This is a genomic window from Pseudocitrobacter sp. RIT415 (genome assembly GCF_003057695.2).
GTDB classification, from domain to species: Bacteria; Pseudomonadota; Gammaproteobacteria; order Enterobacterales; family Enterobacteriaceae; genus Pseudocitrobacter; species Pseudocitrobacter faecalis.
The window spans coordinates 1-57,671 of sequence record NZ_QBJC02000001.1; the positions used below are offsets into that span (position 1 = coordinate 1).

Here is a 57,671-nt window from a genome sequence, read left to right on the forward strand (position 1 = left end):
AAATAATGTTTTTTTGGTTTTTTTTGCATAATGCTGATGCAAAGGAATAAATACAGCCAAGAAATTTTGCGATTCTCTTATTTTTGCTTAGCATTTTTTAATTCCTTTATAATACAAGAACAAGCCTACTCTTAAAGTCATAATTACCAATTCAGTGATTAAAACCATATATACCACTGAAATCGCATGAATATTTTCAGTAATATACAGGATTAAGATTCCAAAAACTTGAATTAGCGCCCCACATATAACTGTATAATTAGCAACATTCAATTTATCTATCGCAGCAAATGCCGGATAACCAAAGTTTACACTAATAAAAGTCACGATAGTTAATACGATGAAGACATTAAATATAGGTGTTGCCTCTAAAAAACTACTACCATAAAAAATTTTAATAAATGCAGGAGCTAAAAGATAACCAATAAAACTTACAATCAGCATAGGCACACCCAGTATTAATATAACTCGAAGCACCATTTTGTGATCATTTCTCTTCGCGACATATGGATAAAGAGCTTGAGTTACAGGTGATGTTAACGCCTGGAGGGCCTGATAAATTTTTTCTGCTGCACTATAGAAAGCAGCCTGTTGCATACCTGCTATAGCACCAACAATAAAAGTACTCGCAGTAGTATACATTGAATAGGAAGCTCTTGAGATAAAGAAAATAAAGCTTTCTTTTAAGCGAAAATATATTTCTCTCGTTTCAACCCTAATAAACCTTACCCCCTCCCTGTACATTAGATAGATACCTGCTATCCCTCCAATAATACAGCTCAGCGCATATGATGCTATTACTTGTTCGACACTCCCTTCGTTACGAACGAACACATAAATAAAGATGATGTACAAAAACTTCGTTAACATCATATATATAGTTATAGCACGCATTTTCTCCATCCCCTGGAAAAACCATGTGGGATAACAAGCTTGCGCAAGTATAATGGACAAAATGAACAATATCTCATTGAAGGAAAGTGTTTTTAACACGTAGTAATTATATAAATAAACACCCACAAAAAAGAATATTGCCAGAAAAATTTTTGCATGTATTACTGAGTTAATATAACCATGTAACACCTCACCTTTACTCTTTGCAATTTTATAAGAAGCCGATAAATTAAACCCAAAGTCAGTAAAAATAAGACCCAATGAACAAATTGACAAAATAACCATTGTCTTTCCGAAACCATCAACTCCTAAAACTCTTGAAAGATAGGGAAGAACTAACAATGGAGCGGCAAAATTTGCTAATTGGACCAAAAACAAGCTAAAAGTGTTCTTGATTAATTTATGTGTGCGTATTACATGCAATATTTTCATAAAATTACATTTGTCTCACTACTTCAATAATTTCTGAAGTGGAGATTGACGGAGTTCTAGGCAGATAAATTACATCACATGCGGGTTTTACCCAATCAAACTTACCAAGCCAATCGTCCCCCATCACTAAAACATTAGCATTATATTTTTTAACGTATTCCAGTTTGAGATCCAGAGATTCTTCAATAAATACTTCATCAACAAACTTAAGACTAGAGATTATTTTTACTCTATCTTTTTCGCTGTAAATTGGGTATCTATTTTTTTTACTAAAATTCAAGGCATCAGATGAAATACCAACAATTAAGTAGTCCCCTAGTGCTCTGGCCCGTTCGAGGATATTGATATGCCCTACATGAAAAACATCGAATGTACCAAACGTTATGATTTTCTTCATCTTATAATACCAACTATTATTTGTCATGCAACTTTGCAGGAATATTATTTAGATCTTGCCATTAATAACATTCAACAAATACTTACCATAATTATTTTTTTTGAGTAATTGTGCAAGTTCACAAAGCTGCTCCGCATCAATAAACCCTTTACGATATGCAATCTCTTCCGGACAAGATACTTTCAAACCCTGCCGTTCTTCGATCGTTGCGATAAAGTTACTTGCTTCAATCAGGCTTTGATGTGTACCGGTATCCAACCATGCATAACCTCGGCCCATCATAGCTACAGAGAGGCGGCCCTGCTCAAGGTAAAGACGGTTAATATCCGTAATTTCCAGTTCGCCACGAGGTGACGGTTTGAGGCTTTTTGCCATGGCCACAACATCGTTGTCATAAAAATATAAACCTGTGACTGCATAATTACTTTTAGGTTCTTCAGGTTTTTCTTCCAGACTGATGGCTGTACCATTTTTATCAAACTCAACAACACCATAACGTTCAGGGTCGTTAACATGATAGGCAAATACTGTTGCTCCACCATCTTTATCAACGGCTGCAGCAAGTTGTTTTGGCAGATCATGTCCGTAAAAAATGTTGTCACCGAGTACCAACGCACAATCATCAGTGCCAATAAAATCTTCACCGATAATAAAAGCCTGAGCAAGACCGTCCGGAGTTGGCTGAACTTTATATTGCAAGTTCAGTCCCCACTGGCTTCCATCACCCAGAAGTTGTTCGAAGCGAGGTGTGTCTTGAGGGGTACTAATAATCAAAATATCGCGTATTCCGGCCAACATCAGCGTAGATAACGGATAGTAAATCATTGGTTTATCATAAATTGGCAGTAGTTGTTTGCTTACCGCCATCGTTACCGGATAAAGACGCGTACCCGAACCACCAGCCAGAATAATACCTTTACGAGTTTTCATTTTGCTTATTCTCAAACAGAAAATGCCCCTGCGGGGCATTAAATGTGAAATGTTAGATTGACGTTGTTGTGAACAGCTCTTCCAGCATGCGTTTAACACCCTTCTCCCAGGAAGGCAGTGTTAACCCAAAGTTTTTCTGAAATTTTTCTGTGTTCAGACGTGAATTGGAGGGGCGTTTAGCTGGTGTAGGATATGCGCTTGTTGGCACAGCATTGAGTTTTGTCAGTGCAAGCTCAATCCCTGCTTTGCGTGCCTCATCAAACACCAATGCAGCATAGTCATGCCATGTGGTAACCCCACCTGCAACCAAGTGATAAAGTCCCGACACTTCTGGCTTCGCCATCGCAATACGGATGGCATGCGCAGTACAATCTGCAAGTAATTCTGCCCCAGTTGGCGCGCCAAATTGATCGTTGATTACAGATAATTCTTCACGAGCTGTTGCCAGTTTCAGCATCGTTTTTGCGAAGTTATTCCCCTTACCCGCGTAGACCCAACTGGTACGAAAAATAAGATGTTTCGCACAGTATTGCTGAAGCGCCTGTTCACCAGCAAGTTTAGTTTCACCATAAACATTCATCGGTGCCGTAGCATCCGTTTCACGCCATGGCGTATCACCATCGCCAGGGAAAACGTAATCGGTAGAATAATGGATAACCCATGCGTTAATACTGGCTGCCGCTTTAGCAATAGCCTCTACGCTACGCGCATTCAACAACTCTGAGAGTTCACGTTCGGTTTCTGCTTTATCAACTGCCGTATGTGCTGCTGCATTGACGATGACATCAGGTTTGATTCGCAGAACAGTTTCGGCAATGCCTTCAGGATTACTGAAATCACCGCAGTAATCTGTCGAATGGAAATCCAACGCAGTCACATCCCCTAGTGGAGCCAACGCACGCTGTAGTTCCCAACCCACCTGCCCTGTTTTGCCAAATAACAGAATATTCATTAGCTACGCGCTCCGTAATTCTGGTCAATCCAGGTCTTGTAAGCGCCACTCTTCACATTCTCGATCCATTGGGTGTTTGCCAGATACCATTCAACCGTTTTGCGGATCCCTGATTCGAATGTCTCCTGGGGTTTCCATGCCAGCTCACGACTCATCTTCGCAGCATCAATCGCATAGCGACGGTCATGGCCAGGACGATCGGCAACATAGGTGATCTGTTCACGGTAGGAGGTGTCTTTAGGCACGATCTCATCCAGCAGGTCGCAGATGGTGTGCACAACATCGAGATTTTTTTTCTCGTTATGTCCGCCAATATTATAGGTCTCACCCGGCTTACCCTGAGTAACAACCGTGTACAACGCGCGTGCATGATCTTCAACATACAGCCAGTCGCGAATCTGATCGCCCTTGCCATAAATCGGCAGCGCCTTCCCTTCCAGGGCATTCAGAATAACAAGTGGGATCAGCTTTTCTGGGAAGTGATACGGGCCATAGTTGTTCGAGCAGTTAGTCACCATGGTTGGCATGCCATACGTGCGCAGCCACGCCCGAACTAAATGGTCGCTAGACGCTTTCGATGCAGAATAAGGGCTGCTTGGCGCATACGCTGTTTTCTCAGTAAACAGAGGCAGTTCACTACCTGCAGCCACTTCGTCCGGATGAGGCAGGTCACCATACACTTCGTCAGTGGAAATGTGATGGAAGCGGAAAGCGGCTTTTTTATCAGCATCCAGTTCCGACCAGTATTTGCGAGCGGCTTCCAGAAGAACATAGGTACCCACAATATTAGTCTCGATAAAATCAGCTGGCCCCGTAATTGAGCGGTCAACGTGACTTTCCGCCGCCAGATGCATGACCGCGTCAGGCTGATGTTCTACAAAAATGCGCGCCATCGTTTCAGCGTCACAAATATCTGCATGTTCGAAACTGTAGCGGTCACTGTTATCAACCTCTACTAATGATTCGAGGTTACCTGCATACGTCAATTTATCGACATTGACGACTGAATCCAGAGTATTATTAATAATATGTCGAACAACGGCAGATCCAATAAAACCTGCGCCGCCAGTAACCAAAATTTTCACGTTTATTTCGCTCTTAACTATATTCGGAAAATAGAGAGATTAAATATAGGTCAATAATTCTAACCATATTTAATAATATTAGGCACGCTACCGCCCCTGGCTCAACAGCTACCAGTGCACTGCACAAAAATCAGTATGTCGTAGGCCAGTTCACGCAAACCTTCGCGGTTGAGATGAATCTCGCCCAACAATTTAGCCCACTATTTTGGGCTCAAACCTTGTGTAAGACAAGGAGAAATCCGGCATTTTTTATCAAAAAAAGCCGCGCGATCACTAATTTTAGTTGTTGTTTTTAATAGCAAAAACGGCAGTTGCTGTGAAATGAAATAAACCTCACTCACAATCATCTGCCGTTGTGTTAAAAATCTAACATATCTTGATGCTAAGACGATTTACTCAGAAAGCAACTTCTCAATCCCTTTCCGGAACTTCGCCCCTTCTTTCAGGTTGCGCAGCCCGTACTGAACAAATGCCTGCATGTAACCCATTTTCTTGCCGCAGTCGTAGCTGTCGCCGCTCATCAGCATCGCGTCAACGGACTGTTTCTTCGCCAGCTCGGCAATAGCATCCGTCAGCTGAATACGGCCCCAGGCGCCCGGCGCGGTTTTTTCCAGTTCGGCCCAGATGTCAGCGGAAAGCACATAGCGCCCTACGGCCATCAGGTCGGAATCCAGCGTTTGCGGTTGGTCTGGTTTTTCGATGAACTCGACGATACGGCTCACTTTACCTTCTACGGTTAGCGGCTCTTTGGTCTGAATAACAGAGTACTCAGAAAGATCGCCCGGCATACGTTTCGCCAGCACCTGGCTGCGGCCTGTTTCGTTGAAACGCGCCACCATGGCAGCAAGGTTATAACGCAATGGGTCGGCAGTCGCGCCATCGAGAATGATATCCGGCAAAACAACCACGAACGGGTTATCGCCAACGATCGGACGCGCGCACAGAATGGAGTGGCCCAGGCCCAGCGGCTGTGCCTGGCGGACGTTCATAATGGTTACGCCCGGCGGGCAAATGGACTGAACTTCTGCCAGTAGCTGACGCTTTACGCGCTGCTCAAGCAGAGCTTCCAGTTCGTAGGAGGTGTCGAAGTGGTTTTCCACGGCATTTTTAGAAGCGTGGGTGACCAGGACGATTTCTTTGATCCCTGCAGCAACAACTTCGTCGACGATGTATTGGATCATCGGCTTGTCAACGATTGGTAGCATCTCTTTAGGAATGGCCTTGGTGGCAGGGAGCATATGCATGCCCAGCCCGGCTACCGGAATGACTGCTTTCAAATTAACCATTTTCGTGTCCACCTATATACGGTTGATGAATTATAGCTATTAACGATGTTTGATCCACTATGTTTTCTCATAGTATCGGGTAAAGACCACTAAATCTCTGGATACAATCCGAGAATGCGTCTGAAGAGGTGGGTTCGGCTAAAAATTCAGCGTTTGGGTAGGGTAAAATTCAGCGCATCGACATTGACAACATGCTGATCAATAAGGTCAATGTCCGCAGACTGCTGGCCATTTTCATTGATTGCTTGAATATTTGACATTGAGAGCAGCGTCTCGTGTTTGGCCATAAATTTTCCGCGAACATCCTTGCGTAAGTCGAAGTGAAGTTGTAACGCGGGCCCGCGCACTTTGGGTTGCATCACTTTGATATTACGCATAAAAATGTGTTGTGGTTTGTTGTGAATCTCCAATGATGCGTGGTTCAGGTCGAGGTTAGTCAGCGCCACAAACGACGGCGCATTGCCCGATGAAATCTGTATTCCCCGCAGTTTCAGCGTTAATTGGCGATTATCCATCCGCACATTATTCAGCCTGAAATTCTGCGGTATCGACAGATATTTCCCTTTGATAACACCATAGCCAATTAGCATACCCGCACTATTAACCATATCCACACCATCGATAACGAAATTATCACAGCCATATATTGCTACCGTAGCGTTATCAATTCCGGCTTTCTTACTGTATTCCGGGGTGATATTTCGTGCTTTAATATTACGAATAATAAAGTGTTTACCGTTTTCGACGTGAACCAACTGTCGACAGTGGCTGCCGGTGATATTGGCCACGACAAAGTTTTTCACCGCCTGGTGCTCCGGGTAGTCGTTATCGTAGGTGCTGCCCGCAAGCCCAATGCCGATGCCCCAGTTGGTCTTGCCATTGGTGCAATCGATATGGTCAATCACATGGTCAGAGATAAGGATATTCTTATCGTTAATCGCGACGTTCCATTCAATGGCATCACCCTGCAGGTGGCTAAATTTGCTGTGGGTGATTTTTACGCCGTCGAGTTGATTATGGAATCCCTGGCGTAAAATGCCGTAGTTAGCCTGGTTAACATTGATGCGTGTGATAGTGAGATTGCGCATCGTCCTTTTTTGTTTGCCGCCGATGTATATTTGCGCCACCGGGCCGAAACCACTCATCTCCAGCCCTTCGATGGTGCAGTCAGATCCGCGAACGTCGAGGGTAATATTATTGAGTCTCCCCTCCCCCACCACTTTACACCCATCCTGCAACGCAAAACGCCCACGACCATTGCCTTTCAGGCTACCGTTAACCTGCAACGTTTTACCCGGCGGCATGATGATACCGGTGTTGATATTGTCGCAAACCACGCCCTTAGGAACGTCGATAATATCGGCGTCGTCAAACGCCTGACGAAATGCGCGGATCCAGTCATTACCGACCAGATAGTTGCGGATATCGACTGCATCATTACGCCCCAGCGCGCGCGCAGCGGGGGTGTGTAGCAGAGGAATGGCGGCAAGCGTAACGCCTGCCGACAGGAAGCGTCGTCGGGAGAATTTTTTATCCATGCAACCTCAATAGCAAAGGGTTTGCAGCAGGCTCGCAAGCTGGCGGTTAATCACCTGCTGATTGAACTCGGTTTCAACTTTTTGGCGGGCGCGTTGCAGCACCGGGCGCAGCGTCGGCTCATCAAGATGGCGCAGTTCGCTGAGTTTGTTTGCCAGTGCGTGGGCGTCGTTTTCCGCCACCAGCCAGCCGGACGCATTGGCGTCTATCAGTTCCGGAATACCGCTGTGCTCGGTGGAGAGCACCGGAATACCTACCGCCATCGCTTCCATCAGCGCGACGGGAATGCCTTCCATATCGCCATCCGCGCCGGTAATCGACGGCAGCAGAAAGACATCCGCCTCATCGAGCATCGCTTTTACCTCGTGGCTGGGCTTAAAGCCCGGCATCTCCACGCACCCTTCCAGTTGATACTGTTCGATAAGCGTGCGCAGGCGGCGCTCCCACGGGCCAATACCAAGGATGCGGTAATGAAACGCCACGCCACGCTCTTTCAACTGACGGCACGCTTCAATCGCTACATGCAGCCCTTTTTTCTCGGTCAGGCGGGCGACGGAGATAATTTGCAATGTCTCACCTGGCGCTTTGGTCGGACGCAGGGCAAAACGATCCATATTGACACCCATCCGCGAGACAGCGATTTTTGCACTCGGGCAGCCCATTCCCTGCAAGCGTTTCGCCCATAAGTCACTGATCGGCAACATCAGATCGCCCCGCCGAAAAAGCTGTTGATACTCCGGCGTATAGTGATTCAGTACATCGCGGCTGGAGATGTCAATGCCGTGAAAAACGGTGGCGATTTTGCCGCGTATCACACCCAGTTCGCGCAGTTTCGCCGCCGTGACGCCCGCCGGGCCGAAGTGAGCGATAAACACATCGGCGCGGAACGGTTGAGGGTTATTGCCACAAATGGCCGAGAGGATCAGGTTGCGCGCTTCGTGACCGTAACGCTTCATGTTCAGCGCCTGCCAGGTCGCCGGGCGATGCAATCCGCGCAGTGTACTCATCGCACGGTGGCGAAACTTCGCCCCCGTACTCGTGGGTTCATCCTGCAGCCAGCGGGTTTTCGCGGCCAGGTTATATTGGGTGTACGCCGCGTGAGTGTTGGTCATATCGCCCTTTTGCAGAGCGATAATTTCGACCTCGTGGCCCATTTCGATAAAGGCCACAATCTGATTGAGCACAAAGGTTTCAGACGACAGCGGGAATTTCAGCAAGAAGAAACCAACCTTCATTTCCCCTCCCCGATGCGCGTTAATACCGATTCCACCATCGCCCGCCCCGCCGCACGCTCACGTGCCACCGCTTCGTTCAGGCGCGGTACCAGTGTCGGAAGCTGGCCTAATGTGTCCGCCGCCATCGCTTCCAGGTCGCCGTTCAGCAGATGGCGAATATCCACCGCCATTTCCGGCATACCCAGTTGCTGCATAATACCGGCCGATTTGTGTTCATAGTTAATCGCAATCGCCGGTGTTCCGAAGTTCATGGAGATAATCGCTGAATGCAGACGTGTACCGACCGTCAGGTCACAGGCGCCCAGCAGTTTGCCCATTTCGAGATCGTTAAGCTCATCCATCACCACGTGGTAGCGCGATGGGTCCTGAATATGTTTACGCAGGTTAAGCGCCACCATGCGATCATCTTTGTTATAGCTGTCGATGCCCGTACAGGTAGAGAGCGCCATCACCTGCCAGCCGCTGGCGATAATGCGGTTGACCACGCCTGCAAACGCTTTTTCGTAGGCTTCCTGCGTGGTGCCGAGGCGCTTATCAAACGGCGCCAGTTCACGCAGGGTAATGGCGACGGTTTTCTGCTGCTGCGCGACATTCAGCCAGTGCTGTACGGCGTAACTCGCGTCAAAGCTGTCATTGTGATGATCCACCAGCCAGGCGGTATCAACGCCCTTCTCCACTTTCGAGGTGTCAATATCGCTGCGTTTCATCAAATCAAGGCTGACCGACTCGCGCAGGAACAGGGCGTCGCAATGTCCGAAGACATAGTTTGCCATCTGGTTAAACGCCGGTGCCTGGAACGGCCCGACACTATGGCCGACCATATAAATCGGTTTTTTCGCCATAAAGGTACACAGCGCGTGCTCAAACTGCGTCACACCATACAGGTCGACGAAGAACGAGCCGCCCACCTGGATAATCGCGTCATAACCGGACAACAGACGCACAAAATCGGTAAAGCCCTGAGCAATGGCGATATTACGTAGCTTGCCGCTGTCGGTTACGCGCGAGAGCAGCACCTGGTGTTGATAGCGACGACGCAGCACTTTTTTTACTCGCCCGACCATGCCCGGCGCGTTGTTATGCGCTTTCATCTGCAAATAGAGCGGATCGCCCATCACCGGGCGATTGAGCAGCCAGGAGGAACTCACCGGATACCGGCTCATCACATCCACTTCAGCCTCAGGCGAGAGCGTGTTGATGGCATCTAAAAGCCCGCGCAGAATGGCGCTGTCGCCACGGTTGCCGCAGGTGTGGTTGCCAAGAATCAATAATTTCATAATGACCTCAAAAATTAGCCTGCGCGAAGCAGCGTTTTCATTTTCTCGTTACGGCACAGCTGGCGCTTCATCTCCACCACCAGCGGGTGGCGGGAGAGCACAATCATCGCCACAAAAGCCAGTACGCCCGCGGCAATCTGTGTTGCCAACAGTAACGCCAGCGGCAGTTGACCATTCAGCGCCCACCCCAGGCCGTAGCTCACCGCGAGCGTAGGCAAAGAGAGGTAAAACGGTAGCCACAGGCTGAGAATGTATTCACGGTAGCTGGAGCCCAGAATGGGTTTGATCAGCACGAAATAGCTCAGAATGGTGTTGATAATCTGCACCAGCAGGAAGCCCAGCGTGACGCCAATCGCACCGCCCAACTGACCGCCGACGATGATCGCCGGGATAAACAGGCAGGTTTTAAAAACGTTGAATTTAAAACTGATATCGACGCGTGCTTTCGCCATCAACAGCGAACCAATCGGATTCCCCACCGACCGCAGTAGCCCTACCACGCACAGCAGTTGCAGCACCGGAATGATGCTCACCCACTTCTCACCAAAAACCAGCGGCACAAAGTTGTTGCTCACCACCATCAGCCCGAGCAGCGCCGGGAAGTTGATAATGCCGACCACAGAAAGCAGCTTGTAGAAGTTGACGCGCAGTTTGGCCGTGTCGTCCTGTATTTTGGCAAATGCCGGGAACAGCACGCGGGTGATAATCGGATTCAGTTTCATCGGCGGCACCACCGCCACGTTGTAGGCCAGGTTGTAGCCGCCCGCGACGCTCGCCCCCAGAATACGCGCCAGTACCAGCGTCGAAAGGTTGGTGTTCACATAGTTAATCACGCTATCCGCCGTCAGCCAGGCGCCAAAACGCAGGTTAGACGACACGCTCGCCAGCGAAAAATGCAGCCCCGGGCGATAAATTTTGCGGCCAAAGTAGCCAAACAGCAGCGTACGCACTGCGCTGTTGACCAGATAACCGAGGATCGCGGTCATGGCTAACGGCCAGAAGTGCGCCGACACCACGGTGAAAGTAAAGCCCGCCAGCACCGAACTGGTTTCAATCAGGCCAATCTTGTTGAACTCCAGCTCTTTTTGCATCAGCGCGCGAAACTGCTGCCCGTGGGGGATCACAATAAAGGCCAGCGATAAGGTCTGGATCAGCGGCTGTAAATCCGGGTTATGTAACACGCTGGCAATCGCCCCGCTCAGGGCAAATACCGCCACGCACACCACCACGCCCAGCCCGACGTTCAGCCAGTACAGGGTGGTGAGTTCAAGGTGGCTTATCTCTTTACGCTGAATAATCGAGTTCGCGATACCGAAATCAGATAGCGTATCCGCCAGCGCGATAATCACCAGCGACACGGTCAGCAGACCGAACTGGTGGTTATCGATGATGCGCGCCAGCACCGTCATCTGCACCAGCCCCAGGCCAATGATAATGACAGTCGCCATGGCCGACCACTTCGCACCGCTGATGGTTTTTTCTCTCAGGCTCATACCCGTTCCTCAATACGCCGTTTTACTGACGAAGCCTTTGAACACCGTCAGGAAAACAATTTTGATATCGAACCACAGGCTCCATTCGCGAATGTATTCCAGGTCGAACTCGACGCGTTTTTCCATTTTTTCCAGCGTGTCGGTCTCGCCGCGCCAGCCGTTGATTTGCGCCCAACCGGTAATGCCTGGCTTCACTTTGTGGCGCAGCATGTAACCCTCAATCAACTGGCGATACTGTTCGTTGTGCGCCACCGCATGAGGACGCGGGCCGACGATCGACATGCCGCCGGTCAACACGTTGATAAACTGCGGCAGTTCATCGAGCGAGGTACGGCGCAGGAAGTTTCCAACCGGCGTCACGCGCGGGTCGTTTTGTGTCGCCTGAGTGACCACCGCGTCGTTTTCCATCACCTTCATGGAACGGAATTTCCACACTTTGATAGGCTTACCGTCCATGCCGTAACGGGTCTGGCGGAAAATGACCGGCCCGGCGGAAGTGAGTTTCACCGCCAGCGCGATGCAGCACAGCGCAGGCGAAATCAGCAGCAGGATCATGCTGGCGAGCACGATATCTTCCAGCCGTTTAATGATGCGGTTGACGCCAGAGAGCGGCGTGTCGTACAGCGGCACGACCGGCACACCGTTGACCTCTTCAATACGCGAATGAAGAATGTTGAAGGTAAACACATCGGGGATAATCAGCACCGAGCAGGTGGTATCCGCCAGCTCGCGCATCAGTTTTTTAATCAGCCCCTCTTCCTGCATCGACATGGCGATATAGACGTTATGAATTTTGCCCGCGCGCGCGTCGTCCAGCAGTTGCTGAATATTGCCCGCCCAGTCGGCGCTGACGCCACCCGGTTTAGCGTCATGATAGGTGCCCACCACTTCATAACCGATCCACGGCTGATTACGGAAGCTCTCCAGCAGCGCCTGCCCCTGCGGGAGATCGCCCGCTACCGCGACGTAGCGTTTGTTGTAACCATGATTGCGCAGCACGCCGGCGCCATAACGAATAAACGCCCGGCTGGCCAACATGCCGCAGGTGGTCAGTAAATACCAGCTCAGCCAGACGCTGATATGGGTGCTGAAATCGTCGTCAAACGCCAGCAGTCCGGCGCTGAATACCAGGCTCAGCGTCCAGTTCTGTAGCAGCAACAACAGTTCGGTGGTTATGCGCACGCCGCGCCATGAACGATAGAAATCCGTGATCCCGCCGATCATCTGGAACACCACCAGCGTCACCAGCGCCATCAGCAGATGGAGATACAAAAACGGCAGCGCCGCGGCTTTGCACACTACCCACAGCCCGCCGAGCATAATGGTGATATCCGAAAAACGCTGCACCATTGAGATTAACGATGCATTCGTTTTGGCTCGCTCGCGCTTTTTTAGAGTCGTCATCGTTGTTCCTTTTTCATCACCAGTCACCCTCACCCCGGCCCTCTCCCTGAGGGAGAGGGTGAAAACCCGCGCAGATGTTAAGCCTGTGCATGATCTGTCCCCTCTCCCTCAGGGAGAGGGTTAGGGTGAGGGGGGCTTTTACTGCTTAAGCAGCGCCAGAATATCCTGCGTTCGTGCCAGCATCAGCGGGGTATCACCACGCGATTCCACGTTCAAACGCACCACCGGTTCGGTGTTCGAGGAACGCAGGTTGAAGCGCCAGTCGGCAAACGCCAGGCTGATGCCATCGGTACGGTCAATTTCCAGCGCCTCGTGAGCAAAGTGCTGCTCTACGCGGGCAATTGCCGCAGCAGGCTCGGCCAGTTTGCTGTTGATCTCGCCGCTTGCCGGGAAGGCAGACATCCGATCGCGCACCAGTTCGCCCAGCGTTTTCCCTTTCAGGCACAGCAGTTCGCTTACCAGCAGCCACGGGATCATTCCGCTGTCGCAGTAGGCAAAATCGCGGAAATAGTGATGGGCGCTCATTTCGCCGCCGTAGATGGCGTCGTCTTTGCGCATGCGTTCTTTGATAAAAGCGTGGCCGGTTTTCGACATCACCGGCGTGCCGCCCGCCGCTGTCACCACATCTACCGTGTTCCAGGAAAGACGCGGGTCGTGGATAATTTTGGCGCCCGGATTTTTCTCCAGGAACGCTTCTGCCAGCAGGCCGACGATGTAATACCCTTCGATAAACTGCCCGGTTTCATCGAACAGGAAGCAGCGGTCGAAATCGCCATCAAACGCGATACCCATATCCGCGCCGTGTTCGATTACCGCGTTGCGGGTGTCGTCGCGGCACTCAGGTAACAGCGGGTTAGGAATACCGTTGGGGAAATTGCCGTCCGGGGTGTTGTGCACTTTAATCAGCGTCACTGGCACGTTTAGCGCTTTAAAGCGCGCTTCGAGCGCATCAATCACCGGCCCTGCCGCGCCGTTGCCAGCGTTCACCACCAGCTTGAGGGGCGTCAGGTTTTTGACGTTGATGTACTGCAACAGGTGATCAATATACGCATCGCGCAGGTTAATTTTCTGATAGCTGCCGCGCTGACTTTCATCCACCGGCGGGAAGTCGTTAGCCTCCGCCAGACGCTGCACATCGCGCAGCCCGGTATCACCGCTGATTGGACGCGCCCCTTCGCGCACCAGCTTCATGCCGTTGTAATCCATCGGATTATGGCTGGCGGTGACTTCAATGCCGCCATCAATCCCCAGATGGAAGGTCGCAAAATAGATCTCTTCAGTACCAGAAAGCCCGATATCGAGCACATCAACGCCCGCATCGCGCAGACCGCGTGCCAGCGCCAGTTTCAGCGCTTCGCTGGTCAGACGCACATCGCCACCCAGCACAATGGTTTTCGGTTTCAGAAATTCGCCATAGGCGCGGCCAATACGCCACGCGATATCTTCATTCAGCTCTTCGCCTAATTTGCCGCGAATGTCATAGGCTTTAAAACAGGTTAATGTTTTCATGTTTTTACCTTTCTTCAGGCAACAGTTGGCCCTGACCAAAATGGCCATTTTTTCGTTGTCGTTATTTATGCGTGAGCGCTACACGCGCCCGTAGCGATCCGCAAAGCGCACCACATCGTCCTCTTCCAGATACGAACCGGAGCGGACTTCAATTAAATCGAGCGGGATCTTGCCGGGATTCTCAAGGCTATGAGTCGCGCCAAGCGGGATATAAATAGATTCGTTTTCACCCAGCAGCTTGATGTCATCGTTGATGGTGACTTTGGCGGTGCCCGCCACCACAATCCAGTGTTCTGCCCGGTGGTGATGCATTTGCAGTGAAAGCCCCTCGCCCGGTTTCACGGTGATCCGTTTCACCTGATAGCGATCGCCAGCATCAATCGAGTCATATTTCCCCCACGGGCGATACACTTCGCGGTGAATATGATGCTCATGACGCCCCTCGGCTTTAATTTGCTCGACGACTTTTTTGACGTCCTGAACCGCGCTGCGATCGGCGATCAGAACCGCGTCTTTGGTCTGCACCACCACCAAATCCTTTACACCGACGGTCGTCACCAGGCCGGATTCGGCGTACACATAGCTGTTTTCGGTTTTGTGGCTGATCACGTCACCGTGATGCACGTTGCCTTCCGGCGTATGGTTGCTGATTTCCCACAGTGAAGACCAGGAGCCCACGTCGCTCCAGCCTGCGTCCATCGGCACCACCACCGCGTCGGCGGTCTGTTCCATTACCGCGTAATCGATAGACTCTTCCGGGCAAGCGAGAAACGCGGCTTCATCGACGCGGATGAAATCAAGATCCGGGTCGGTGACGCTCATGGCTTTCTCGCACGCTTCAAGAATATCCGGGCGATATTTTTTCAGCTCTTCCAGGAAGCGTCCGGCACGGAACAGGAACATACCGCTGTTCCAGTAATATTCGCCGCTGGAGACATACGCCTGGGCGGTATCGAGATTCGGTTTTTCGACAAACTGCGCCACATCGAAGGCCACCGCGTCTTTTTCGCCTGGTGAAACATCACCACGACGAATATAGCCATAGCCGGTTTCCGGCAGATCGGGCACGATACCAAACGTGACCAGTTTGCCGCTTTCCGCGTACGGTGTCGCATTGCGCACCGCCTCACGGAACGCGTCTTCATTCTGAATAACGTGGTCTGCCGCCAGCACCAGCATCAGCGGGTCGCAGCCGGTTTCACGACGCACCGCCGCCAGCGCCGCAAGGGCAATCGCCGGGGCGGTATTCCGCCCCACAGGTTCGAGAATAATATTCTCGGTCAGCTTATTCATCTGGCGCAGTTGCTCGGCCACGATAAAGCGGTGCTGCTCATTGCAGATAACCACCGGGCTTTCACACTCCACGCCGTGCAGACGATTAATCGTCGCCTGCAGCATGGTCAGTTCGCCTTTCAGGCACAGGAACTGTTTGGGATAAAGCACTCGGGACAGCGGCCACAAACGGCTGCCGGAGCCACCGGCCATCACTACCGGAAAAAGTGTTGATTGACTCATCGTTTAACCCCGAATATCAGCAATAAATTGACTCAGCACGTTCTCTTTCTCGAGCGTGCGTTCCGCGTAGGCCAGCGCCTGCGCGTTGCGTTTCGGCATCAAGAGTGCCTGTTCAATACCGTCCATTAACGCCGGAACCGATTCCGGCTCGACGCACACGGCAATCCCCGGTTCATTGAGGCATAACTGCCCTAATTCGGTTTCAGCTTCCGCGGTAATCACCGCATTACCGCCCACCGCCAGAATATTGGTCAGTTTGGACGGCAGTACTGCATCCGCCGCGCCGCGTTTTTGAATCACCAGATGGCAGTCGGCCATCGAAAGCAGCGCGGGCAGTGCGTCGTAAGATTGCAACGGGAAGAAGCGCACATTGTCTAACCTGCGCTCTGCCGCCAGTTTTTCCAGCCGCGCTTTCCCGCCACCCTGGCCGACAATCACAAACAGCCACGGTTTGTCACGCAGCAAGGCGGCGGCCTCAATCACGCTTTCCAGCCCCTGCTTCTCGCCGATATTGCCGGAGTAAAGAATCAGTTTGCGGTCGGCTGGCAGGCCAAGCTGTTCGCGTAAAACCGCAACATGGGTGCTGTTCACATCGCGAAAACGCGCCACTTCCGACCAGTTTGGGAAGAAAATGATCTTCTCTTCCGGCACGCCCTTCTCACGGGCTTTATTCATCATTGAGCGTGAGATAGTTGAGACATTATCGACGTTAAGCAGGCCGCTACGCTCAAAGGCGCTGGCGAGCTTCGCCACTTTGCCCGGTTTGCCTTTACCTGCCATGCCCAGGCCGAGCATCGCGTCCACTTCATAATCCTGAATATGCAGCAGCGTGCGCGCACCGGAGAGTTTTGCCAGCAGGCGCATACCCGGCGTGCAAAAGAGCGTTGGCACCACGCCGATAATGCGATCCGGCTTCCAGCGACGCTGGGCCAGCAGCGGGAAGACGCTGCTGACGGCAAAGCTGCCTAAATGGATCAGGCGCTTCAGCGTGGAGGGCTGTTTCGGCACATACAGTGGGCAACGCCAGACGGTGGCGGCCCCCTCTTCCCGACGATAGCGCCAGGCGGAGTAGTGCTCGCCCACCTGCCACTGCGGATAGTACGGCGGCGCGGTGATCACCCGAACTTCATGCCCCTGGCTTGCCATCCACTCGACCATTTCGCCGGTGTATTTGCCGATACCGGTCAGCTCGGGTGAATAATTGATGCCATAAACCAATATCTTCATAACCCTGGCACCTCGGCCCGCTTCTCATCGAGGAAGTAGGCGCGGCTGTTGGCATGCACATTGTCCGCAGCCAGCAGCGCCGACGGCGTCAGCCAGCGGTAATCATTGTGCTGTTCATCCGGGAGCGTCAGATCGCTTGCATCTACGCGCAGACGGAAACCCAGCACGATGTAATGGGTAGAGAAATCCGCCCCGGAAAAGTTATCGTCATAAAAATGCTGCCAGACGCCGTAGAACTGGCCTGCCGATATCGGCAGGCTCAGGCCCAGCTCCGCCTGCGTTAAGCGGGCGAAGGCGTCGGCGAGCGTTTCATCTTTCTGCACGCGACCGCCAGGAACAAACCAGAACCCCTGCGCCGGACGGTTGGTGCGTTTGCCAAGCAGATATTCGCCCTGCGCGTTTTCCACAATCAAATCAATTGAGATAAGCGGTGTAGAACGCACTACGGTGGCAAAATCCTGCGTGCTCAGAAACATCGGTTACCCCCGGAAACGCTGCTGGTTTTGCAAAAACCACTGGTAGGTGCTGGCAAGGCCAGCTTCCAGGGTGATTTCGTGATACCAGCCCAGTTGATGCAGGCGGGTGACGTCGAGCAGTTTGCGCGGCGTGCCGTCCGGTTTGGACGCATCAAAGACCACACGTCCCTTAAAGCCCACCACTTTCGCCAGCGTCTGCGCCAGTTCGCGAATGGTGCAGTCGATGCCGGTGCCGACGTTGATATGCGACAACATCGGCTGGGTGTTCTCCTGCCATACGTCGCGATCCAGCTCCATCACGTGGATGCTGGCAGCCGCCATGTCGTCCACGTGGAGGAACTCGCGCATCGGCGTACCGCTGCCCCACACCACCACATCCGATGCATTCTGCTGGGCGGCTTCGTGGAAGCGGCGCAACAGCGCAGGAATGACGTGCGAATTGCTGGGGTGGAAGTTATCGTTCGGCCCGTACAGGTTCGTCGGCATCACCGAGCGATAGTCACGACCGTACTGGCGGTTATAGGATTCACACAGCTTGATCCCGGCAATTTTGGCAATCGCGTAGGGCTCGTTGGTCGCTTCCAGCGTACCCTGCAGAAGCTCACTTTCGGCCATTGGCTGCTTCGCCAGCTTCGGATAGATGCAGGATGAGCCAAGGAACAGCAGCTTATTCACGTTATGCACATGTGCAGCATGAATGATGTTGCTTTCAATCATCATGTTTTCGTAGATGAAATCGGCGGGATAGGTATTGTTCGCCACAATACCGCCCACTTTTGCCGCCGCCAGATAAACCTGGTCAATCTGTTCGGTGGCAAAAAATTCGTTCACTGCATTGCTGTCGAGCAGGTTGAGCTCATCGCGAGTACGCAGAATCAGATCCACGTTTTCTCGCTGCTCAAGCTGGCGGACAATGGCCGAACCGACCATTCCCCGGTGGCCCGCCACAAAAATACGTTGTCTGGTCATTCTCAGGACTCCAGCGCGATCGCCACATCGTAGCCGTGGGATTTCAGCAGAGAGTGTTTCTTCGCCGCTTCGAGGTCTTTGGCAACCATTTCCGAAACCATTTCCTGCAGGGTGGTTTCCGGTTTCCAGCCCAGCGTTTCGTGCGCTTTGGTCGGGTCGCCCAGCAGGGTTTCCACTTCCGCAGGACGGAAATAGCGCGGGTCAACGGCAATGATGATATCGCCCGGTTTCACGCCCGGCGCATCATGGCCGGTGACAGAAACCACAATGCCCTTCTCTTCCACGCCGGTACCTTCAAAGCGCAGCTTGATGCCCAGCTGAGCCGCCGCCATTTCGACGAACTGACGCACGGAGTACTGCACGCCGGTGGCGATAACGAAATCTTCCGGCTTGTCCTGTTGCAGCATCATCCACTGCATTTTCACGTAGTCCTTGGCGTGGCCCCAGTCACGCAGGGAATCCATGTTGCCGAGATACAAGCAGGACTCCAGCCCCTGCGCAATATTGGCAATCGCGCGGGTAATTTTGCGGGTGACGAAGGTTTCGCCACGGCGCGGGGATTCATGGTTGAACAGAATGCCGTTGCAGGCATACATGCCGTAGGATTCGCGGTAGTTGACGGTGATCCAGTAGGCGTACAGTTTTGCTACCGCATACGGAGAGCGCGGATAGAACGGCGTAGTCTCTTTCTGCGGAATTTCCTGAACCAGGCCGTACAGCTCAGAGGTGGACGCCTGATAGAAACGGGTTTTCTTTTCAAGACCGAGGAAGCGAATAGCTTCCAGCAGACGCAGCGTACCCATGGCATCCACGTCGGCGGTGTATTCCGGAGATTCAAACGAAACGGCCACGTGGCTCATCGCGCCCAGGTTGTACACTTCATCCGGCTGCACTTCCTGCAGAATACGGGTCAGGTTCGAGCTGTCGGTCAGGTCACCGTAGTGCAGGTGGAATTTCGGGTTGCTGCTGTGCGGATCCTGATAGATGTGGTCAACGCGTTCCGTGTTAAAAGAGGAAGCGCGGCGCTTAATGCCATGCACTTCGTAGCCTTTTTCCAGCAGAAGCTCTGCCAGGTAAGAACCATCCTGGCCGGTTACGCCGGTGATGAGAGCGACTTTTGACATGTTTTTATCCTCTGTACTTATCAGAAATTAATCAGTTTCAACGCGTTCGCGTATCACCACTGCGGGGTTGCCACGGCAAATCACGTTTGCCGGAAGCGATTTAAAAACGCTGCTTCGCGCACCAACGATGGTGCCGTCGCCAATTTCAATGCCGGGAGCAACAAAGACATCCGTCGCCAGCCAGCATTTTTCGCCAATCACAATCGGTGTGGCGGTAATATCAAAATGTTGACTCTGGAAGTCATGACTTCCGGTACATAAATAACACTTCTGTGACACCACCGAATTTGCGCCGATGGTAATATTGCCCAGCGTATATAACACTGCGTCATCACCCACCCAGGCATAATCACCAAGGGTTAATTTCCATGGATAGGTAATTTTCACTGACGGGCGAACGACTACGTTTTTTCCTATTTTTGCACCAAACAGACGTAACAAAAATGCACGCCAGCGATAGAGTATCTGCGGTGACCATGCAAAAAGTGTTGATTGCACCGCCCACCATAATTGCACTTTAATTCCCCCCGCCCCGCGAAAATTCTTCGGCACAGAGAATCCCGATAAATCTTGCATACCTTTCCCTTATATTCAGGATTTGTTATACAGGGCTTTTGTTTTGCCGGTGGTGCGCAGACGTAATAAATAAGACAATTCTGTCAGAAGCTTTGGCATGCGTAATATTTCTCGCTGAACATTCTTTGCATCCTGACATAACTGTAAATTATTAGTGGTTGATACCCCGCCCATCGAAAATTCAGACACCAACCCTTTTATGCGTTTAAAGGCATAGCCTGCTTTATACATTTTGGCGGCCAGTGCATAATCAGATGAAACACGATATTGCATATCATACGGATTTTGTTTCAACCCCACGCAGGGGAAGAAGATTGCCTGATGGCTGGCGGGTAAACTGTGATAAATATACCAGCCACTTTTTGCCCGACGGGTGAGTTGTGTACCATCGCCAAAATCGAGCATCGCATCACCCAGATACATCGCATCATCTTTTTTATTACGCAGTTGACGGACGAATTGTGAGACGTCCTGATGAAACACATCGCCGGAATTCAGGAACAGAGCAAATTTGCCTTTCGCCATCGCGATGCCTTTATTCATCGCATCATACAGGCCGTTATCCGGCTCGCTAACATAACGTAAGTTATACTGTCCGTTACGTTTTTCCAGAAACTCCGCCGTGCCGTCAGCCGACCCGCCGTCGACCACAATCCACTCAAACTGAATGCTCGGATCGTTCGCCAGATGCGCCAGTGAACGCCAGGTTTTGACGATGCCGTCATGGTTACGAAACGCGACGGTAATGACACTCAGCAGCATTGTTTTTTCCACCTTATCCGTTGTCGGCCATATTGAGCGCTTTACGCAAAATAAAGGGACAGACAATTAAAAATGCATATTCCGGGCTAAATATCGAACCGGTAAAAAACAGCGATATTGGCGTAAAAAGAAACAACTGCACGCGGAAATTGCGATTATTCCCAAAAGCGTTAATTGTCATCTTTCCGACATTAATCATGTACCATGCCGTCAATATCACTGCAAACCACGAAAAATAAATAATGAGCAGATACAAACCATTGTCTATTGTTTTTCCGACATCCGCACCGTTAAAGATTCCGAATGATGCCACATATTCATAAAGAGAACCGAAACGCACAATACCATCAATATTGGTTAACGAATAACCTACCATTACCAGTGGGCCTATTATACGGTAATAGGATGATGATCCTTCCGTCCCCAGATCGCCCAGACGCTCAGATATATACGGAAAAGCAAACACTAAACCGACCAAAAATACAGCCAACGAGATAATTGCCAGCGGCAGTTTTTTCTTAATGGCGTCTTTGTTCAGATACTGAAAAGCCCACTCCAGCAAATAGAACAGAATAAACGTCATTACCCCGGAAAATGATCCTGAAAGAATAATCCCTGCCAGAATCATAGCATCTGCTTTAGGGGTTTTGATACCGAACTGTTTGATACAGAGCCAAATTGAGATTAACGCCAGAGCGAAGAATGCCGGTTCGAAATAAAGTGCCGTGGTACGCTTGCCGCCGAACTTGATAAAATTCAGAACATAGCTGTTACTGTATATAAGATATTTCGAAATTGTCTCCATCAGGCTACTGCCTCCGGAGACGATAATTTGCAGCATCTCGACAGCGGCCAGCATGACGATGACGCCAATCACCATATAAAAGCCACGCAAAATTTTGCGGTGATTATGTGGCGAGATAACCTTGAAGCGAATACTCCATACCATACCGACAATAATCACGATATAGACAAACAGCATCGTCGAGGTAACGTACTTACTGGCATCGTAAGACTGGCCGAACAGATAGTTAAACAGCGTCAACCCTGCCCCCGCGCCGAGTGCAATCATCAACTTTTTCAGGTTAATCAGGTCAACGTAGAGTAAAAGCAGCAGCGGCAAAAAGGTCACAACGGTGATGGGAAAGCTCTCACCGAGCTGGGCGATTTTGACGTTAACCAGCAGGTAGATTAACGGTAGCAGGAGATAGCTACAGATTCTGATAGAACGAGACATACTCCTCCAGCATCTGTTGACCACTGTAGGCCTGGCGGCTACGAGCGCTAAACTGCGCAAGCGTGGTGCCGAAAATCGCCTGAGCGATGTCTGCTTTCGGCAACTGCGCAAGACGCAGAACGTCGCTGTCATCGACCGTATGTCCACCCGATTTGCTCAGCACCTCCTGCGCAGCATCACTGTGAGTCGCAATAACCGGCACGCCAATCGACAGCGCTTCACACAGGATCAGCGGATAGTTATCGACACGTGAACTGAACAGCAACGCATCCATACCGTGAAGTTGGCTCATCAACTGGCGCTTATCGGTAAGGAAGCCATGATTCACCACGTTATCGGCATTAAACGGTGAGAATTTGCCGAACGTATGCACCTCCACTTTATCGCCAAGGGCCATCAGCGCCTGCACCAGTTGCTGATTGGTTTTCCCGTCGTAGCGCAGGTCATGGGCCACCACGGCAATTTTGGGACGCTGTGAGTTTGCCGCTTTTGGCTGAAGATCGGCCAAAATGGTTTCCGTCGCCACATCAATGCCGTTGTTAATCACCAGACAGCGCCCCGCACCGTAAAGGGTGTTAAAGGCATCGGCTACGTGATGGCTGGGTGAAATAAAGTTGCAGCCCAGCGTCAGCATCTGGCGAAACAGCGCGCGTTTCTCATCAACCTGCAGATGAGCACGATCGACTTTTACCGGTGGGTAATTACTGAGAGTCGGGCATTGCGCACAGCCGTGCTTCCACCCTTCACAGCCGTCAAGAAACGCGCAGCGACCGGTAACGCTCCAGTGATCGTGCAGCGTCCAGACGAAGGTGACGTCCGGTTTATGCGCTTTTACGCGCTGGCAAAATTTCACCACCTCTGCCAGATTGAGCCAGTAGCTATGCAGCACATGAAAATGCAACACCACCGGGCCGGTAGTCTGTACCACCGTGCGATATAACCCGTTCAGATTGCCGAACAGATCGCGATTCAACAGGCGAAATAGCGCCAGGTTGGCTATTGAGGTGGCGCGCGCCGTATGCTTAATCACATTCGGGTAGCGGTCATGGCTTTCGCTTTTTTTGCCGCCTTTGCCATAGCCGTAGATAAACTGCGAGTTCATTCCCAGCTGTAGCGCGCGCTGATGGAGATCCAGTGCCACGCCCGCCGCGCCGCCTTCAGCCAGGCGAACGTTAAATTGCATAATATTCATTTCAGTACCTTCACCCGCGCTTTCTCACCCACCACCAGCGCATGGTCGGGAATGTTATCCAGCACGACGCTGCCTGCGCCGATGGTGACCTGATTGCCAATCGTAATGTCACCGATAATCACCACGTTGGCCCCGAGTTCCACGCCATTGCCAATCACAGGACACGCCAGGCTGTTCGGGCCACGATTACCGATGGTGACACCGTGGCGAATGGTAAAATCATCGCCCGCCACCACGTTCTTATTGATAACCACGGCATAACCGTGGTGAATAGTAAAGCGGCGACCAATCGTCGCGGCGGCCTGAATTTCGTAGCCAAACAGACATTCAGTCACGAAGCGATAGAGCAGCAACACCGGTGCGGCCCACAGATTGTTGAGCACATTTTTCTTACGCCACACGGAGCAAAAATGGGCGATACGATACGCCATCACCATGCAGCACGGGCGCAGACTCCAACTGTTCGCGCGCAAATCTTCCAGCATGATTATTTCCCCCGCAGCCCGTCGGCAAGGCGTTTGCCGTTGCGCACAGAAAACAGCGTCAACAGCGTGCGCCAGTTCATGCGTTTATTGCGGATTTGATACAGGGTGAAGAGCTGGTACTTCTTGCTTGCCCGGTCAAATTTGTCTTTGTGTTTGCGGTAAAAATGGAAGTAGCCGGAAAACTTTTTCGGCGAATTGGTGATTTGCATCTCGCCGTGGTTGATGTGCAGGATTTGCGTGGCTTCTTCGATTTTCCACGGCTCACCGTAGGCCACTACCATCCGCAGGAAAATGTCGTAATCCTGTGCCGCTTTCAGTTCTGTATCGAACAGGCACTCTTTAAAACGCCACGCCGAGCTAAACACCTGGTTGCCGACAATATTGCGTTTGTAGAACAACTTGCGGGAAAACGGCGATTTCGGATACAGCGGCAGGCTCGCGGGCTGCGAGTAGACTTCCCCCTGGCAAAGATAGTCGTTGGCATACAGAAACGCGTGGGTCACCAGTTGATGCTTTTGTGCGAGAAACACCGACAAACGGTTTGGCGTCCATTCATCGTCGTCATCAATACCGGTGATGAACTGGCCTTTCGACTGCATAATGGCCTGGTTACGCACCGCGCACGCGCCGGAGTTCACATCGTTATGGATGTAGCACACGCGCGGATCGTTCAGTTCACTCACAAATTGCTGAAGCTGTTCGTAGGATTCGGAACAATCATCAACAATAATCATCTCCCAGTTTGGGTAATCCTGGCGCAGCACCGATTTGATGGCGCGGATAGCCAACTGCTGGCGATTCCAGGTCGGCATATAGATAGAGATCAATGGATTTTCTGTGGTCATGAGGATCCCCCGGAGAAGCAAAGTCATGGCATTTTTCCCCTCACCCCGGCCCTCTCCCTCAGGGAGAGGGAGAAAACCAGCACCGACCAGTCCCCTCTCCCTGCGGGAAAGAGTTAGGGTGAGGGCAAACACACCTTATTTAGAATCAGATTTATATTCGTACTCGTAGTAGCCGTAATCCTGATAGCCCGTCGCGCGACGGAAGATTGAGTTCAGGATCACCCCTTTCACATTGATGCCGTTCTGCTCAAAGCGGCTGAGGCTGGTTTCCACTTCTTTCAGGGTGTTAACCGCATAGCGCGCCACCATCAGGGTGGTACCAGCATGGCGACCCACAATGGCCGCATCGGTGACGGCCAGAATAGGCGGTGTATCGATCAGGATCAGGTCATAGTTGGCGCTGGCCCAGGCCATCAGTTCACTGAATCGCTCGCTCATCAACAGCTCCGACGGATTCGGCGGCACCTGACCGCGCGGCACCAGGTCGAAGTTGGTAATGGATGTGCGTTTGGCACTGGACGCGATATCCGCTTTGCCCACCAGCACTTCCGATAACCCATTGTCATTGCTGGTGCCCAGCAGTTCGTGGGTGTAACCCTTACGCATATCGCAGTCGATCATCAGCACGCGTTTGCCGGTCTGGCTGATAACTGCCGCCAGGTTGGCACAGACAAAGGTTTTACCGATCGACGGGCTGACGCCGGTCATCATCAGCACTTTATTGCCCGCCTGCATCATGGCGAAGTGCAGACTGGTACGCAGACTGCGCACCGCTTCGATCGCCAGATCCGTTGGGTTACCCACCGCCAGCAGTTGGCTCTGTTTATAGCGCTTAACGCCTTTCACCGTTTTCACGCTGTCACGCGCTTTTTGCCATTCCGACAGCGGGATGCTGGCATAAACATTGATACCGTGCTCTTCCAGCACCTGCGGGCTTTCAATACCGCGGTTGAACAGCGAACGCAGCAGCACGCCAACAATCGAGAGCATCAGGCCGAGGATCAGGCTGCCGAGAATAATCAGCGCTTTCTTCGGCTTCACCACGCCCGGTTGAGCAATCGCCGGGTCGACGATGCGCACATCCCCCACGGTGCTGGCTTCGGTGATTTTCAGCTCCTGCTGTTTATTCAGCAATTGCATGTAAACCTGTTGGCCGGATTCCACATCACGCGTTAAACGCACTATTTCCTGCTGGGTTTTTGGCATCGCGGTCACCCGTTTCGACAGGCGCGCTTTCTCTTCTTCCAGCGCCCGGCGTTTTTCCAGCAGCGTGCGGTAAGCCGGGTGAATACGGGTGTAGAGCTTGGAGATTTCCGCTTCTTTGAAGGTCAATTCGTTAAGCTGCGCATCAATGTTAACCATTGAGTCGAGCACGGATTTCGCTTCCAGCGGCAGGTCAACCGAGTCTTTCTGCTGGCGATAGGCGTTGAGATTATTTTCTGCGACGTCCAGATTGTGGCGCACCACCGGCAGTTGTTTATCGAGGAAGGCGAGACTCTTCGCCGCTTCTTCAGATTTACGCGCCACGTTCTGTTCGAGGTAGTTACGCGCAATGCTATCGAGGATCTTGCGGATCTGCTCTTTATCTTCTCCGGTAATGCTGAGGGTCAGCACGCCGGAATCTTTACCATCTTCCGTGACGCTCAGGCTGTTTTGCAGTGAGTTAATCATGCCGAGCGTGGAGAATCGCGTCAGGGTAAACGATGCGCCTTCATGAGCGGCAATCGCCGTCACCAGCAGCGACACGCCACCTTTTTCCAGCGGTTTACCCACCTCGCCCTGCGCGCTGAAACCATCGTCATTGCTCAGTTGATAGCGCGTCGGGCTCAGCACATCCAGCGTAAAGGTGCTCTCCGCCATCGACTGTGGGCGATTGAAGGTGGTGACTTTGACCGTTTCGTTTTTACGCCCCATCAGGCGATCCCATCCTGCACCGATCAGCGGGAAAGTGTTTTTCTCAACCGAAATATCGAGGTCAAGGTCGTCGACGGTTTTGCCCAGCACCAGACGTGAGGTGATCATTCTGATCTCCGCGTCGGACGCTGGCGGTTTATTGCTCAGCGCGCTGCTGATGTCCTGCACCAGCGCGCTGCCCTGATTTTGTTCAATACGCACCAGCGCATCGGCACTGTAAATCGGCGTCGCAAATAGGGTGTAGATAATGCCAACCAGCGTAAACACGCCGGTAATACCCAGCACCCACCATTTCGCTTCGATGACCGTGCCCACCAGGCGACCAATATCAATTTCATCACTGCCCGTGGTCTGCGGGGCTATCTGTTTTACTTTTTCTGTCATTGTTATCCCTGCTGAGCTTTCAGTGCCTGCGCCCACTGTTGAGCAGACCGGTCGAGTAACTGATATACCGCTTCAAAGGCTTCGCGGCTTTTGCGATAGGGATCGGGAATGTCGCGTTCATCATCCCAGTGCCCAAACAGCATCACCTTGCCGCGCATTTCCGGCGCGAGGTCATGCAGTTTCGAGATGTGGCGGCGTTCCATTGCCAGAATCAGGTCATACTCCCGGCACATCGCGCCGGAAATTTGGCGGGCACAATGCCCGTCAAGCGAGAGTTGATGGTCTGCTGCCACGCTCACCGCGCTGGCATCCGCCCCCTTCCCCACCAGCGCGCCCAGACCCGCAGACGCAATGGTGAGTGACGGCAAATGGCTTTTCAGCAGACGCTCTCCCGTTGGGGAACGACAAATGTTCCCCACGCATACCACCAGAATTTTGTTAAACATGGCCGCTTACCAGGTGTGAATGTCTTTTGCCGTGTCCGTCATGTAGCGAACGCCACTGATGGTCGGCAACAGTTGATTGATCAGACGGTTCCAGCGCGTTACCGGCGCGGTCGTCACGTACACGACGTCATACGGCTGCAGTACGAAGTTGGTCGCCATCACCAGCGAGGTCGCATCGGACATATCAAGCTGATAAACGTTCGCCATCTTGCCGTTGTTGCCCTCTTTGGTCGGACGGATCACGAAGATACCGCTGGCATTCGAAGAGGTGAGATCCAACCCTTCCGCCTGGCCCAACGCTTCGGTCAGCGTCATACCGCTGAAGTCCATTTTGAGGGTGCTCTGTTTTTTCACTTCGCCCATCACGAACACTTTCAGGTCGTCGTTGCGCGGCACGAAGAGAATGTCGCCCGGATACAGCAACCGGTTCTGTTTCAGGTCGCCGTTCTGCATCAGCGCCTGAATCGAGATACGCTCTTCGCGTCCGTTATGCGTCAGCACCACGTTGCGCCAGTCCGCCATATCGGTCAGGCCGCCTGCGGCGTTGATGGCATCCAGAACGGTCAGCGGCACGTTAGTAATCGCCTGCTGGCCGGACTTGTTGACCTGGCCAGACACATAGGCTTTTTGCGAGCGGAAGGCGGCGACGTTCACATCTACCTGTGGATCCGTGATATAGGCGGCCAGACGCTGGCTGACAATCTGCCGGATTTCAGAGAGGGTTTTGCCTTTTACGTCAACTTTGCCGACGTAGGGGTAGAAAATGGTGCCGTCAGGCTGCACCCAGTTCCCGGTATCGCTTGAGCTGCGATACTGGCCAGCCGGGGTGGTGAGTTCCGGGTGATCCCAGACGGTGACGTTCAACACATCCCCCGGCCCCACGCGGTACTGGTAATTGCTTAACTCCTGATCCAGCGAAGTATTTGGCTGTGCGACATTTGGACGCGGACGCAGTTGTTCAATCAGTCGCGGGGTCAGCGGATAAACATTCACCATCTTGTCGATGTCAAAATCAGCGTCTTGCTGTTTAATGACATCTTTCCCGTAGGTAGACATATTGCTGCCAGGAAAGACGGTGCAACCACTCATAAAGGTTACCGACACCAATAATGGCATCAATTTTAGTTTGGATTTCATCATTGATTATTTATCACTTTGGCAGAGAAATTATCCTGTGCGAATTAAATAAACCCGAACATCTCCATTACCTGAGCATTCAGAATGCATTTAATCGTGCGTGAATATAAATGGCATATATCCTAAAAAAGATCGTATTCATCCGCAGGCTATTGACAGAATAATCGAGGCTGATTATCTCGCCTTCAGGCACGCTACCGCCCTTGGCTTTAAGCTACCAAATCACCTAAAATTCAGAATGTTAGAAATAGGTCAACATTTTCAGCATTGAATAAAGATTATTCCTGGCATTAAAACTTCTGGCCGATAAATACCCGCCGGATACGTTCCCATACCTTTTATCATTCAATGCCGGAAGAATTGTTGCAGCAATGCAAACAGCAGGCAAGGTAACGTCTCCTTAAAAATAGTTTTTAAGAATAATATTAAGCACCACAAAAACAATTTTTTAGGATTTTATTTATATTGACATACGGGAATAGTTAATAATATCTGAATAGCGCTATCTTCACCCATTGAGTATTTTTATAATAAACAGGAGTAACCATAAGGTTTTATTTCTGTGAGACTCTCATTTTTAGTCGGACAAATCTCAGGGAAACATTGCAATTTGCGCCGGCTTTATCCATGATCGAAGTGTGACAAATGTCATATGACTTAAGGTATTAAACAACGTATGGAATGGATTGCCGATCCCTCAATCTGGGCGGGTCTTATCACGCTTGTCGTCATCGAGCTCGTTCTCGGGATTGATAACCTGGTGTTTATCGCCATCCTCGCAGAAAAGCTGCCTCCGGCGCAGCGCGACCGCGCCCGTGTCACCGGCCTGATTCTGGCAATGTTGATGCGTCTGGTGCTGCTGGCCTCAATTTCCTGGCTGGTTACGCTCACCAAACCGCTTTTTGTGTTCCGCGATTTAAGCTTCAGCGCGCGTGACCTCATTATGCTGTTCGGCGGCCTCTTCCTTCTCTTTAAGGCCACCGTCGAACTTAACGAACGGCTTGAAGGTAAAGACAGCGATAACCCCACCCAGCGGCGCGGCGCGCGTTTCTGGGGCGTCGTCGCACAAATTGTGGTGCTGGACGCGGTCTTCTCGCTAGACTCGGTCATTACGGCGGTCGGGATGGTTGATCATCTGGCTGTCATGATGGCGGCGGTGATTATTGCCATCAGCCTGATGCTGCTCGCCAGTAAAGCCCTCACCCGCTTCGTCAACAGTCACCCGACTATCGTTATTCTTTGTCTCAGCTTCCTGCTGATGATCGGTTTCAGCCTGGTTGCCGAAGGTTTTGGCTTCGCCATCCCGAAAGGCTACCTGTATGCCGCGATTGGCTTCTCGGTGATGATTGAAGCCCTTAATCAGCTGGCGATCTTTAACCGCCGCCGCTTTCTGTCGGCAAACCTGACGATGCGTCAGCGTACCACTGAAACGGTAATGCGCCTGCTGAGCGGTCGCAAAGAGGACGCCGAACTGGATGCCGATAGCGCATCCATGATTGCCGATAACCGGGACGATCCCATCTTCGAGCCGCAGGAACGGATGATGATTGAGCGTGTACTCAACCTCAATCAGCGTACCGTCAGCAGCATTATGACCTCGCGCCACGACATCGAGCACATCGACCTCAGCGCTCCGGAAAACGAAATCCGCGCGCTGCTGGAGAAAAACCAGCACACGCGTCTGGTGATTACCGGCGGCGATGATGAAGAAGAGCTGTTAGGCGTGGTACACGTCATTGACCTGCTGCAACAGTCTCTGCGCAACGAGCCGCTGGATCTGCGTGCGCTCATCCGTCAGCCGCTGGTCTTTCCGGAAACGCTGCCGCTGCTCTCGGCACTGGAACAGTTCCGTAGCGCGCGTACCCACTTCGCGTTCGTGGTTGATGAATTTGGTTCAGTGGAAGGCATTGTGACACTCAGTGACGTTATGGAAACCATCGCCGGCAATCTGCCGAACGAAGTGGAAGAGATTGACGCCCGCCACGATATCCAGCGCAACCCGGATGGCACCTGGACGGCAAACGGCCATATGCCACTGGAGGATCTGGTGCAGTACATTCCGCTGCCGCTGGACGACAAACGTGAGTATCACACCATTGCCGGGCTACTAATGGAACATTTGCAACGCGTACCGAAAGCGGGTGAAGAGGTGCAAATTGGCCCCTTCACGCTGAAAACGTTGCAGGTTGAAAGTCACCGCGTGCAAAAAGTACAGATAATCCCACCGCCACAGGAAGAGGATGAACTGAACTACGAGGTGTAGTGCCTATAAGGGCTGATTATTAATCAGCCCTTTACTCTTCTTGTCTTCTATCAATTTTCCCACACATTTCTTCTGCCTCACCGCGCACATTTGCCCTACGCTTATACACGAGCCCTTTTTTCAGGTGGGCCATGACCACCGCATTCATTAATGAGATAACATTATGGAATTAAAGGATTATTATGCGATTCTGGGGGTTAAACCAACGGACGATCTGAAGACCATCAAGACCGCCTACCGCCGCCTGGCGCGCAAATATCACCCCGATGTCAGCAAAGAAAACGATGCCGAAGCCCGCTTTAAAGATCTCGCCGAAGCCTGGGAAGTATTGAAAGACGAGCAGAAGCGCGCTGAATATGACGAGCTCTGGGCGCATCGTAACGATCCGCATTTTGGCCGCCAGCAGCAGGGCCATGAACAGAGCTACAATCAGCGAGATTTTGACGATATCTTCTCTTCGATGTTTGGTCAGCAGGCGCATCACGCCCGCCGTCAGCGCGCCTCACGCGGCCAGGATCTGGAAATTGAAGTGGCGGTGTTCCTCGAAGAGACGCTGGCCGAGCAGCAGCGCACCATCAGCTATAAGGTGCCGGTGTATAACGTTTTCGGCATGGTTGAACAGGAACTGCCAAAAACACTGAACGTGAAAATCCCTGCGGGCGTCAGCGACGGGCAACGTATTCGCCTCAAAGGCCAGGGCACGCCGGGCGAAAATGGCGGGCCAAACGGCGACCTGTGGATGATTATTCACATCGCGCCGCATCCGTTGTTTGATATCGTCGGCCACAATCTGGAGATTGTTCTTCCTTTAGCACCGTGGGAAGCCGCGCTGGGCACCAAAGTGGAAGTACCAACGCTCAAAGAGAGCATTCTGCTGACCATTCCAGCGGGCAGTCAGGCCGGCCAACGGTTGCGGATTAAGGGCAAAGGCCTGGTCAGTAAAACCGTCACCGGCGACCTGTTTGCGGTGATTAAAATCGTGATGCCGCCGAAACCGGATGAGAAAACGATCGCGCTGTGGCAACAACTGGCTGAGAGTCAGGCCAGCTTCGACCCGCGTAAAACCTGGGGGAAAGCATAATGACGACCGTAACTGTAACCTTAACCGTCACAGAATTTTGTCTGCGCACGGGCGTTTCGTCTGACGAGTTGGATGAAATTGTCGGGCTGGGGATGATTGAGCCGCAGGTCTCTCAGGCCCAGGAGTGGTTGTTTGATGATCACGCGGCGGTGGTGGTACATCGCGCAGTGAGACTGCGTCATGAGCTGGAGCTGGACTGGCCGGGGATCGCTGTCGCGTTGACGCTACTGGATGAAAATGCGCGACTGGTGCGGGAAAACGAACGGCTGAGACAACGGCTGGAGCGGTGGTAGAGTTGGCCCCCTCTCCGGCAGGGAGAGGGGACAGAGTGTGCAAATCTACATGTTCTGCGCTGGTTTTCTCCCTCTCCCTGTGGGAGAGGGCGGGGTGAGGCGGACGTGTCTTAATGACTCTCTAAAAACTGCTTCACATCCTTCCCTGACTGGCGGTCTTTATTCTTCTCCGCCCAGTCGCTCAAGCGACGGCGCGCTTCGCTTTGCAGATGTTTGCGCAACGCCTGATCAACCTGAAGGCTATAATTAAGTGCCTGCCATTTGCCGTAGACGCGCAGTGGGATAGCCGTTTCTTTCAGGATTTGCACCAGCGAGCTTTGCCCCTGCCAGCCGTCAACGACACGGACGTTAAACTGCATATCGCCCTCTTCTTTGACCAGATCCAGCGCACCTTTGCCATCAACCGCCAGCAGCGGCGACTCGCCCTGCATATTGCTCAGGGTCAGTTTGCCATGATCCAGGCTGAACGCGGTGGTCAGATTATCAAGACGCGTGGCGCTGTCGTAGCTTTCCTGCGCTTTGACATCGGCACTGCGCTCGACCGCCTGCTGCACCAGTTGCTGGAAGTTGAGCCCCTCCGCACGCACGTCTTTCAGAGAGATATCTGCCTTCCCTTCCCAGTTGCGACGGAAGCTCTCCGCGTCAATCGCCGTACCGGCAAACTCGCCGTCCAGCGTTAAGCGCCCGGTCAGTTCGATAGGATAGTTAAAGGCTTTCAGCAGGCTGCCAATCTGGACGTTCTCAAGTTGCGGGTGGAATTCCGCCGCAGGCGTGACTTCCCGGGCATCCAGTTGGCCAGGCAGTGAGAGTTTCCCGCCGTCCAGCGTGCCTTCAAGCTGGGTAATATCCAGCAGACCACGCGTATTGGTCGCCTGATGCGCGACGTTGGTAAAGTTCATCCCGCGCCAGGTCACCTGTTTGGCGACCAGAGAAAGCGTGCCATCAAAGCTTTTCAGACCGCTGTATTGCGGAACGCTGTCGCTGTTGGCAATGACCGGGCGTGCCTGTTTCGGCGCGCTCTGGGCCTGCTGTCCACCGTTGCCGTCGGTCAATGTCGCGCTGCGCGTTAACAGATTATCGAGATTGAGCTTGTCAGACTGTAAATCGAGCGTCCATACCGGATGGTCGCTCAATACCACGCTGCCTGAGCCGCGCAGTGAGCTGTCGTTAGCCGTAAAATTGATGTCGCTGAAGCTCAGCGTTTTCTGCTCTTCCTGCCAGCGTGCATTCACGCTGCCCGCACCACTGATGCCCTGGGAAGGCAGGTCGGCGCCCTGAAGTTGCCAGGTGATTTGCGAGAGTTGCGCGTCCAGACGGTGCGGATAATCTCCGGCCTGGATACGCGCGGTAAGCGCCAGCGCTAAGTCACGCTGATCGCGATTGATGCGACCAGAAAAATCGAGCGTGGCCAGATGATGTTCGTCCTGCTCCATCTCCAGACGAATATCGCGCACCGTTATCTGCTCATCATCGGCATGCTGGAACACCAGCACGCTATCGGCCACCTTAAGACGAGAGATATCAAATGACCAGCCGCGATCTTCCGGTACCAACGGTAAGGTGTTTTCTTTCGGCACTACGGGCGCATGTTCAACCGGTGCGGCTTCACTTTGCGGCGTAAGTTGAATCACTCCGCCCTTAAGCATCACCTGTTTAACCTGTAACTGGTGCGAAAGCAGCGGCAACAGCGCCACGTCCAGTCGCATGTTATCGGCGCGCACCAGCGGCTCCGTCGCGCCCGGCGCGGTGAGACGCATTCTGCCGGACAAAATGCTGAGCTGCGGCCAGACGTGCCAACGCAGCGGGCCATCCAGCTGAAGCTGATAGCCGCTACGTGCTTCGACCTGCCGCACCATATAGCTGCGGAAATCGTTCGGGTTGACCAACAGAACCAACGCCGAGAGGCCGGCGATAAGCACCACCAGCAGAATCATCAGCGTCGTTAAAATACGTCTCATGGTATCCTCACCAGACCAGCTTCAACTCAGTCTTTATCAATACGACTGGCGACCGCGCCCTGCTGGTCACGGTACTTCGCGTCTTCACGACGGTTGTAAGGGCGTGCTGCCGGGCCGGAAAGCGGCTCGAAGCTCAGCGCGCCAATCAGCATCCCCGGACGCAACGCCAGCGGCAATTTACCGGAATTATAGAACTCAAGCACGATACAGCCTGACCAGCCCGGATCGATCCGGTGCGCGGTCACGTGAACCATCAGGCCAAGACGCGCGAGGGAGGAACGACCGTCAAGCCAGCCGACTAGATCCGCAGGCAGCGTGACCGATTCCAGCGTCACCGCCAGCGCCAGTTCACCCGGGTGCAAATAAAACGCATCACCTTCTGCGAGAACGATCTCTTCGCTCATCACGCGGTCGAGCGCCGCACTGACTTCCGCTTTCGGGCCGCTCAAATCAATATAGGCGGCAGTATGACCGCTGAAGGTACGAAATTTATTGCCCAGGCGCACATCGACCGTCGCGCCATTAATACGCTCAACGGGAGGACGCGGGTTAATCGCCAGTCGGCCTTCATCCAGCCAGGCTTCAATATCTCGGTCACACAGACGCATGCCATTCTCCTTTGGTACAACCGGCCCCCATTCTCATATACGCGGGGGCGATTACTGCACGTTACACAATTCGCGTGAGTTATTCAAAAAACTGACTAATTTTCGCTTTCAAAATATCAATTGCAATGCGGTTTTTCCCGCCACGCGGCACGATAATATCGGCATACTGTTTGGAGGGATCGATAAACTGCAGGAACATCGGGCGAACGGTTTTCTGATACTGCGCCATCACCGAGTCCATCGAACGGCCACGCTCGTTAACGTCACGCTTAATGCGGCGCATCAGGCAGATATCCAGCGGCGTATCGACGAAAATAGAGAAGCTCATCTCTTCACGCAGACGCGCTTCCGTCAGCAGCAGAATACCTTCAAGAATAATGACTTTTTTAGGTTCGACATGAACCGTCTCGGCGGTGCGGGTGTGTTCTACATAGCTGTAGACCGGTAATTCGATAGGTTCGCCGCGTTTGAGCATTTGCAGATGCTGCAATAAAAGGCTGTGATCCATCGCGTTCGGATGGTCATAGTTGGTCTTAACACGCTCTTCCATCGACAAATGACTTTGGTCTTTGTAGTAGCTGTCTTCGGGAATAACGCCAATGTGTTCATCACCAACCTGTTCACGTAATTCGCGATACAGCGTGCTGGCGATAAGACTTTTACCCGAAGCCGATGCGCCGGCGATGCCTATGATGACGCACTGATGAGACTTATCAGTCATAAATTTTTGCGACCTGATTAACCTGGATGATAAGGAAGGACGACGCCAGAGCGTCAAACGCGGCAATTATAGGGATTTCACGCCCGCGATACCAGTCGAATGCACGGGATTGCACGGGTCGAGAGCGAAAAGTTCCTCTGCCGCACGCGCATCTGGGTAGATGCAGCGCAGGTTTTCCCTTTCGTCAGGTTGCGCAACCCCGGTCTCAGTGCTATCAATTTATGTGCTACCACCCTATAAATTATTAATGCCTTGTACTAGCATGACGTCATCTTCTATCAGATAAATCTGAAACCCGCCCAACGGCACTCTTCGCGAAAATGGTAATGAATAAAGTAGCCCGGCCCGTCTTCGTTGTCCCTGCTCATCCTGTGCTTCGTCTGGCCAGTCTGGGGCTGGTGACCTTCATTTTCACCCTCTTCTCGCTTGAGCTGACCCAGCTTGGCGCGCTGCTGGCCCCGCTCTGGTTCCCGACGTCGGTGATGATGGTGGCGTTTTATCGCCACAGCCGCAGAATGTGGCCAGCCATCGCCGTTGCCTGTACGCTGGGCAATGTGGCGGCATCGTTGGTACTCTTCCCGCTGCATGAGCTGAATCTGATTTACTCCGGTATTAACATCATCGAAGCCGTCGTGGGTGGCCTGCTGTTGCGTAAGCTGTTACCTCACTATAACCCACTGCAAAATCTGCATGACTGGATCCGCCTCGCCATTGGCGGCGCGCTGATTCCGCCACTGGTCGGCGGGTTGATGGTGTATCTGCTGGTGCCAGACGACAACCCGCTTCAGTCGTTTATTATCTGGACGCTTTCGGAAGCCATCGGCGCACTGGCGCTGGTGCCATTAGGGCTGCTGTTTAAGCCGCATTATCTGCTGCGTCACCGCGACCCGCGCCTGCTGCTGGAAACGCTGCTAACGCTAGCCGTGACGCTTGCGCTAAGCGCACTGTCGATGATTTATATGCCATGGCCTTATACCTGCATCATCGTATTACTGATGTGGAGCGCCGTGCGCTTACCGCGTATGGAAGCGTTTATGATTTTCCTGTGCACCGTGATGCTGGTGTCGCTGATTATGTCAGATGCCACACTCTCGCAGCACGTTTCCGTCGTTTATACCGTCACCAACGCCTCATGGATGCCGTTTGTGATGATTCTGCTTCCGGCGAACGTCATGACCATGGTGATGTATGCGTTTCGCGCCGAAAGTAAGCATATCGTTGAAAGCGAAGAGCGTTTTCGCAATGCGATGGAACACTCAGCGATCGGTATGGCGCTGGTGGGAACGGAAGGCCAGTGGTTGCAGGTGAATAAATCCCTGTGCCAGTTTCTGGGATACAGCCCGGATGAGTTACGCGAAATGACGTTTCAGGAGCTCACCTTAGCGGAGGATTTAGACTCCGACCTGAATCAGCGCGACAGCCTGCTACGCGGGGAAATCAACACCTACACCATGGAGAAGCGCTATTACACCCGTCAGGGCGAAGTGGTTTGGGCGCTGCTCGCCGTGTCGTTAGTGCGCAATCCGGACAGCACGCCGCTCTATTTTATTGCCCAGATTGAAGACATTAACGAACTGAAAAAAACGGAGCAGGTTAATCAGCGTCTGATGGAGCGCATTACGCTTGCCAACGAAGCGGGCGGTGTCGGCATCTGGGAGTGGGATCTTAAACCCAACAAAATCAGTTGGGATAAACGTATGTTCGAACTTTATGGCATCCCTTCACATGTCCAACCTACCTGGCAGATTTGGGAGTCGTGCCTGGTCGAAGAAGATAGAGAGAACGCCACCCGCAAAGTGCTTAACTCGCTAAAATCGAGCGCGCCGCTGATGCTGGAATTCCGCGTCCAGCTTAAAGGCAAAATTCGTCATATCCGCTCGCTTGCCAATCGTGTTCTCAATAAACAGGGCGAAGTGGAACGTCTGCTCGGCATTAATATTGATATGACGGAAGTGAAGGAGCTGAACGACGCGCTATTTCAGGAAAAAGAGCGGCTGCATATTACGCTTGATTCCATCGGCGAAGCGGTTGTTTGTACCGACATGAATATGAACATCACCTTTATGAACCCGGTGGCGGAAAAAATGAGCGGATGGACGCAGCAAGAAGCGTTGAACAAACCGCTCCTTTCAGTATTTCACATCAGCGTCGGCGATCACGGGGCCCTGATAGACAACTTCAAGACGGGCGACCTCTGTCGCAGTGATATCGATGACGATTTGGTTCTGCATAGCCGGCATGGCGGTAGCTTTGATATTCAGTACAGTATTACGCCACTCAGCACGTTGAATGGCGAAAATATTGGTTCAGTACTGGTTATCCAGGATGTGACGGAATCACGCGAAATGCTGCGCCAGCTCAGCTACAGCGCCTCGCATGACGTGCTGACCCATCTGGCGAACCGGGCGAGTTTTGAAAGCCATCTCAAGCGCCATCTGATCAATATTGATAACGCGCAGGAACGTCATGCGCTGGTCTTTATCGACCTCGATCGCTTTAAGTCTGTGAACGATAACGCCGGGCATGCCGCCGGTGACGCGCTGCTGCGTGAAATATCAGCGCTAATGCTGAGCCTGTTACGTAAAGGCGATATTCTTGCGCGTCTGGGCGGCGACGAATTCGGTCTTCTGCTGCCAGAGTGTAAGGAAGAAGATGCGCGCGATATCGCCCAGCGCATTGTCGATGGCGTAGACGCCTACCCTTTCACCTGGGAAGGCCATGCGCACCACATCGGTGCCAGCGCAGGGATCACGTTTATTGACCGGCATAACGCCAATCTCACCGATTTACTGTCGCAGGCGGATATGGCGTGCTATGCCTCAAAGCACAATGGCCGCGGGCGCGTGACAATATACAGCGCACAGCCGGATGCCATGCCGCGCGTCCACAACCGCTTCTCACAAAAAGAGTAGCCGGTTACGGTGCCCACCCTTCTGTATACCAGATATGCAGCAGCGCGTAAGAGCGCCAGGGGTGCCAGCGCTCGGCATAACGGCGGATCTGCGCGGGCGTCATGCCAGGAAAACGCTGCTTGATCAAATAGTCATCCGGCAAAAAGACATCGCTGGCCTGCCAGCCGCGCAGGGCGAAATAGTTCGCCGTCCAGCGACCAATCCCGGGGAAGCTTTGCAGTGTTTTCATCCCCTGCTCAATATCCTCAGGCGCGTTGACCGGCAGCTCACCGGATGACGCCGCCTTTGCCAGATAGATAAGCGATTCCGCCCGCTTGCGCGGCATGCCCAGCGCCTTTAACTGCTGCGGTTCGGCACTCATCAGGTGCTCTGGTCGTGGGAAAAGGTAAAAGCCGGGAAACTCAGGCAACGGCTCGCCAAAGGCGGCGACCACTTTACCGGTTAATTTTGCCGCCATCGACACGCTCACCAGTTGCCCAAGTATCGCCCTGACGCCCTGCTCAAAGGCATCCATCGAACCCGGTAAACGTAACCCTGGACGGGCGCGTGCCAGTGCGCCAAGCGTGTCATTAATTATCTGAGGCTCACAATTAAGATCCAGCAAACGCGACACGCGCGTCAGACAACTTTCCGCCACGGGCAATAACCCTTCCGAAAGCGTGACGCGCAGCACCTGGCGTGATTCATCTGGCGTCATCGTGATCACACCACAATGCCCGTCGAATTCAAAACTGCGCGCGTAGCTGTCTGCCTCGAAACGCTCAATGCCCGTCACCGCACGCGCCTGTAAAAATCCCCACATCCACGGCCAGTCGTAAGGCGCCTGCCACGATAATTCGAACATAATTTCTCCCCGGTTTGCGCCTACAGCATAGCGGCAAAACCGCTTTTGTTCCTTGCTTTCATATTCCGACTTGTCGTCAGGAAAAAATGCAAGTAAAGTCGCCCCCCTTCTTCACCGGCATGGGGATTTAAAGGTGTTTATTGGTTTTGACTACGGTACGGCAAACTGTTCAGTGGCGGTGATGCAGGAGGGAAAACCTCGTCTGCTCACTCTGGAAAACGGCAGCTCGCTGCTTCCTTCAATGCTCTGTGCCCCTACCCGCGAAGCGGTCAGCGAATGGCTCTACCGCCATCATCAGGTTCCCGCAGCCGGCGATGAGACCCAGGCGCTGCTGCGCCGGGCCATCAACTATAATCGCGATGAAGATATCGACGTACTGAGCCACAGCGTCCAGTTCGGCCTTGCCTCGTTGCGCCAGTACATCGACGACCCGGAAGAGGTCTACTTCGTTAAATCGCCCAAATCATTCCTCGGTGCCAGCGGGCTGAAGCCGCAGCAGGTGGCTGTATTCGAAGACCTGGTGTGCGCGATGATGCTGCACATTCGCCAGCAGGCACAGCGCCAGTTACCCGAAAGCATTGATCAAGCGGTCATTGGACGGCCAATCAACTTCCAGGGGCTCGGTGGGGAAGACGCCAACGCGCAGGCGCAGGGGATTCTGGAACGTGCGGCGAAACGTGCCGGTTTCCGCGATATCGTGTTCCAATATGAACCGGTTGCCGCCGGACTTGATTTCGAAGCCACGCTGGATAAAGAGCAGCGTGTGCTGGTCGTCGATATCGGCGGGGGCACCACGGACTGTTCCGTTTTGCTGATGGGCCCGCAGTGGCGTGAAAAACACGATCGGAAGCAAAGTCTGCTTGGCCACAGCGGTTGCCGCGTCGGCGGAAACGACCTCGACATCGCACTGGCCTTCAAAAGCCTGATGCCGTTACTCGGTATGGGGGGCGAAACCGAAAAAGGCATCGCCCTGCCGATTCTGCCCTGGTGGAATGCCGTGGCGATTAACGACGTTCCGGCGCAGACCGATTTCTACAGCAGCGCCAATGGCCGCATGCTGCGCGACCTGGCTCGCGACGCGCGCGATGCCGAGAAAGTCGCCCTGCTCTACAAAGTGTGGCAACAGCGTCTGAGCTATCGCCTGGTGCGCTGCGCGGAAGAGAGCAAAATTGCACTCTCCGATCGCCCGGAAGTGGCAACCACCTTGCCGTTTATCAGCGATGAACTCGCCACCGCCATCACCCAGCAAGGGCTGGAAACGGCGCTGGATCAACCGCTGACCCGCATTATGGAGCAGGTGCATCTGGCGCTGAACGCAAGCGCAGAAAAGCCGGATATCATCTACCTGACTGGCGGCAGCGCCCGATCGCCACTGATCAAAAAGGCGCTGGCGGCGCAACTGCCGGGGATCCCGATTGCCGGTGGCGATGATTTTGGCTCGGTCACCGCCGGGTTGGCCCGTTGGGCGCAGGTGGTGTTTAGTTAACTGCTCGCCGTGTCGCAAAGTGGCTGGCATAGCCATTGACTTCCTGTGGAGGCAATCCTAAATTAAGGAGTGAGGGTAAGGGAGAGGTTTCCCCCTCCCCCTGGTGTCTTAGTAAGCCTGGAAGCTAATCACTAAGAGAATCACCAGTATGATGACCAGTTTCATCATAACCCTTTCCTTATTTAAGGCCCCTTCTTCGGGAGGGGCTTTCCCTTTTCAGCCCCTTGCTGAACGCCTTTTCTGCAATGCCCGACATCATTCCAGCGGAAAACGTCAACTGCTACCTGCGCCGCAAAGTCTGCCGCGCACGATTGACTTCCCGTTGATGCAACCCTAAATTAAGGAGTGAGGGTAAGGGAGAGGTTTCCCCCTCCCCCTGGTGTCTTAGTATGCTGGGTAGCTAATCACTAAGAGAATCACCAGTATGATGAGCAGCTTCATCATAACCCTTTCCTTATTTAAGGCCCCTTCTTCGAGAGGGGCTTTCCCTTTTCAGCCCCCTGCTGAACGCCTTTTCTGCAACGCAGCAATTCTGGATGCACTCTAGCGCACCCGACTTGTGCTGTGCTTCCAGCGTGTCAATTCCCCGAGCGGCCTCGCAAAGCGTTCGTGATTCGGACGATTCGGCCCTGTGTTTCATATTTCCTCCATTTTTTCCGACCATCCGGTAACTAAACTAGTATCATTCCGCGAAATGATTCAGGACGAGAAACTCATTAAAATGAAAGGCAGTAACAAATCCCGCTGGCTGGTTGTGCTGGCATTGCTGATTGTGGCCGGAGCAGTCACTGGCTACTGGCTGATGAATCGCACACCAGAATCCGCAGGCCCGGTAGCCGGCGCTCAGGGAGAACGCCCGACAGGTGGTGGGCGTCATGGTGGCCGTTTTGGCGCAACCCTTGCACCGGTTCAGGCCGCGACCGCCACCCAGGAAGCCGTGCCGCGCTATCTGAGTGGATTAGGCACCATCACCGCCGCCAATACCGTGACGGTGCGCAGCCGGGTGGATGGTCAGTTGATGGCGCTGCACTTTCAGGAAGGTCAACAGGTAAAAGCCGGCGATCTGCTGGCGGAAATCGACCCGAGTCAGTTTAAAGTCGCCCTCGCTCAGGCGCAGGGGCAACTGGCGAAAGACAAAGCGACGCTTGCTAACGCCCGTCGCGATCTTGCCCGCTATCAACAACTGGTGAAAACCAATCTGGTTTCGCGCCAGGAACTGGATACCCAACAGTCGCTGGTCAGCGAGACACAGGGCACCATCAAGGCTGATGAAGCCGCCGTCGCCAGCGCGCAGTTGCAGCTCGACTGGAGCCGCATCACCGCACCGGTCGATGGTCGAGTAGGTCTGAAGCAGGTGGATATCGGCAACCAAATTTCCAGCGGCGATACCACAGGAATTGTGGTTCTAACGCAAACCCATCCCATCGACCTGGTGTTCACTTTGCCGGAAAATGACATTGCCACAGTAGTCAATGCGCAGAAATCCGGTAAGCCCCTGACCGTTGAAGCGTGGGATCGTACCAATAAACAGAAACTGAGCGACGGCGTATTGCTGAGCCTCGATAACCAGATTGACGCCACCACCGGCACCATCAAGCTGAAGGCGCGTTTCAACAACCAGGATGACGCCCTCTTCCCCAATCAATTCGTTAACGCGCGGATGCTGGTAGATACTCAACAGGATGCGGTGGTGATTCCGGCGGCTGCTCTGCAGATGGGCAATGACGGGCACTTCGTTTGGGTGCTGAACAGCGAGAATAAAGTCAGCAAACACACCGTGGTTCCAGGTATTCAGGATAGCCAGAAAGTGGTGATCAGCGCCGGGCTCTCCGCGGGCGATCGCGTGGTGACGGACGGTATAGACCGTCTGACCGAAGGCGCGAAAGTGGAAGTGGTGGAAGCACACAGCGCCGCCACCGAGGCGAAAGAGGCTGAACCCGCGACCGCCGCGGGCCATAAAGGAGCGCGCTCCTGATGCACGTTTTACCGCCGAGCAACACGGGCGGCCCCTCCCGTCTGTTTATCATGCGCCCGGTCGCCACCACTCTGTTGATGGTGGCGATCCTGATTGCCGGGATCATCGGCTATCGCTTCCTGCCCGTCTCCGCGTTGCCGGAGGTTGATTACCCCACCATTCAGGTGGTCACCCTTTACCCTGGCGCCAGCCCGGACGTGATGACGTCTGCGGTCACCGCGCCGCTGGAGCGACAGTTTGGCCAGATGTCTGGCCTTAAGCAGATGTCCTCTCAAAGTTCGGGCGGGGCGTCAGTGGTCACCCTTCAGTTTCAGCTCACCTTACCGCTGGATGTCGCCGAGCAGGAAGTGCAGGCCGCGATAAACGCCGCCACCAACCTGCTGCCGGACGACCTGCCTAACCCGCCGGTCTACAGCAAAGTGAACCCGGCGGATCCGCCAATCATGACGCTCGCCGTTACCTCTTCCGCCATGCCGATGACCCAGGTGGAAGATATGGTGGAAACGCGCGTGGCGCAGAAAATTTCCCAGGTCTCCGGCGTCGGGCTGGTGACGCTGGCGGGCGGTCAGCGCCCTGCCGTACGTGTGAAGCTGAACGCACAGGCCATTGCGGCATTAGGATTGACCAGCGAAACGGTGCGCACCGCGATCACCAGCGCGAACGTTAACTCGGCCAAAGGGAGCCTCGACGGCCCAACTCGCGCCGTCACGTTATCCGCGAACGACCAGATGCAGTCAGCGGAAGAGTATCGCAAGCTGATAATTGCTTATCAGAACGGCTCCCCGGTACGCCTGGGCGACGTTGCGACCATTGAGCAGGGTGCGGAGAACAGCTGGCTTGGCGCGTGGGCTAACAATAAACACGCGATTGTGATGAACGTCCAGCGTCAGCCCGGCGCAAACATTATCGCCACCGCCGACAGCATTCGTCAGATGCTGCCGCAGCTCACCGAAAGTCTGCCAAAATCGGTGAAAGTTGAAGTTTTGTCCGATCGCACCACCAATATTCGTGCGTCGGTCACCGATACGCAGTTTGAACTGATGCTGGCGATAGCCCTGGTGGTGATGATCATCTACCTGTTCCTGCGTAACGTGCCGGCCACCATTATTCCCGGCGTGGCGGTACCGCTGTCGCTTATCGGCACCTTCGCGGTGATGGTCTTTCTTGATTTCTCGATCAACAACCTGACGCTGATGGCGCTCACCATCGCCACCGGTTTCGTGGTCGATGACGCCATTGTGGTGATTGAGAACATCTCGCGCTATATCGAGAAAGGCGAAAAACCGTTGGCAGCGGCGCTGAAGGGCGCAGGCGAAATTGGCTTTACCATTATCTCCCTCACCTTCTCGCTGATTGCGGTACTGATTCCGTTGCTGTTTATGGGTGATATTGTGGGCCGCCTGTTCCGTGAATTTGCGGTAACGCTTGCGGTGGCGATACTCATTTCCGCAATTGTGTCGCTGACCCTGACGCCAATGATGTGCGCACGCATGCTCAGCCATGAATCCCTGCGTAAACAGAACCGTTTTTCCCGCGCCAGCGAACGTTTCTTTGACCGCGTCATTGCCGGTTACGGGCATATGCTGGCCCGCGTTCTGAAGCATCCGTGGCTGACGCTCAGCGTGGCGCTGGGCACCCTGGCGTTGTCGATTATTCTGTGGGTGGTTATTCCGAAAGGCTTCTTCCCGATTCAGGATAACGGCATTATTCAGGGCACGCTGCAGGCACCACAATCGGCCTCTTTTGCCAACATGGCACAGCGTCAGCAGCAGGTTTCCGAAATCATTCTCAAAGATCCGGCGGTGGAAAGTCTGACGTCCTACGTCGGTGTGGACGGCACCAACCCGGCGCTGAACAGCGCGCGTTTGCAAATCAACCTCAAACCGCTGGATGAGCGCGACGACCGCGTGCAGAAAGTGATTAAGCGCCTGCAACAGAATGTCGATCGTGTACCGGGTATCTCACTCTATTTGCAGCCGACACAAGATCTCACCATCGATACCACCGTGAGCCGCACGCAATACCAGTTCACGCTTCAGGCAAACTCGCTGGACGCGCTGAGCCTGTGGGTGCCGCAGTTGGTCTCGCAACTGCAAACCCTCCCGCAGCTTTCTGACGTCAGCAGCGACTGGCAGGATCAGGGGCTGGTGGCATACGTTAACGTTGATCGCGATAGCGCCAGCCGTTTGGGCATTTCCATGGCGGACGTGGACAATGCGCTGTATAACGCCTTTGGCCAGCGTCTTATTTCCACCATTTATACCCAGGCCAACCAGTACCGCGTGGTGCTGGAACATGACACACAAGCCACGCCAGGGCTCGCCGCGCTGGATAACGTGCGCCTGACCAGCAGCGACGGCGGCGTGGTGCCCCTCACAGCCATCGCCAAAGTCGAGCAGCGTTTTGCCCCGCTCTCTATCAACCATCTGGATCAGTTTCCGGTCACCACCATTTCGTTTAACGTGGCGGGCGACTATTCACTGGGCGATGCGGTTGATGCGATTTTGAATGCTGAAAAAACGCTCAGTTTCCCGACGGATATTCGTACCGAATTCCAGGGCAGCTCGCTGGCCTTCCAGTCGGCACTCAGCAGCACCGTCTGGCTGGTGGTTGCCGCCGTCGTGGCGATGTATATCGTGCTCGGCGTGCTGTATGAAAGCTTTATCCACCCAATTACCATCCTCTCTACTCTGCCGACCGCAGGCGTAGGGGCGTTGCTGGCACTGATGATTGCCGGCAGTGAGCTGGATGTGATCGCCATTATTGGCATTATTTTGCTTATCGGCATCGTGAAGAAGAACGCCATCATGATGATCGACTTTGCCCTTGCGGCAGAGCGTGAACAGGGCATGCCGCCACACGAAGCGATTTATCAGGCGTGTCTGCTGCGTTTCCGCCCGATTCTGATGACCACGCTCGCCGCCCTGCTCGGCGCGCTGCCGCTGATGCTGAGTACCGGCGTCGGCGCGGAACTGCGTCGCCCGTTAGGGATTGGCATGGTTGGTGGCCTGCTGGTAAGCCAGGTGCTGACGCTGTTCACCACGCCGGTCATTTACCTGCTGTTTGACCGTCTGGCGCTGCATCTGAAAAAACGTTTTCCGCGTCATGAGGAGGAGGCGTAAATGAAGTTTTTCGCCCTCTTCATTTACCGCCCGGTGGCGACGATTTTAATCGCTATCGCCATTACCCTCTGCGGTGTGCTGGGTTTCCGGCTGCTGCCGGTGGCCCCGCTGCCGCAGGTTGATTTCCCGGTCATAATGGTCAGCGCCTCGCTGCCTGGCGCATCGCCGGAAACCATGGCCTCGTCGGTCGCCACACCGCTGGAGCGTTCGCTCGGGCGCATTGCCGGGGTGAGCGAAATGACCTCCAGCAGCTCGCTTGGCAGTACGCGCATCATTTTGCAGTTCAATTTTGACCGCGATATCAACGGCGCGGCGCGCGATGTGCAGGCCGCGATTAACGCCGCACAAAGTCTGCTGCCGAGCGGTATGCCCAGCCGTCCGACCTACCGCAAAGCCAACCCGTCCGATGCGCCGATCATGATCCTGACACTCACCTCGGAGACGTATTCACAGGGTGAACTGTATGATTTCGCCTCAACCCAACTGGCGCAGAGTATCGCGCAAATTGACGGCGTGGGCGATGTTGACGTCGGCGGCAGTTCCCTGCCTGCCGTGCGCGTGGGGCTTAACCCGCAGGCACTGTTTAATCAGGGCGTCTCGCTGGACGATGTGCGCAGTGCCATCAGCAATGCCAACGTGCGTAAACCGCAGGGGGCGCTGGAAGATAACGCCCATCGCTGGCAGATTCAGACCAACGACGAACTGAAGACGGCAGCGGAATACCAGCCGTTAATCATCCATTACAACAACGGCGCGGCGGTACGTCTGAGCGACGTCGCGACGGTGACGGACTCGGTGCAGGACGTGCGTAACGCCGGGATGACCAACGCCAAGCCGGCGATTTTGTTGATGATCCGTAAACTGCCGGAAGCCAACATTATCGAAACGGTGGACGCCATCCGCGCCGAACTGCCGGAGCTTCAGCAGACCATTCCGGCGGCGATTGACCTGCAAATTGCGCAGGATCGCTCGCCAACGATTCGCGCCTCCCTCGAAGAGGTCGAGCAGACGCTGGTGATTTCCGTCGCACTGGTGATCCTGGTGGTATTCCTGTTCCTGCGATCCGGTCGCGCGACGTTGATCCCCGCCGTCGCCGTTCCCGTCTCGCTGATCGGCACCTTTGCCGCCATGTATCTGTGCGGCTTTAGCCTGAATAACCTGTCGCTGATGGCGCTCACTATCGCCACCGGTTTCGTGGTGGATGACGCCATTGTGGTGCTGGAAAACATCTCGCGCCATATCGAAGCCGGGATGAAACCGATGCAGGCCGCCCTTCAGGGAAGCCGGGAAGTCGGGTTTACGGTGCTGTCGATGAGCGTGTCACTGGTGGCGGTCTTCCTGCCGTTATTGCTGATGGACGGGCTTCCAGGCCGCCTGTTGCGCGAATTTGCGGTGACGTTGTCGGTGGCAATTGGTATTTCGCTGGCGGTATCGCTGACCTTAACGCCGATGATGTGCGGCTGGATGCTCAAGCGCCAGCCCGCCCATACCCCCACCCGGAAAAAAGGTCTCGGGCGTTTGCTGGTTGGCCTGCAACAGGGCTACGGCAAATCCCTGCACTGGGTGCTGAAACACTCGCGGATGGTTGGCCTGGTCTTCCTCGCAACCGTTGCGCTGAACGTCTGGCTCTATATTGCTATTCCGAAAACCTTCTTCCCGGAGCAGGATACCGGTGTGCTGATGGGCGGCATTCAGGCTGACCAGAGCATCTCTTTCCAGGCGATGCGCGGAAAATTGCAGGACTTCATGAAGATCATCCGTGAAGATCCGGCAGTAGACAACGTGACCGGGTTTACCGGCGGCTCGCGCGTCAACAGCGGGATGATGTTTATCACCCTGAAATCACGCGATGAACGGCATGATTCAGCCCAGCAGGTGATCGACCGCCTGCGCAAGAAGCTGGCGAAAGAGCCTGGGGCGAACCTGTTCTTGATGGCGGTGCAGGATATCCGCGTCGGCGGGCGTCAGTCCAACGCCAGTTATCAATACACGCTGCTTTCTGACGATTTGAGCGCCCTGCGCGAGTGGGAACCGAAAATTCGTAAAGCGCTGGCGGCGCTGCCTGAGCTGGCGGACGTCAACTCGGATCAGGAAGATAACGGCGCCGAGATGGCTCTGATCTATGACCGGGAAACCATGTCGCGCCTTGGCATCAGCGTGCAGGCAGCCAACAGCCTGTTAAATAACGCCTTTGGTCAGCGGCAGATTTCAACCATCTATCAACCGCTTAATCAGTATAAAGTGGTGATGGAAGTGGATCCGGTTTATACCCAGGACGTCAGCGCGCTGGATAAAATGTTCGTCATTAACACCGAAGGCAAAGCGATTCCGCTCTCTTACTTCGCCAAATGGCAACCGGCCAATGCACCGTTATCGGTGAACCATCAGGGGCTGTCGGCGGCCTCCACGGTGTCGTTTAACTTGCCTACCGGAAAATCGTTATCAGAGGCCAGTGACGCGATTGACCGCGCCATGACGCAACTCGGCGTGCCTTCCACGGTGCGTGGCTCATTTGCCGGTACCGCGCAGGTATTCCAGGAGACGATGAACTCGCAGGTGATTTTGATTATCGCCGCAATTGCGACGGTGTATATCGTGCTGGGCATCCTGTATGAAAGCTACGTCCACCCGCTCACGATCCTCTCGACCTTGCCTTCAGCAGGCGTCGGGGCGCTGCTGGCGCTGGAGCTGTTCAATGCCCCGTTCAGCCTAATCGCGCTTATCGGGATTATGCTATTAATTGGCATTGTGAAGAAAAACGCCATCATGATGGTCGATTTTGCACTGGACGCGCAGCGAAACGGCAATCTGTCGCCTGAAGAAGCCATTTTCCAGGCCTGCTTGCTGCGTTTTCGGCCGATTATGATGACCACGCTGGCAGCGCTGTTTGGCGCCTTACCGCTGGTGATTTCCAGCGGTGACGGTTCAGAACTGCGCCAGCCGCTGGGGATAACGATTGTCGGCGGCCTGGCGGTCAGCCAGTTGCTGACGCTGTACACCACGCCGGTGGTTTATCTGTTCTTCGATCGTCTGCGCCTGCGTTTTTCGCGTCAACCACGACAATCGGTAACCGAGTAAAATGACAGAACTCCCCGCCAGCGTGCGCTGGCAACTCTGGATAGTGGCGTTCGGCTTCTTTATGCAATCGCTGGACACCACTATCGTCAATACCGCCCTCCCCTCTATGGCGGCAAGTCTGGGAGAGAGTCCGCTGCATATGCATATGGTGATCGTCTCCTACGTGCTAACCGTGGCGGTGATGCTCCCCGCCAGCGGCTGGCTGGCGGACAGAGTGGGCGTGCGCAATATCTTCTTCACCGCCATTGTCCTGTTCACCGCCGGCTCGCTGTTTTGTTCGCTGGCGAGCACGCTCAATGAGCTGGTGATGGCGCGTGTATTACAGGGCGTTGGCGGTGCGATGATGGTGCCCGTCGGGCGTCTGACAGTGATGAAAATCGTCCCGCGCTCACAGTATATGGCGGCGATGACCTTCGTCACCCTGCCCGGTCAGGTCGGCCCGTTGTTGGGCCCGGCGCTCGGCGGCGTGCTGGTAGAATACGCCTCCTGGCACTGGATCTTCCTGATCAACATTCCGGTCGGCATTATCGGCGGGATCGCCACGCTGATGCTGATGCCCAACTACACGTTGCAAACTCGCCGTTTTGACCTGAGCGGATTTATCGTGCTGGCGCTGGGCATGGCGGTGCTCACCCTGGCCCTCGACGGGCTGAAAGGGCTGGGCATATCAAGCCTTACGCTGGCGATTCTGGTTGCCGTTGGTGTCGCCTCAATCCTGTTTTATCTCTGGCACGCCAAAGGCAATGACAACGCCCTGTTTAGCCTGAAGCTTTTTCGCACGCCTACTTTCTCGCTCGGCCTGGCGGGCAGTTTCGCCGGACGCATCGGTAGCGGCATGCTGCCCTTTATGACGCCGGTCTTTTTGCAGATTGGTCTTGGATTTTCGCCGTTTCACGCCGGGCTGATGATGATCCCGATGGTGCTCGGCAGCATGGGGATGAAACGGATTGTGGTGCAGGTGGTTAACCGTTTTGGTTACCGGAATGTGCTGGTCACCACCACGATTGGCCTCGCGCTGGTGAGCCTGCTGTTTATGGCGACGGCGCTGGCAGGCTGGTATTACGCCCTGCCGCTGGTGCTGTTTATTCAGGGAATGGTCAACTCCAGCCGCTTCTCGTCAATGAACACGCTGACGCTGAAAGATTTGCCCGATGAGCATGCCAGCAGCGGCAATAGCCTGCTGTCGATGATCATGCAGCTCTCAATGAGTATTGGCGTTACCGTAGCAGGCTTACTGCTGGGCATGTTCGGCCAGCAGCATGTTGCTGCCGATAGCGCCGCCACGCACCATGTCTTTATGTATACCTATCTGTGCATGGCGCTGATTATCGCCCTGCCCGCCCTGATTTTTGCCCGCGTACCTGACGACGTCACCAAAAACGTGGTTATCGCCCGACGAAAAAGGAGTGAACAGTGAAACTATGGCGTCCGGGGATCACCGGAAAACTTTTCCTCGCCATCTTCGCCACCTGTATCGTGCTGTTAATCACGATGCACTGGGCGGTACGCGTCAGTTTTGAACGCGGGTTTATTGATTACATTAAACACGGTAACGAACAGCGTCTTGAACTGCTGAGCGACGCGCTGGCGGAGCAGTATGCGCAGCACGGTAACTGGCGCTTTCTGCGCAATAACGATCGTTTCATCTTCCAGATCTTGCGCTCTTTTGAGCACGATAATAGTGACGATCATCGTCCCCCCGGCCCGCCAGGGCCACCGGGGCCATCCATGCCACCTCATGGCTGGCGAACACAGTTTTGGGTCGTCGATCAGCGTGAACGCGTGCTGGTTGGCCCACGTGAGCCTGTTCCACCTGACGGTACCCGTCGCGCGATTGTGGTTGATGGGCTGGAAGTCGGTGCGGTTATCGCCTCACCGGTGGAACGCCTGACGCGTAACACGGATATTAATTTCGACCAACAGCAGCGCCGTACCAGTTGGTTGATCGTCGCGCTCTCGACGCTGCTCGCCGCGCTGGCGACCTTCCCGCTGGCGCGTGGTTTGCTGGCACCGGTGAAACGGCTGGTGGAAGGCACGCATAAACTGGCGGCGGGCGATTTCTCGACGCGCGTTGACGCGCGCGGCAGCGATGAACTCGGCAGGCTGGCGCAGGACTTCAACCAGCTCGCCAGCACGCTCGACCGCAATCAACAGATGCGCCGCGATTTTATGGCCGATATCTCTCACGAACTGCGCACCCCGCTAGCGGTGCTGCGCGGAGAGCTGGAAGCCATTCAGGATGGCGTGCGTAAGTTCACCCCGGAATCGGTCGCCTCGCTTCAGGCGGAAGTCGCCACGCTGACCAAACTGGTGGACGATCTGCATCAGCTTTCGATGTCTGACGAAGGCGCGCTGGCGTATCAAAAAGCGCCGGTAGATCTCGTTTCACTGCTGGAAATTGCCGCCGGAGCGTTCCGCGAACGTCTTGCCAGCCGTGGCTTAACGCTGCATCTTTCTTTACCGGATAGCGCAATGGTCTTCGGCGATCGCGACCGTTTGATGCAACTGTTCAATAACGTGCTGGAAAACAGCCTGCGTTACACCGACAGCGGCGGTGAGGTGCATATTCGCGCCAGTAAAACGCTGCAAAACATTACGGTTGAATTCGCCGACAGTGGGCCGGGCGTCAGCGATGAACAGCTTGCCATGTTGTGTGAGCGTTTTTATCGTACTGAAGGATCGCGCAACCGCGCCAGCGGCGGCTCCGGCCTGGGGCTGGCGATATGCGTAAACATTGTTACCGCCCACGGCGGCAGGCTTGATGCCGCGCATTCGCCTTTTGGCGGGGTAAGCATTAAAGTAGAACTACCGCTGGATCGCGACACATCGAGAGAGTTATGACTGAGTTACCGATAGATGAAAACACCCCGCGTATTTTGATTGTCGAGGACGAACCCAAGCTGGGGCAGTTGCTGATTGATTATTTGCTGGCGGCAAATTACGCGCCCACACTTATCAGCCACGGTGATCAGGTTCTGCCTTTTGTGCACGATACGCCGCCGGATCTGATCCTGCTGGATCTCATGCTACCAGGCACCGATGGCCTGACGCTGTGTCGCGAAATTCGTCGCTTCTCTGAAGTGCCGATTGTGATGGTCACGGCCAAAATCGAAGAGATTGATCGCCTGCTTGGGCTGGAAATCGGCGCGGATGATTACATCTGCAAACCTTACAGCCCGCGTGAAGTGGTGGCGCGTGTGAAAACCATCCTGCGCCGCTGCAAACCGCGTCGCGATGTTCAGGCGTTGGACGCGCAAAGCCCGCTGATTGTCGACGAAAACCGTTTTCAGGCCTCCTGGCGTGACCGCCTGCTGGATTTAACGCCCGCAGAATTCCGCCTGCTGAAAACACTTTCACAGGAGCCGGGAAAAGTCTTCTCGCGCGAACAGTTGCTGAATCATCTTTACGACGACTATCGCGTGGTCACCGATCGTACCATCGACAGCCATATTAAAAACCTGCGCCGCAAACTGGAAGCGCTCGACGCCGAACAGTCGTTTATCCGCGCGGTGTATGGCGTGGGATATCGTTGGGAAGCGGATGCGTGCCGGATGGCGTAAGCCCTCCCCCCAGCCCTCTCCCCCGGGAGAGGGTGAAAACCGTGTCCTTCTCAACACCGACTCTCATCACTTCCTGCCGGGTGGAAAAGAGCGAGGGTTTACTCCCCTCACTCCCGGCGCTACAATGCCCGCCCTAAAAGTATGGGAACCCTCCCTGCCGCGCGCACCGTGACGCGGATCTGACCTGTCATCAGAACGAGAACATCATGTTTAAACCGGAACTCCTTTCCCCGGCGGGAACGCTGAAAAATATGCGTTACGCTTTCGCTTATGGCGCGGATGCTGTTTATGCGGGTCAACCGCGTTACTCCCTGCGCGTTCGCAACAACGAATTCAATCACGAAAATTTGCAACTTGGCATTAACGAAGCCCATGCGCTCGGAAAAAAATTCTATGTGGTGGTGAATATCGCACCGCATAACGCCAAGCTGAAAACCTTTATTCGCGATCTGAAGCCGGTGGTGGAGATGGGGCCGGATGCGCTGATTATGTCCGATCCGGGTCTTATCATGCTGGTGCGTGAACATTTCCCGGCTATGCAAATTCACCTCTCCGTCCAGGCGAACGCAGTGAACTGGGCGACGGTGAAATTCTGGCAGCAGATGGGGCTCTCCCGCGTCATTCTTTCGCGCGAACTGTCACTGGAAGAGATCGAAGAAATTCGCCAACAGGTGCCGGAGATGGAGATTGAGATCTTCGTTCACGGCGCATTGTGCATGGCTTATTCTGGCCGATGCCTGCTCTCTGGCTACATCAACAAACGCGATCCGAATCAGGGTACCTGCACCAACGCCTGCCGTTGGGAATACAACGTGCAGGAAGGCAAAGAAGATGTGGTCGGCAATATCGTCCACAAATATGAGCCGATTCCGGTGCAGAACGTTGAGCCAACGCTGGGTATTGGTGAGCCAACCGATAAAGTATTTATGATTGAGGAAGCCCAGCGTCCGGGCGAATACATGACCGCGTTCGAAGACGAGCACGGCACATACATCATGAACTCGAAAGATCTGCGTGCCATCGCTCACGTTGAGCGTTTAACGCAAATGGGTGTGCATTCGCTGAAAATCGAAGGCCGCACCAAATCCTTCTACTACTGCGCGCGCACGGCGCAGGTGTACCGCAAGGCGATTGACGATGCCGCCGCAGGCAAACCGTTCGATACCAGCCTGCTGGAAACCCTGGAAGGTCTGGCGCATCGCGGTTATACCGAAGGCTTCCTGCGTCGCCATACGCACGACGATTACCAGAATTACGAATACGGTTTCTCTGTGTCTGAACGTCAGCAGTTTGTCGGCGAATTTACCGGCCAGCGCAAAGGCGCACTGGCGGAAGTGGCGGTGAAAAACAAATTCGCTGTCGGCGATAGCCTGGAACTGATGACCCCGCAGGGTAACGTGAACTTTACACTGGAGCAGATGGTTGACGCCAAAGGTGCCGATAAACCGGTCGCACCGGGTGATGGTCACATCGTCTGGCTGCCAGTACCGGAAGATATCGCTCTGGAGTACGCACTGCTGATGCGCAACTTCAACGGCGAGTCGACGCGAAACCCGCACAGCAAGTAGTTCATAATGGGTAATTTCGCAAGCGAGAAGAATCTTAGAATTGGATCACATACCTAATTGTTTATTCCGGGTATTATCGCTTCGCTGAAAAACATAACCCATAAATGCTAGCTGTACCAGGAACCACCTCCTTGGCCTGCGTAATCTCCCTTACGCAGGCTAATTTTTTATCTGTTACCCGCCTTTTCTGAAAATCAGTTGGTTCTTATCCCGCTATACTTTTTCTGCCATATACTTTTATTACGTTGATTAACGAGGAAAAAGGATGACCAACTTTCCCGCCAGCTTATTAATTCTCAACGGCAAGAGCACGGATAATCCGCAGCTGCGTCAGGCGGTTGAGACCCTTCGCAAAGAAGGCGCCGAACTTCATGTTCGCGTCACCTGGGAAAAAGGCGATGCACTGCGTTATATCCGGGAAGCGCAGCAACTCGGCGTCGCGACGGTAATTTCCGGCGGCGGTGACGGCACCATTAATGAAATTGCCACCGCGTTGATTGAGCTGAAGGACGCCAATGCCCCGGCGTTAGGCATTCTTCCTCTCGGCACGGCCAATGATTTCGCGACCAGCGTCGGTATTCCAATGGATCTGGAGAAAGCCCTGCGTCTGGCGATTTCCGGGCGCGATGTACCGATTGATACTGCGCGCGTTAACGACAAAACCTGCTTTATTAATATGGCGACGGGCGGATTTGGCACGCGTATTACCACCGAAACACCTGAAAAACTGAAAGCGGCACTGGGCGGCGTCTCGTATTTGATTCACGGATTAATGCGAATGGATACGCTCAAACCCGACCGCTGTGAAATTCATGGAGAAAATTTCCACTGGCAGGGAGATGCGCTGGTAATAGGGATTGGGAACGGTCGTCAGGCGGGCGGCGGGCAGCCTCTCTGCCCTGACGCGCTGATAAATGATGGTCTTCTGGATTTGCTGGTCATAACCGGGGAAGAGATTATTCCGGCGCTGTTCACGACGTTGACACAACGAGAAGAGAGTCCTCATCTGGTACGTGGACGTTCAGCCTGGTTTGAAATTACGTCACCCCATGAAATGACGTTTAATCTCGACGGTGAACCGCTTAGCGGACAGACGTTTCGCATCGACATTCTCTCGAACGCGCTCCGCGCGCGCCTGCCGCCAGATTGTCAGCTATTGCGCTAATCTGCAGGAATGCCGGATGCGGCTTCGCCTTATCCGGCCTACAACGGCCCCGTAGGCCGGGCAAGCGCAGCACCCCCGGCATGGCTTAATACGCTGCCACTTCCCGCGCCATCTCGCGGGTGTACTGTTGGCTGGCGTTGACCAGCATCCGCGTATAATCCGTTTGCGCTTTTCCGGCGACCAGATCATCGACGGTGAGGGTTTCGAGAATTTTGCCGTACTGCATCACCGCCACTTTCTGGCACAAATGGGCAATCACGCCCAGATCGTGCGTCACCATCAGATAGGTCAGCCGCGACTCCTGCTGCAACTCTGCCAGCAGATTCAAAATTTCCGCCTGCACCGACACATCCAGCGCCGAGGTTGGTTCATCCAGCAGCAGCACCTGCGGCTCCAGAATCAGCGCCCGGGCAATCGCCACGCGCTGGCGTTGCCCGCCCGAAAGCTGATGCGGGTAGCGATCGCGGAAAGCGCGGGTTAACCCTACGCGATCCAGCAGCGTGTTGATCCGCCTGTCGCGATCGGCGATGCCGTGGATTTGCAGCGGCTCCTCCAGAATATCGCCAATGGTATGGCGTGGATGCAGCGAACCGTAGGGATCCTGAAACACCATTTGCACCTGACGACAACGCGTGCGGCTGATGCTGTGTTCAAGCGGCTGGCCGTTAATCGCCAGCGCCCCCTGCCAGTGGGTAAACAGCCCGGCGAGGCACTTTAGCACCGTGGTTTTACCCGAGCCCGACTCCCCCACCAGCCCGTAAATCTCACCCGGTTTAACGTGGAAGCTCACGTCATACAGCACCTGGTTACGCTTCTCACCTTCGCCAAACACCAGATTCAGGTTATTCACTTCAATCATGACGCGTTCCTTATTCTGTCAGCCAGCTCGCCTGACGCTGAAGCACCGGCAACACCGGGCGACGTTGATGCATATCCGGTAGCGAATTGATCAACCCCTGCGTATAGGGATGCTGCGCCTTATCGAGATCTTTCGCGGCAATCGATTCCACCACCCGCCCGGCGTACATCACCAGCACTCGGTCGCAAAAACTGCGCACCAGGTTAATATCGTGGCTGATAAAAATCAGCCCTAACCCGCGTGATTTCACCAGATCGTCAAGCAACCCCAGCACCTGCAAACGCACGGAGACGTCCAGCGCCGAGGTCGGTTCATCGGCGATCACCAGTTCCGGGTCGGTTATCAACATCATGGCAATCATCACCCGCTGCCCCTGCCCACCGGAGATTTCATGGGGATAGAGCGCGTAAACGCGCTCCGGCTGGCGAATACGCACCACCTCCAGCATCTCCATCGCTTTGGCTTTCGCCTCGGCTTTATGCCCCGGATGGTGCGTCAGCCAGGCTTCAGCAATCTGCTCACCCACACACACCACCGGATTCAGCGAATATTTCGGATCCTGCATGATCATCGAAATCCGTTTACCACGAATGCCGCGCATCTGCGCTTCCGTGGCATGCTGCAAATCGATATCGCCGAACTGCATCCGTTCTGCGGTAATGCGGGATTTTTTTGGATGCAGGTGCAACAGCGCGCGCCCAACGGTCGATTTACCGGAACCTGATTCACCGACAATCGCCAGCTTTTCGCGCCCCAGTTGAAAGGAGACACCGCGCACCGCGTGGGTCACCGCCTGGCCGTTAACAAACTCAACGTGCAGGTCGCGCACATCAAGCAACGGCGTATTACATGCTGCGAGGATCGAGGATGTCACGTAAGCCATCTCCTAAGAAATTGAACGCCAGACTGTTAATCAGAATTGCCAGCCCCGGAATGGTGACCACCCACCAGCACTCCATCATGTAGGTGCGGCCACTGGAGATCATCGCTCCCCATTCCGGCTCCGGCGGCTGTGCGCCAAGGCCGAGGAAGCCGAGCCCGGCAGCAGTCAGGATAATCCCCGCCATATTCATAGTGATACGAATGATCACCGACGGCAGGCACAGCGGCACAATGTGTCGCCACAGCACGCGTACCGGCGATGCGCCCTGCAAACGCACTGCAGAGATAAAATCGGCCTGACGTAAGGAGAGCGTTTCGGCGCGTGCCAGGCGGGCAATCGGCGGCCAGGCGGTTAAGGTGATCGCGATAACCACATGCTCCAGCCCTGGCCCTAACGCGGCGACAAATGCCAGCGCCAGCACCAGGCTTGGGAAGGAGATAAATATGTCGGTCACACGCATCAGCACCATATCGACTTTGCCGCCAAAATAGCCTGCCGTAACGCCGAGCAGCAGCCCCAGCGGGCCAACGGTAACCGACACCAGCAGTACGATGTAAAGGGTGATGCGCGAGCCGT

48 protein-coding genes (1 of these 48 running past the window's edge) are annotated in these 57,671 nt (G+C 54.0%); 13 read left to right on the plus strand and 35 right to left on the minus strand.

Annotated features, from left to right (window positions below):
- Window positions 1-87: 87 nt before the first annotated feature.
- From DBY68_RS00005 to DBY68_RS00130, 26 genes are all read right to left on the minus strand, one after another.
- Window positions 88-1,326: an oligosaccharide flippase family protein gene (locus tag DBY68_RS00005; protein ID WP_108473762.1), complete on the minus strand. Its 1,239-nt coding sequence runs from the start codon at window positions 1,324-1,326 to the stop codon at window positions 88-90.
- Between the two features lie 4 nt (window positions 1,327-1,330).
- Window positions 1,331-1,723 carry an adenylyltransferase/cytidyltransferase family protein gene (locus DBY68_RS00010; protein WP_108473786.1) on the minus strand — a complete coding sequence of 131 codons (393 nt, stop codon included), beginning with the start codon at window positions 1,721-1,723 and terminating at the stop codon, window positions 1,331-1,333.
- A 48-nt stretch (window positions 1,724-1,771) separates the two neighbouring features.
- On the minus strand, window positions 1,772-2,653 hold the full coding sequence (gene rfbA, locus DBY68_RS00015) for a glucose-1-phosphate thymidylyltransferase RfbA (protein WP_108473761.1): 882 nt from the start codon (window positions 2,651-2,653) through the stop codon (window positions 1,772-1,774).
- Between the two features lie 52 nt (window positions 2,654-2,705).
- Window positions 2,706-3,605 carry a dTDP-4-dehydrorhamnose reductase gene (rfbD, locus tag DBY68_RS00020; RefSeq protein WP_108473760.1) on the minus strand — a complete coding sequence of 300 codons (900 nt, stop codon included), beginning with the start codon at window positions 3,603-3,605 and terminating at the stop codon, window positions 2,706-2,708.
- Window positions 3,605-4,690, minus strand: a complete 1,086-nt coding sequence (gene rfbB / locus DBY68_RS00025; RefSeq protein WP_108473759.1) for a dTDP-glucose 4,6-dehydratase — start codon at window positions 4,688-4,690, stop codon at window positions 3,605-3,607. Before rfbB ends, rfbD begins: the two co-directional genes overlap by 1 nt.
- A gap of 392 nt (window positions 4,691-5,082) precedes the next feature.
- Entirely contained in the window at window positions 5,083-5,976 is an 894-nt protein-coding gene (gene galF / locus DBY68_RS00030; protein ID WP_108473758.1) for a GalU regulator GalF, read from the minus strand.
- A gap of 146 nt (window positions 5,977-6,122) precedes the next feature.
- Complete coding sequence (gene wcaM, locus DBY68_RS00035; RefSeq protein ID WP_108473757.1) at window positions 6,123-7,514, minus strand: colanic acid biosynthesis protein WcaM; 1,392 nt, start codon at window positions 7,512-7,514, stop codon at window positions 6,123-6,125.
- A gap of 6 nt (window positions 7,515-7,520) precedes the next feature.
- Entirely contained in the window at window positions 7,521-8,747 is a 1,227-nt protein-coding gene (gene wcaL / locus DBY68_RS00040; protein ID WP_108473756.1) for a colanic acid biosynthesis glycosyltransferase WcaL, read from the minus strand.
- Window positions 8,744-10,024 (minus strand): colanic acid biosynthesis pyruvyl transferase WcaK, encoded by a 1,281-nt coding sequence (gene wcaK, locus DBY68_RS00045; RefSeq protein ID WP_108473755.1) that lies wholly within the window; start codon window positions 10,022-10,024, stop codon window positions 8,744-8,746. The genes wcaL and wcaK overlap by 4 nt, the downstream gene beginning before the upstream one ends.
- A gap of 14 nt (window positions 10,025-10,038) precedes the next feature.
- Entirely contained in the window at window positions 10,039-11,517 is a 1,479-nt protein-coding gene (gene wzxC / locus DBY68_RS00050; protein ID WP_108473754.1) for a colanic acid undecaprenyl disphosphate flippase WzxC, read from the minus strand.
- 9 nt (window positions 11,518-11,526) lie between these two features.
- Window positions 11,527-12,921 carry an undecaprenyl-phosphate glucose phosphotransferase gene (gene wcaJ, locus DBY68_RS00055; RefSeq protein ID WP_108473753.1) on the minus strand — a complete coding sequence of 465 codons (1,395 nt, stop codon included), beginning with the start codon at window positions 12,919-12,921 and terminating at the stop codon, window positions 11,527-11,529.
- 138 nt (window positions 12,922-13,059) lie between these two features.
- The gene (gene cpsG, locus DBY68_RS00060) at window positions 13,060-14,430 is read right to left on the minus strand and encodes a colanic acid biosynthesis phosphomannomutase CpsG (RefSeq protein ID WP_108473752.1); all 1,371 of its coding nucleotides are present in this window, start codon (window positions 14,428-14,430) and stop codon (window positions 13,060-13,062) included.
- Window positions 14,431-14,508: 78 nt separating this feature from the next.
- Window positions 14,509-15,945: a mannose-1-phosphate guanyltransferase gene (gene cpsB / locus DBY68_RS00065; protein WP_108473751.1), complete on the minus strand. Its 1,437-nt coding sequence runs from the start codon at window positions 15,943-15,945 to the stop codon at window positions 14,509-14,511.
- A 3-nt stretch (window positions 15,946-15,948) separates the two neighbouring features.
- The gene (gene wcaI, locus DBY68_RS00070; protein ID WP_108473750.1) at window positions 15,949-17,172 is read right to left on the minus strand and encodes a colanic acid biosynthesis fucosyltransferase WcaI; all 1,224 of its coding nucleotides are present in this window, start codon (window positions 17,170-17,172) and stop codon (window positions 15,949-15,951) included.
- Window positions 17,169-17,648, minus strand: a complete 480-nt coding sequence (locus tag DBY68_RS00075; protein WP_108473749.1) for a GDP-mannose mannosyl hydrolase — start codon at window positions 17,646-17,648, stop codon at window positions 17,169-17,171. Before DBY68_RS00075 ends, wcaI begins: the two co-directional genes overlap by 4 nt.
- 3 nt (window positions 17,649-17,651) lie before the next feature.
- On the minus strand, window positions 17,652-18,617 hold the full coding sequence (locus DBY68_RS00080; protein ID WP_108473748.1) for a GDP-L-fucose synthase: 966 nt from the start codon (window positions 18,615-18,617) through the stop codon (window positions 17,652-17,654).
- Between the two features lie 2 nt (window positions 18,618-18,619).
- Window positions 18,620-19,741, minus strand: a complete 1,122-nt coding sequence (gene gmd / locus DBY68_RS00085) for a GDP-mannose 4,6-dehydratase (protein WP_108473747.1) — start codon at window positions 19,739-19,741, stop codon at window positions 18,620-18,622.
- Between the two features lie 27 nt (window positions 19,742-19,768).
- Entirely contained in the window at window positions 19,769-20,317 is a 549-nt protein-coding gene (gene wcaF, locus DBY68_RS00090; RefSeq protein WP_108473746.1) for a colanic acid biosynthesis acetyltransferase WcaF, read from the minus strand.
- Window positions 20,318-20,332: 15 nt separating this feature from the next.
- Complete coding sequence (gene wcaE, locus DBY68_RS00095; RefSeq protein ID WP_108473745.1) at window positions 20,333-21,079, minus strand: colanic acid biosynthesis glycosyltransferase WcaE; 747 nt, start codon at window positions 21,077-21,079, stop codon at window positions 20,333-20,335.
- A 13-nt stretch (window positions 21,080-21,092) separates the two neighbouring features.
- The gene (wcaD, locus tag DBY68_RS00100; RefSeq protein ID WP_108473744.1) at window positions 21,093-22,316 is read right to left on the minus strand and encodes a colanic acid polymerase WcaD; all 1,224 of its coding nucleotides are present in this window, start codon (window positions 22,314-22,316) and stop codon (window positions 21,093-21,095) included.
- Entirely contained in the window at window positions 22,291-23,508 is a 1,218-nt protein-coding gene (wcaC, locus tag DBY68_RS00105; RefSeq protein WP_108473743.1) for a colanic acid biosynthesis glycosyltransferase WcaC, read from the minus strand. The genes wcaD and wcaC overlap by 26 nt, the downstream gene beginning before the upstream one ends.
- Window positions 23,505-23,993, minus strand: coding sequence for a colanic acid biosynthesis acetyltransferase WcaB (wcaB, locus tag DBY68_RS00110; RefSeq protein ID WP_108473742.1), 489 nt, complete (start codon window positions 23,991-23,993; stop codon window positions 23,505-23,507). The genes wcaC and wcaB overlap by 4 nt, the downstream gene beginning before the upstream one ends.
- Before the next feature lie 2 nt (window positions 23,994-23,995).
- Entirely contained in the window at window positions 23,996-24,838 is an 843-nt protein-coding gene (wcaA, locus tag DBY68_RS00115) for a colanic acid biosynthesis glycosyltransferase WcaA (RefSeq protein WP_108473741.1), read from the minus strand.
- Between the two features lie 135 nt (window positions 24,839-24,973).
- On the minus strand, window positions 24,974-27,136 hold the full coding sequence (gene wzc / locus DBY68_RS00120; protein WP_108473740.1) for a tyrosine-protein kinase Wzc: 2,163 nt from the start codon (window positions 27,134-27,136) through the stop codon (window positions 24,974-24,976).
- A gap of 2 nt (window positions 27,137-27,138) precedes the next feature.
- Window positions 27,139-27,582, minus strand: a complete 444-nt coding sequence (wzb, locus tag DBY68_RS00125) for a low molecular weight protein-tyrosine-phosphatase Wzb (RefSeq protein WP_108473739.1) — start codon at window positions 27,580-27,582, stop codon at window positions 27,139-27,141.
- A 6-nt stretch (window positions 27,583-27,588) separates the two neighbouring features.
- Complete coding sequence (locus DBY68_RS00130; RefSeq protein ID WP_108473738.1) at window positions 27,589-28,722, minus strand: polysaccharide export protein; 1,134 nt, start codon at window positions 28,720-28,722, stop codon at window positions 27,589-27,591.
- A gap of 673 nt (window positions 28,723-29,395) precedes the next feature.
- Here DBY68_RS00130 and DBY68_RS00135 point away from each other — a divergent pair.
- The 3 genes from DBY68_RS00135 to cbpM all read left to right on the plus strand — a co-directional run bounded on the left by DBY68_RS00135 (window position 29,396) and on the right by cbpM (window position 32,356).
- A complete protein-coding gene (locus DBY68_RS00135; RefSeq protein ID WP_108473737.1) occupies window positions 29,396-30,982 on the plus strand; it encodes a TerC family protein in 1,587 nt (528 codons plus the stop codon).
- Window positions 30,983-31,145: 163 nt separating this feature from the next.
- On the plus strand, window positions 31,146-32,063 hold the full coding sequence (gene cbpA, locus DBY68_RS00140; protein ID WP_108473736.1) for a curved DNA-binding protein: 918 nt from the start codon (window positions 31,146-31,148) through the stop codon (window positions 32,061-32,063).
- On the plus strand, window positions 32,063-32,356 hold the full coding sequence (gene cbpM / locus DBY68_RS00145; RefSeq protein ID WP_108473735.1) for a chaperone modulator CbpM: 294 nt from the start codon (window positions 32,063-32,065) through the stop codon (window positions 32,354-32,356). Before cbpA ends, cbpM begins: the two co-directional genes overlap by 1 nt.
- A gap of 110 nt (window positions 32,357-32,466) precedes the next feature.
- Here the strand turns inward: cbpM and asmA are convergent, their stop codons facing one another.
- From asmA to udk, 3 genes are all read right to left on the minus strand, one after another.
- Complete coding sequence (asmA, locus tag DBY68_RS00150; protein WP_108473734.1) at window positions 32,467-34,314, minus strand: outer membrane assembly protein AsmA; 1,848 nt, start codon at window positions 34,312-34,314, stop codon at window positions 32,467-32,469.
- A gap of 26 nt (window positions 34,315-34,340) precedes the next feature.
- Window positions 34,341-34,922 carry a dCTP deaminase gene (gene dcd / locus DBY68_RS00155; RefSeq protein ID WP_015963821.1) on the minus strand — a complete coding sequence of 194 codons (582 nt, stop codon included), beginning with the start codon at window positions 34,920-34,922 and terminating at the stop codon, window positions 34,341-34,343.
- A 79-nt stretch (window positions 34,923-35,001) separates the two neighbouring features.
- Window positions 35,002-35,643: a uridine kinase gene (udk, locus tag DBY68_RS00160; RefSeq protein WP_015963820.1), complete on the minus strand. Its 642-nt coding sequence runs from the start codon at window positions 35,641-35,643 to the stop codon at window positions 35,002-35,004.
- Window positions 35,644-35,969: 326 nt separating this feature from the next.
- Here udk and DBY68_RS00165 point away from each other — a divergent pair, with 326 nt between their 5' ends.
- On the plus strand, window positions 35,970-38,555 hold the full coding sequence (locus tag DBY68_RS00165) for a diguanylate cyclase (RefSeq protein WP_146745423.1): 2,586 nt from the start codon (window positions 35,970-35,972) through the stop codon (window positions 38,553-38,555).
- Between the two features lie 4 nt (window positions 38,556-38,559).
- On the opposite strand, the gene alkA is transcribed toward DBY68_RS00165, so the two are convergent.
- Entirely contained in the window at window positions 38,560-39,399 is an 840-nt protein-coding gene (gene alkA, locus DBY68_RS00170) for a DNA-3-methyladenine glycosylase 2 (protein WP_108473732.1), read from the minus strand.
- Window positions 39,400-39,532: 133 nt separating this feature from the next.
- Here alkA and yegD point away from each other — a divergent pair, with 133 nt between their 5' ends.
- Window positions 39,533-40,885 (plus strand): molecular chaperone, encoded by a 1,353-nt coding sequence (gene yegD, locus DBY68_RS00175; protein ID WP_108473731.1) that lies wholly within the window; start codon window positions 39,533-39,535, stop codon window positions 40,883-40,885.
- 108 nt (window positions 40,886-40,993) lie between these two features.
- On the opposite strand, the gene ibsA is transcribed toward yegD, so the two are convergent.
- Both ibsA and DBY68_RS00190 read right to left on the minus strand, forming a co-directional pair.
- A complete protein-coding gene (gene ibsA, locus DBY68_RS00180) occupies window positions 40,994-41,053 on the minus strand; it encodes a type I toxin-antitoxin system Ibs family toxin (protein WP_074430376.1) in 60 nt (19 codons plus the stop codon).
- 216 nt (window positions 41,054-41,269) lie between these two features.
- Window positions 41,270-41,329, minus strand: a complete 60-nt coding sequence (locus DBY68_RS00190; RefSeq protein WP_108473785.1) for a type I toxin-antitoxin system Ibs family toxin — start codon at window positions 41,327-41,329, stop codon at window positions 41,270-41,272.
- Window positions 41,330-41,606: 277 nt separating this feature from the next.
- Between DBY68_RS00190 and DBY68_RS00195 the strand changes: the two genes are divergently transcribed.
- The 8 genes from DBY68_RS00195 (at window position 41,607) to yegS (ending at window position 55,353) form a co-directional block, all read left to right on the plus strand.
- Window positions 41,607-42,860 (plus strand): MdtA/MuxA family multidrug efflux RND transporter periplasmic adaptor subunit, encoded by a 1,254-nt coding sequence (locus tag DBY68_RS00195; protein WP_146745424.1) that lies wholly within the window; start codon window positions 41,607-41,609, stop codon window positions 42,858-42,860.
- On the plus strand, window positions 42,860-45,982 hold the full coding sequence (locus DBY68_RS00200) for an MdtB/MuxB family multidrug efflux RND transporter permease subunit (RefSeq protein WP_108473728.1): 3,123 nt from the start codon (window positions 42,860-42,862) through the stop codon (window positions 45,980-45,982). Before DBY68_RS00195 ends, DBY68_RS00200 begins: the two co-directional genes overlap by 1 nt.
- On the plus strand, window positions 45,983-49,060 hold the full coding sequence (mdtC, locus tag DBY68_RS00205; RefSeq protein WP_108473727.1) for a multidrug efflux RND transporter permease subunit MdtC: 3,078 nt from the start codon (window positions 45,983-45,985) through the stop codon (window positions 49,058-49,060).
- A 1-nt stretch (window position 49,061) separates the two neighbouring features.
- On the plus strand, window positions 49,062-50,477 hold the full coding sequence (locus DBY68_RS00210) for an MFS transporter (RefSeq protein WP_108473726.1): 1,416 nt from the start codon (window positions 49,062-49,064) through the stop codon (window positions 50,475-50,477).
- Window positions 50,474-51,901: a two-component system sensor histidine kinase BaeS gene (gene baeS / locus DBY68_RS00215; RefSeq protein WP_108473725.1), complete on the plus strand. Its 1,428-nt coding sequence runs from the start codon at window positions 50,474-50,476 to the stop codon at window positions 51,899-51,901. Before DBY68_RS00210 ends, baeS begins: the two co-directional genes overlap by 4 nt.
- Window positions 51,898-52,620: a two-component system response regulator BaeR gene (gene baeR / locus DBY68_RS00220; protein WP_015963811.1), complete on the plus strand. Its 723-nt coding sequence runs from the start codon at window positions 51,898-51,900 to the stop codon at window positions 52,618-52,620. Before baeS ends, baeR begins: the two co-directional genes overlap by 4 nt.
- 206 nt (window positions 52,621-52,826) lie before the next feature.
- Window positions 52,827-54,188 (plus strand): tRNA 5-hydroxyuridine modification protein YegQ, encoded by a 1,362-nt coding sequence (gene yegQ, locus DBY68_RS00225; RefSeq protein WP_108473724.1) that lies wholly within the window; start codon window positions 52,827-52,829, stop codon window positions 54,186-54,188.
- 265 nt (window positions 54,189-54,453) lie between these two features.
- On the plus strand, window positions 54,454-55,353 hold the full coding sequence (gene yegS, locus DBY68_RS00235) for a lipid kinase YegS (protein ID WP_108473723.1): 900 nt from the start codon (window positions 54,454-54,456) through the stop codon (window positions 55,351-55,353).
- 85 nt (window positions 55,354-55,438) lie between these two features.
- Here the strand turns inward: yegS and DBY68_RS00240 are convergent, their stop codons facing one another.
- The 3 genes in view from DBY68_RS00240 to DBY68_RS00250 are tightly spaced (at most 10 nt apart) and all read right to left on the minus strand, a layout consistent with a single transcriptional unit that may run on beyond the window.
- The gene (locus tag DBY68_RS00240; RefSeq protein WP_108473722.1) at window positions 55,439-56,212 is read right to left on the minus strand and encodes an ABC transporter ATP-binding protein; all 774 of its coding nucleotides are present in this window, start codon (window positions 56,210-56,212) and stop codon (window positions 55,439-55,441) included.
- Window positions 56,213-56,222: 10 nt separating this feature from the next.
- On the minus strand, window positions 56,223-57,086 hold the full coding sequence (locus DBY68_RS00245; RefSeq protein WP_108473784.1) for an ABC transporter ATP-binding protein: 864 nt from the start codon (window positions 57,084-57,086) through the stop codon (window positions 56,223-56,225).
- Window positions 57,058-57,671, minus strand: the 3' portion of a protein-coding gene (locus DBY68_RS00250; protein ID WP_108473721.1) for an ABC transporter permease. The gene runs 292 nt beyond the window's last position; the window shows 614 of its 906 coding nt (coding positions 293-906); the start codon falls outside the window, past its right edge — the gene reads right to left on this strand; its stop codon occupies window positions 57,058-57,060. Before DBY68_RS00250 ends, DBY68_RS00245 begins: the two co-directional genes overlap by 29 nt.

Excerpts from the sequence above, each read along its gene's own strand:
- DBY68_RS00005 (WP_108473762.1), bottom strand. The coding sequence starts at position 1,326 with ATGAAAATATTGCATGTAATACGCACACATAAATTAATCAAGAACACT.
- DBY68_RS00010 (WP_108473786.1), bottom strand. The coding sequence starts at position 1,723 with ATGAAGAAAATCATAACGTTTGGTACATTCGATGTTTTTCATGTAGGG.
- rfbA (WP_108473761.1), bottom strand. The coding sequence starts at position 2,653 with ATGAAAACTCGTAAAGGTATTATTCTGGCTGGTGGTTCGGGTACGCGT.
- rfbD (WP_108473760.1), bottom strand. The coding sequence starts at position 3,605 with ATGAATATTCTGTTATTTGGCAAAACAGGGCAGGTGGGTTGGGAACTA.
- galF (WP_108473758.1), bottom strand. The coding sequence starts at position 5,976 with ATGGTTAATTTGAAAGCAGTCATTCCGGTAGCCGGGCTGGGCATGCAT.
- wcaM (WP_108473757.1), bottom strand. The coding sequence starts at position 7,514 with ATGGATAAAAAATTCTCCCGACGACGCTTCCTGTCGGCAGGCGTTACG.
- wcaL (WP_108473756.1), bottom strand. The coding sequence starts at position 8,747 with ATGAAGGTTGGTTTCTTCTTGCTGAAATTCCCGCTGTCGTCTGAAACC.
- wcaK (WP_108473755.1), bottom strand. The coding sequence starts at position 10,024 with ATGAAATTATTGATTCTTGGCAACCACACCTGCGGCAACCGTGGCGAC.
- wzxC (WP_108473754.1), bottom strand. The coding sequence starts at position 11,517 with ATGAGCCTGAGAGAAAAAACCATCAGCGGTGCGAAGTGGTCGGCCATG.
- wcaJ (WP_108473753.1), bottom strand. The coding sequence starts at position 12,921 with ATGACGACTCTAAAAAAGCGCGAGCGAGCCAAAACGAATGCATCGTTA.
- cpsG (WP_108473752.1), bottom strand. The coding sequence starts at position 14,430 with ATGAAAACATTAACCTGTTTTAAAGCCTATGACATTCGCGGCAAATTA.
- cpsB (WP_108473751.1), bottom strand. The coding sequence starts at position 15,945 with ATGAGTCAATCAACACTTTTTCCGGTAGTGATGGCCGGTGGCTCCGGC.
- wcaI (WP_108473750.1), bottom strand. The coding sequence starts at position 17,172 with ATGAAGATATTGGTTTATGGCATCAATTATTCACCCGAGCTGACCGGT.
- DBY68_RS00075 (WP_108473749.1), bottom strand. The coding sequence starts at position 17,648 with ATGTTTCTGAGCACGCAGGATTTTGCCACCGTAGTGCGTTCTACACCG.
- DBY68_RS00080 (WP_108473748.1), bottom strand. The coding sequence starts at position 18,617 with ATGACCAGACAACGTATTTTTGTGGCGGGCCACCGGGGAATGGTCGGT.
- gmd (WP_108473747.1), bottom strand. The coding sequence starts at position 19,741 with ATGTCAAAAGTCGCTCTCATCACCGGCGTAACCGGCCAGGATGGTTCT.
- wcaF (WP_108473746.1), bottom strand. The coding sequence starts at position 20,317 with ATGCAAGATTTATCGGGATTCTCTGTGCCGAAGAATTTTCGCGGGGCG.
- wcaE (WP_108473745.1), bottom strand. The coding sequence starts at position 21,079 with ATGCTGCTGAGTGTCATTACCGTCGCGTTTCGTAACCATGACGGCATC.
- wcaD (WP_108473744.1), bottom strand. The coding sequence starts at position 22,316 with ATGTCTCGTTCTATCAGAATCTGTAGCTATCTCCTGCTACCGTTAATC.
- wcaC (WP_108473743.1), bottom strand. The coding sequence starts at position 23,508 with ATGAATATTATGCAATTTAACGTTCGCCTGGCTGAAGGCGGCGCGGCG.
- wcaB (WP_108473742.1), bottom strand. The coding sequence starts at position 23,993 with ATGCTGGAAGATTTGCGCGCGAACAGTTGGAGTCTGCGCCCGTGCTGC.
- wcaA (WP_108473741.1), bottom strand. The coding sequence starts at position 24,838 with ATGACCACAGAAAATCCATTGATCTCTATCTATATGCCGACCTGGAAT.
- wzc (WP_108473740.1), bottom strand. The coding sequence starts at position 27,136 with ATGACAGAAAAAGTAAAACAGATAGCCCCGCAGACCACGGGCAGTGAT.
- wzb (WP_108473739.1), bottom strand. The coding sequence starts at position 27,582 with ATGTTTAACAAAATTCTGGTGGTATGCGTGGGGAACATTTGTCGTTCC.
- DBY68_RS00130 (WP_108473738.1), bottom strand. The coding sequence starts at position 28,722 with ATGATGAAATCCAAACTAAAATTGATGCCATTATTGGTGTCGGTAACC.
- DBY68_RS00135 (WP_108473737.1), top strand. The coding sequence starts at position 29,396 with ATGGAATGGATTGCCGATCCCTCAATCTGGGCGGGTCTTATCACGCTT.
- cbpA (WP_108473736.1), top strand. The coding sequence starts at position 31,146 with ATGGAATTAAAGGATTATTATGCGATTCTGGGGGTTAAACCAACGGAC.
- cbpM (WP_108473735.1), top strand. The coding sequence starts at position 32,063 with ATGACGACCGTAACTGTAACCTTAACCGTCACAGAATTTTGTCTGCGC.
- asmA (WP_108473734.1), bottom strand. The coding sequence starts at position 34,314 with ATGAGACGTATTTTAACGACGCTGATGATTCTGCTGGTGGTGCTTATC.
- dcd (WP_015963821.1), bottom strand. The coding sequence starts at position 34,922 with ATGCGTCTGTGTGACCGAGATATTGAAGCCTGGCTGGATGAAGGCCGA.
- udk (WP_015963820.1), bottom strand. The coding sequence starts at position 35,643 with ATGACTGATAAGTCTCATCAGTGCGTCATCATAGGCATCGCCGGCGCA.
- DBY68_RS00165 (WP_146745423.1), top strand. The coding sequence starts at position 35,970 with ATGAATAAAGTAGCCCGGCCCGTCTTCGTTGTCCCTGCTCATCCTGTG.
- alkA (WP_108473732.1), bottom strand. The coding sequence starts at position 39,399 with ATGTTCGAATTATCGTGGCAGGCGCCTTACGACTGGCCGTGGATGTGG.
- DBY68_RS00195 (WP_146745424.1), top strand. The coding sequence starts at position 41,607 with ATGAAAGGCAGTAACAAATCCCGCTGGCTGGTTGTGCTGGCATTGCTG.
- DBY68_RS00200 (WP_108473728.1), top strand. The coding sequence starts at position 42,860 with ATGCACGTTTTACCGCCGAGCAACACGGGCGGCCCCTCCCGTCTGTTT.
- mdtC (WP_108473727.1), top strand. The coding sequence starts at position 45,983 with ATGAAGTTTTTCGCCCTCTTCATTTACCGCCCGGTGGCGACGATTTTA.
- DBY68_RS00210 (WP_108473726.1), top strand. The coding sequence starts at position 49,062 with ATGACAGAACTCCCCGCCAGCGTGCGCTGGCAACTCTGGATAGTGGCG.
- baeR (WP_015963811.1), top strand. The coding sequence starts at position 51,898 with ATGACTGAGTTACCGATAGATGAAAACACCCCGCGTATTTTGATTGTC.
- yegQ (WP_108473724.1), top strand. The coding sequence starts at position 52,827 with ATGTTTAAACCGGAACTCCTTTCCCCGGCGGGAACGCTGAAAAATATG.
- yegS (WP_108473723.1), top strand. The coding sequence starts at position 54,454 with ATGACCAACTTTCCCGCCAGCTTATTAATTCTCAACGGCAAGAGCACG.
- DBY68_RS00240 (WP_108473722.1), bottom strand. The coding sequence starts at position 56,212 with ATGATTGAAGTGAATAACCTGAATCTGGTGTTTGGCGAAGGTGAGAAG.